This is a genomic window from Erysipelothrix sp. HDW6B, assembly GCF_011301115.1.
GTDB classification, from domain to species: domain Bacteria; phylum Bacillota_I; class Bacilli_A; order Erysipelotrichales; family Erysipelotrichaceae; genus Erysipelothrix; species Erysipelothrix anatis.
This window is the reverse complement of the sequence record NZ_CP049860.1, coordinates 2070970-2128640: the sequence shown is the minus strand read 5'-3', so window position 1 is coordinate 2128640 and position 57671 is coordinate 2070970. Positions and strand designations below refer to the sequence as shown.

At 38.3% G+C, this 57671-nt stretch carries 44 protein-coding genes and 9 tRNA genes (2 of these 53 only partly in view); 44 read left to right on the top strand and 9 right to left on the bottom strand.

The genetic code is table 11. The features are described from left to right. The 23 genes from G7061_RS10220 to G7061_RS10845 all read left to right on the top strand — a co-directional run. Nucleotides 1–624 carry the 3' portion of a diacylglycerol kinase family protein gene (locus G7061_RS10220; protein WP_159646633.1) on the top strand. 261 nt of this gene lie to the left of the window's left edge, so the window shows 624 of its 885 coding nt (coding positions 262–885); its start codon lies off the left edge, out of view; its stop codon occupies nt 622–624. Nucleotides 625–671: 47 nt separating this feature from the next. Beyond that, complete coding sequence (trxA, locus tag G7061_RS10215) at nt 672–980, top strand: thioredoxin (RefSeq protein WP_159637344.1); 309 nt, start codon at nt 672–674, stop codon at nt 978–980. Between the two features lie 131 nt (nt 981–1111). Continuing rightward, nucleotides 1112–1645: a helix-turn-helix domain-containing protein gene (locus G7061_RS10210; protein WP_159637338.1), complete on the top strand. Its 534-nt coding sequence runs from the start codon at nt 1112–1114 to the stop codon at nt 1643–1645. Nucleotides 1646–1656: 11 nt separating this feature from the next. Next, nucleotides 1657–2706: a spermidine/putrescine ABC transporter ATP-binding protein gene (potA, locus tag G7061_RS10205; protein WP_159639462.1), complete on the top strand. Its 1050-nt coding sequence runs from the start codon at nt 1657–1659 to the stop codon at nt 2704–2706. Continuing rightward, nucleotides 2706–3551 (top strand): ABC transporter permease, encoded by an 846-nt coding sequence (locus tag G7061_RS10200; protein ID WP_159639461.1) that lies wholly within the window; start codon nt 2706–2708, stop codon nt 3549–3551. Before potA ends, G7061_RS10200 begins: the two co-directional genes overlap by 1 nt. Next, nucleotides 3551–4357: an ABC transporter permease gene (locus tag G7061_RS10195; protein WP_159639460.1), complete on the top strand. Its 807-nt coding sequence runs from the start codon at nt 3551–3553 to the stop codon at nt 4355–4357. The genes G7061_RS10200 and G7061_RS10195 overlap by 1 nt, the downstream gene beginning before the upstream one ends. Further along, nucleotides 4354–5403: an ABC transporter substrate-binding protein gene (locus G7061_RS10190; protein ID WP_159637298.1), complete on the top strand. Its 1050-nt coding sequence runs from the start codon at nt 4354–4356 to the stop codon at nt 5401–5403. Before G7061_RS10195 ends, G7061_RS10190 begins: the two co-directional genes overlap by 4 nt. Before the next feature lie 405 nt (nt 5404–5808). Then, a tRNA-Cys gene (locus G7061_RS10185) sits at nt 5809–5882 on the top strand. A 4-nt stretch (nt 5883–5886) separates the two neighbouring features. Further along, nucleotides 5887–5973 (top strand) — tRNA-Leu (locus G7061_RS10180). Nucleotides 5974–6020: 47 nt separating this feature from the next. Further along, nucleotides 6021–6097, top strand: a tRNA-Arg gene (locus G7061_RS10175). A 7-nt stretch (nt 6098–6104) separates the two neighbouring features. Then, nucleotides 6105–6181 (top strand) — tRNA-Pro (locus G7061_RS10170). A 26-nt stretch (nt 6182–6207) separates the two neighbouring features. Next, a tRNA-Met gene (locus G7061_RS10165) sits at nt 6208–6284 on the top strand. Nucleotides 6285–6312: 28 nt separating this feature from the next. After that, a tRNA-Ile gene (locus G7061_RS10160) sits at nt 6313–6389 on the top strand. Nucleotides 6390–6410: 21 nt separating this feature from the next. Further along, a tRNA-Ser gene (locus G7061_RS10155) sits at nt 6411–6499 on the top strand. Between the two features lie 62 nt (nt 6500–6561). Further along, nucleotides 6562–6638 (top strand) — tRNA-Met (locus tag G7061_RS10150). Between the two features lie 2 nt (nt 6639–6640). Continuing rightward, nucleotides 6641–6716 (top strand) — tRNA-Phe (locus G7061_RS10145). 1150 nt (nt 6717–7866) lie between these two features. Beyond that, on the top strand, nt 7867–8898 hold the full coding sequence (locus G7061_RS10140) for a hypothetical protein (RefSeq protein ID WP_166121079.1): 1032 nt from the start codon (nt 7867–7869) through the stop codon (nt 8896–8898). Between the two features lie 124 nt (nt 8899–9022). Beyond that, nucleotides 9023–10417: a Y-family DNA polymerase gene (locus tag G7061_RS10135; RefSeq protein ID WP_166082419.1), complete on the top strand. Its 1395-nt coding sequence runs from the start codon at nt 9023–9025 to the stop codon at nt 10415–10417. Next, nucleotides 10374–10745, top strand: a complete 372-nt coding sequence (locus tag G7061_RS10130; protein WP_159639413.1) for a hypothetical protein — start codon at nt 10374–10376, stop codon at nt 10743–10745. Before G7061_RS10135 ends, G7061_RS10130 begins: the two co-directional genes overlap by 44 nt. 136 nt (nt 10746–10881) lie before the next feature. Further along, entirely contained in the window at nt 10882–11367 is a 486-nt protein-coding gene (locus G7061_RS10125; RefSeq protein WP_159644987.1) for a lipoprotein, read from the top strand. A 9-nt stretch (nt 11368–11376) separates the two neighbouring features. Beyond that, a complete protein-coding gene (locus G7061_RS10120; RefSeq protein ID WP_159639411.1) occupies nt 11377–11856 on the top strand; it encodes an LURP-one-related/scramblase family protein in 480 nt (159 codons plus the stop codon). A 341-nt stretch (nt 11857–12197) separates the two neighbouring features. Next, entirely contained in the window at nt 12198–14435 is a 2238-nt protein-coding gene (pflB, locus tag G7061_RS10115) for a formate C-acetyltransferase (protein WP_159644983.1), read from the top strand. A 764-nt stretch (nt 14436–15199) separates the two neighbouring features. Further along, entirely contained in the window at nt 15200–18592 is a 3393-nt protein-coding gene (locus G7061_RS10845) for an InlB B-repeat-containing protein (protein ID WP_205700096.1), read from the top strand. A gap of 50 nt (nt 18593–18642) precedes the next feature. Here the strand turns inward: G7061_RS10845 and G7061_RS10090 are convergent, their stop codons facing one another. Then, nucleotides 18643–20220 carry a response regulator gene (locus G7061_RS10090; protein ID WP_166121076.1) on the bottom strand — a complete coding sequence of 526 codons (1578 nt, stop codon included), beginning with the start codon at nt 20218–20220 and terminating at the stop codon, nt 18643–18645. Nucleotides 20221–20222: 2 nt separating this feature from the next. Continuing rightward, complete coding sequence (locus G7061_RS10085; RefSeq protein ID WP_166121073.1) at nt 20223–21959, bottom strand: sensor histidine kinase; 1737 nt, start codon at nt 21957–21959, stop codon at nt 20223–20225. 701 nt (nt 21960–22660) lie between these two features. On the opposite strand from G7061_RS10085, the gene G7061_RS10080 reads away from it, so the two are divergent. The 8 genes from G7061_RS10080 (at nt 22661) to G7061_RS10045 (ending at nt 33861) form a co-directional block, all read left to right on the top strand. Then, nucleotides 22661–23872 (top strand): ABC transporter substrate-binding protein, encoded by a 1212-nt coding sequence (locus tag G7061_RS10080; RefSeq protein ID WP_166082414.1) that lies wholly within the window; start codon nt 22661–22663, stop codon nt 23870–23872. Nucleotides 23873–24302: 430 nt separating this feature from the next. After that, nucleotides 24303–25439 (top strand): glucose-1-phosphate adenylyltransferase, encoded by a 1137-nt coding sequence (locus tag G7061_RS10075; protein ID WP_159639403.1) that lies wholly within the window; start codon nt 24303–24305, stop codon nt 25437–25439. Beyond that, a complete protein-coding gene (gene glgD, locus G7061_RS10070; protein ID WP_159644973.1) occupies nt 25439–26593 on the top strand; it encodes a glucose-1-phosphate adenylyltransferase subunit GlgD in 1155 nt (384 codons plus the stop codon). The genes G7061_RS10075 and glgD overlap by 1 nt, the downstream gene beginning before the upstream one ends. A gap of 22 nt (nt 26594–26615) precedes the next feature. Then, nucleotides 26616–28412, top strand: coding sequence for a 1,4-alpha-glucan branching protein GlgB (gene glgB / locus G7061_RS10065; RefSeq protein WP_166121068.1), 1797 nt, complete (start codon nt 26616–26618; stop codon nt 28410–28412). 30 nt (nt 28413–28442) lie between these two features. Next, entirely contained in the window at nt 28443–29867 is a 1425-nt protein-coding gene (glgA, locus tag G7061_RS10060) for a glycogen synthase GlgA (RefSeq protein ID WP_166121065.1), read from the top strand. A gap of 301 nt (nt 29868–30168) precedes the next feature. Next, nucleotides 30169–32727, top strand: a complete 2559-nt coding sequence (locus G7061_RS10055; protein ID WP_166121062.1) for an InlB B-repeat-containing protein — start codon at nt 30169–30171, stop codon at nt 32725–32727. A 181-nt stretch (nt 32728–32908) separates the two neighbouring features. After that, nucleotides 32909–33400, top strand: coding sequence for a hypothetical protein (locus G7061_RS10050; RefSeq protein WP_166121058.1), 492 nt, complete (start codon nt 32909–32911; stop codon nt 33398–33400). Then, entirely contained in the window at nt 33397–33861 is a 465-nt protein-coding gene (locus tag G7061_RS10045; protein WP_159639397.1) for a hypothetical protein, read from the top strand. The genes G7061_RS10050 and G7061_RS10045 overlap by 4 nt, the downstream gene beginning before the upstream one ends. Before the next feature lie 11 nt (nt 33862–33872). Here G7061_RS10045 and G7061_RS10040 read toward each other — a convergent pair whose 3' ends face one another. After that, complete coding sequence (locus tag G7061_RS10040; protein WP_166121055.1) at nt 33873–34877, bottom strand: MerR family transcriptional regulator; 1005 nt, start codon at nt 34875–34877, stop codon at nt 33873–33875. An 81-nt stretch (nt 34878–34958) separates the two neighbouring features. Continuing rightward, complete coding sequence (locus G7061_RS10035) at nt 34959–35420, bottom strand: hypothetical protein (protein WP_159639395.1); 462 nt, start codon at nt 35418–35420, stop codon at nt 34959–34961. A gap of 157 nt (nt 35421–35577) precedes the next feature. Between G7061_RS10035 and G7061_RS10030 the strand changes: the two genes are divergently transcribed. The 9 genes from G7061_RS10030 (at nt 35578) to G7061_RS09990 (ending at nt 47960) form a co-directional block, all read left to right on the top strand. Continuing rightward, a complete protein-coding gene (locus G7061_RS10030; RefSeq protein ID WP_159639394.1) occupies nt 35578–36528 on the top strand; it encodes an alpha/beta fold hydrolase in 951 nt (316 codons plus the stop codon). 348 nt (nt 36529–36876) lie between these two features. Beyond that, entirely contained in the window at nt 36877–38775 is a 1899-nt protein-coding gene (locus G7061_RS10025; RefSeq protein WP_166121052.1) for an InlB B-repeat-containing protein, read from the top strand. Between the two features lie 278 nt (nt 38776–39053). Further along, nucleotides 39054–42305: an InlB B-repeat-containing protein gene (locus tag G7061_RS10020; protein ID WP_166121049.1), complete on the top strand. Its 3252-nt coding sequence runs from the start codon at nt 39054–39056 to the stop codon at nt 42303–42305. Between the two features lie 118 nt (nt 42306–42423). Next, the gene (locus tag G7061_RS10015; protein ID WP_159639391.1) at nt 42424–43131 is read left to right on the top strand and encodes a DNA/RNA non-specific endonuclease; all 708 of its coding nucleotides are present in this window, start codon (nt 42424–42426) and stop codon (nt 43129–43131) included. A 176-nt stretch (nt 43132–43307) separates the two neighbouring features. Further along, nucleotides 43308–44747 (top strand): DUF438 domain-containing protein, encoded by a 1440-nt coding sequence (locus G7061_RS10010; protein ID WP_166121046.1) that lies wholly within the window; start codon nt 43308–43310, stop codon nt 44745–44747. A 10-nt stretch (nt 44748–44757) separates the two neighbouring features. Beyond that, nucleotides 44758–45342, top strand: a complete 585-nt coding sequence (locus G7061_RS10005) for a uracil-DNA glycosylase family protein (protein ID WP_166121042.1) — start codon at nt 44758–44760, stop codon at nt 45340–45342. Nucleotides 45343–45402: 60 nt separating this feature from the next. Next, on the top strand, nt 45403–45606 hold the full coding sequence (locus G7061_RS10000) for a heavy-metal-associated domain-containing protein (protein ID WP_159639388.1): 204 nt from the start codon (nt 45403–45405) through the stop codon (nt 45604–45606). Further along, nucleotides 45593–47323 carry a heavy metal translocating P-type ATPase gene (locus G7061_RS09995; protein ID WP_166121039.1) on the top strand — a complete coding sequence of 577 codons (1731 nt, stop codon included), beginning with the start codon at nt 45593–45595 and terminating at the stop codon, nt 47321–47323. Before G7061_RS10000 ends, G7061_RS09995 begins: the two co-directional genes overlap by 14 nt. A gap of 1 nt (nt 47324) precedes the next feature. Further along, nucleotides 47325–47960, top strand: coding sequence for a Crp/Fnr family transcriptional regulator (locus G7061_RS09990; RefSeq protein WP_166121036.1), 636 nt, complete (start codon nt 47325–47327; stop codon nt 47958–47960). A gap of 59 nt (nt 47961–48019) precedes the next feature. Here G7061_RS09990 and G7061_RS09985 read toward each other — a convergent pair whose 3' ends face one another. Genes G7061_RS09985 through G7061_RS09975 form a run of 3 tightly spaced genes read right to left on the bottom strand, consistent with a single transcriptional unit; the run spans nt 48020 to nt 51566 of the window. Beyond that, nucleotides 48020–49237 carry a hypothetical protein gene (locus G7061_RS09985; RefSeq protein WP_166121032.1) on the bottom strand — a complete coding sequence of 406 codons (1218 nt, stop codon included), beginning with the start codon at nt 49235–49237 and terminating at the stop codon, nt 48020–48022. A gap of 60 nt (nt 49238–49297) precedes the next feature. After that, entirely contained in the window at nt 49298–50191 is an 894-nt protein-coding gene (locus G7061_RS09980; protein WP_166121029.1) for a carbohydrate kinase, read from the bottom strand. Continuing rightward, the gene (locus G7061_RS09975) at nt 50181–51566 is read right to left on the bottom strand and encodes a sucrose-6-phosphate hydrolase (RefSeq protein ID WP_166121025.1); all 1386 of its coding nucleotides are present in this window, start codon (nt 51564–51566) and stop codon (nt 50181–50183) included. Before G7061_RS09975 ends, G7061_RS09980 begins: the two co-directional genes overlap by 11 nt. A 185-nt stretch (nt 51567–51751) precedes the next feature. On the opposite strand from G7061_RS09975, the gene G7061_RS09970 reads away from it, so the two are divergent. Next, nucleotides 51752–53122, top strand: a complete 1371-nt coding sequence (locus G7061_RS09970) for a PTS transporter subunit EIIC (protein WP_159639376.1) — start codon at nt 51752–51754, stop codon at nt 53120–53122. Between the two features lie 69 nt (nt 53123–53191). On the opposite strand, the gene G7061_RS09965 is transcribed toward G7061_RS09970, so the two are convergent. After that, nucleotides 53192–54151, bottom strand: a complete 960-nt coding sequence (locus tag G7061_RS09965) for a LacI family DNA-binding transcriptional regulator (protein WP_159639375.1) — start codon at nt 54149–54151, stop codon at nt 53192–53194. Nucleotides 54152–54731: 580 nt separating this feature from the next. Between G7061_RS09965 and G7061_RS09960 the strand changes: the two genes are divergently transcribed. Beyond that, complete coding sequence (locus tag G7061_RS09960) at nt 54732–55304, top strand: hypothetical protein (RefSeq protein ID WP_166121021.1); 573 nt, start codon at nt 54732–54734, stop codon at nt 55302–55304. Nucleotides 55305–55470: 166 nt separating this feature from the next. Here G7061_RS09960 and G7061_RS09955 read toward each other — a convergent pair whose 3' ends face one another. Next, nucleotides 55471–56121 (bottom strand): GntR family transcriptional regulator, encoded by a 651-nt coding sequence (locus tag G7061_RS09955; RefSeq protein ID WP_159639373.1) that lies wholly within the window; start codon nt 56119–56121, stop codon nt 55471–55473. A 131-nt stretch (nt 56122–56252) separates the two neighbouring features. Between G7061_RS09955 and G7061_RS09950 the strand changes: the two genes are divergently transcribed. Together G7061_RS09950 and phnE are read left to right on the top strand one after the other, a co-directional pair. Continuing rightward, nucleotides 56253–57155, top strand: a complete 903-nt coding sequence (locus G7061_RS09950) for a phosphate/phosphite/phosphonate ABC transporter substrate-binding protein (protein WP_159644930.1) — start codon at nt 56253–56255, stop codon at nt 57153–57155. Beyond that, nucleotides 57152–57671, top strand: the 5' portion of a protein-coding gene (phnE, locus tag G7061_RS09945; protein WP_159639371.1) for a phosphonate ABC transporter, permease protein PhnE. It continues 254 nt past the right edge of the window; only the first 520 of its 774 coding nucleotides appear in the window; the start codon lies at nt 57152–57154; its stop codon lies off the right edge, out of view. Before G7061_RS09950 ends, phnE begins: the two co-directional genes overlap by 4 nt.

Below are 57671 nucleotides of genomic sequence, written 5' to 3'. Positions count from 1 at the left end.
GGTAATGATTTTTGGCGAATGATCGCAGCGGATAAAAAGGATATTAAAGATGTACTTTATCGAACAATTGAAGGCGAAGTCCATAATATTGATATTGGAATCGCGAATGACCACTATTTCCTAAACTGCCTAAATATCGGAGTAGACGCTGATGTTAACAAACGCGTCAATGCAGTTCGCACAACAATCTTCCCCCGTTCACTTGTATATATCTACAACGCGGTGATTGCACTAGCGGTAAAAAAGAAAACGCATTTAGATATAACGATGAATGGCGAGACACAACGATTCGATACGCTACTCACATCTGTAATGAACGGAAAGTGGTACGGCGGCGGGTTTAAGAGTGCCCCATTGGCAGATATTGAAGATGGATTGTTGGATGTAACCATTGTTAGTGATGTTCCTTTTTGGAGATTGCCGAAATTATTTCCAATGTACTATAAAGGAAATCATCTAGGACTTGATGTTGTGGAAACTCAAAAAGTCACAGAATTACATATTCATGCAAATCATCCAGTTGCAGTAGGGTATGATGGAGAAGTCTTTGAATATACGGATATTGCAATCAAAGTATTACAAGGAAAACTCAAATTTAGAATGCCTGTGGGCAACAACACTTAATTTTTGAGTAGTTGTGGTATAATATACAGGCTTAGGAGGTAATACACATGAAAAACTTAACAAAAGCTAACTTCAATGAAGAAATTTCAGATGGCGTTGTATTAGTAGATTTTTACGCTGACTGGTGTGGCCCTTGCAAGATGATCTCCCCGATTCTTGCTGAACTATCAGAGGTACATGCTGACAAGGCTACAATCGTCAAAGTTAATGTTGATGAGGAAGGCGAGCTTGCACAACGTTTCGACGTTATGTCAATCCCAACGCTTATCTTGTTTAAAGACGGAAAACCTGTTGGTCGCAAAACAGGATTCATGCCAAAACCAGAACTTGAAAAATTCATCACATCAGCTGAATAATTAAAACACCAACAATTTTGTTGGTGTTTTTTTTCATATGTATTGCATTTCAAAAATGAATATGTATAATAAAACTTGTGTTTAAGGTTACTAATATATTTGTTTAGCAATACTAAACAAGCGAGGTGCATATGGAAATCGGGAAAAAACTCAAACAATTACGCATAAAAAACGGATTAACGTTAGAAGAGCTAGCAAGTCGTAGTGAACTGTCGAAAGGCTTTTTATCGCAATTGGAAAATGATTTAACATCGCCATCAATCGCAACGCTTAGTGATCTTGTAGAAGCGTTGGGTACGGACTTATCAGCATTCTTCAAACAAGAAAAAGAGGAACAGATTGTTTTTAAATCAGATGACTACTTTATTGATGAGAATGAAGACCATACAATCCACTGGATTGTTCCCAATGCACAAAAAAATGAAATGGAACCCATCATGCTTGAACTTAAAGCAGGTGGTGTTTCAAATACGATCGAACCCCATGAAGGTGAAGAATTCGGTTATGTACTGCAGGGAAAAATACTTCTTAAGTATGGTGATGAGGAACTCACCGTATCTAAAGGACAAACATTTTATATTAACGGGAGCAAAACGCACGTGATTGAGAATCCGTACCAACAAACGGCTCGACTCATTTGGGTATGTACCCCACCGATTTTTTAAGGAGGAAACGCATGGAAAACAAACCATTGATTCAATTTCGAAATATCGTTAAGAGTTTTGATGACCAACTAGTCTTAAAAGGAATTAACCTTGATATTTTTGAAAATGAATTTGTAACACTACTGGGACCATCAGGATGTGGCAAAACAACATTACTGAGAATTCTTGGAGGATTCTTAGAACAAAATTCAGGAGAAGTTTACTTCGATGAATTAGAGATTACAAAACTTCCGGCCTACAAACGTGAAGTCAATACAGTTTTTCAACGGTATGCACTCTTTCCACATTTAAATGTCTATGAAAATATTGCATTTGGACTTCGCATCAAAAAGGAAGATGAAAGCATCATTAAACAAAAAGTTGAACGGATGCTTGAACTTGTAGGCCTTGTTGGCTATGAACACCGCAGTGTTACCGCAATGTCAGGTGGACAGCAACAACGGATTGCGATTGCACGTGCGCTTGTTAACGAACCCATGGTTTTACTCCTTGATGAACCCTTGGGAGCACTCGATTTAAAACTACGTAAAGAAATGCAACATGAACTCAAAGCTATTCAGCAAGATGTTGGAATTACTTTCGTTTATGTTACCCATGATCAAGAAGAAGCATTAACGATGTCCGACAAGATTGTAGTTATGAATGCGGGTGAGATTCAACAAATCGGAACCCCAACAGATATTTACAATGAACCAGAGAACCGCTTTGTTGCAAACTTTATTGGTGACTCAAATATCTTTGAGGGTACAATGATTCGCGATAACCTTGTCGAGTTTGACGGCACTCAATTTGAATGTGTTGATCATGGATTCGATGAAAATGAAAAAGTTGATATTGTTATCCGACCTGAAGACATCGATATTGTTGATGTTGAACTTGGTAAACTAACAGGTGTTGTTGATTCAATTCTCTTTAAAGGCGTTCACTATGAAATAGTCGTAAAAACAGACAATCGTGAATTTATTATTCATACAACCGATATATCTGAAATAGGAAAAGAAGTAGGCATCCACTTCTTCCCAGAAGATATCCATGTTATGTACACGATGGAGACTTATTAGTGAAAAGCTACCGTAAGTTAATCACACCTTATGCTGTCTGGATGTCACTCTTCGTAGTATTGCCGATGTTTATCATCCTAATCTACGCACTGACAACAAAAGGCAATGATGTTGTAACGCTACAATTATCATTAGATAACTTCAAAAAATTCTTTGATCCAGTCTTTATCAAAGTCTTGCTCGAATCCCTAAAAATTGCAACTGTAACAACGGTAATTTGTTTAATTATAGGATACCCACTTGCATACATCATTTCACGCCGTAGCGAAAAGATGCAAACTCTCTTAATTCTGTTGGTGACATTACCGATGTGGATTAATATGTTGGTCCGAACATATGCTTGGATTAGCATTCTGTCAGATGTTGGTATCATTAATAATATTCTCGGATTCTTTGGGATTCCACCTATTAAAATGATGTATACCGACTTTGCCGTAATTCTAGGTATGGTTTACAACTTCTTACCATTTATGATTATTCAAATTTATACGGTGTTATCCAAGCTGGATGAATCACTCATTCAAGCAAGTCACGATCTTGGAGCAAATCGTTTCCAAACATTTAGAAAAGTTATTTTCCCATTATCCCTTTCAGGTGTTATTTCGGGAATTACATTAGTATTTTTACCATCATTATCAACGTTTATTATTCCGAAATTTCTCGGAGGTGGAAGTTATGTCTTGATTGGTAACCTCATTGAGAACCAATTCATAAATATTGGTGATTACAACTTCGGATCAGCCATTTCACTCATTATGGCAATTCTCATCCTCGTTTCGATGCACTTTGCACAACGTGCCGACAAGTCGAATACTGACGAAGTGATGAAGGGAGGGAAAATCTAATGAAAAAAGAACGTAAATTTGGAAGTATCTTAACACTTGCAGCAATGCTGATCTTCTTCTACGGTCCAATTATCGTTATGATTGTCTTCTCGTTCAATAGTTCGAAATCATTGACATCATGGACAGGTTTCTCAACAGACTGGTATTCCAAACTCTTTGAAAGCCGAGATATCATGGATGCAGTATCAAATTCGGTAAGCATTGCGATTATTGCAACAATCATCTCAACAATCGTAGGAACTCTAACAGCAATTGGTATTTCACGACACAAACCACTCGTTCGTAAGATTTACCTAAACATCAATAATCTTCCGGTGCTTAATCCAGAGATCGTTACAGCGATAGGGTTAATGCTACTCTTTATATCCTTGCCGAAGCTCGGCAAAGGATACATGACAATGCTTATTGCCCATATAACATTCTGTACACCTTATGTAATCCTAACCGTACTGCCAAAGCTTCGATCGTTAGATCCAAGCATTGCCGATGCAGCTATGGACCTGGGTGCAACACCCTTTGCAGCATTACGTAAAGTAATTCTGCCACAACTAACACCAGCCATAATTTCCGCTGCGCTAATTGCCTTCACCATGTCATTTGATGACTTCGTGATTTCATACTTTACAACAGGTAATGGTGTCAGCAATATTTCAATTTATGTCTATACGATGTCAAAACGTATTAATCCAATGATTAATGCACTCTCAACAATTATTGTTGTTATTATCACGATAGCCCTCATTTTAATCAACGTACTCCCACTCATCGTGAAAAAGAAAGATAAACGAAAGGTCGAAACCATATGAAAAAAATTTTAGTAGGACTTGCAGCACTAATTGTGCTTGCAGGATGTGCATCCGGTACATCAAAAGAAACACAAACACTCCGTGTATTTAACTGGGGTGAATACATTGACGAAACCCTTATTACAGAATTTGAAAAAGAATTTAATGCAAAAGTAATTTATGATCGCTTTGAATCCAACGAAGCAATGTATACAAAACTTCAAGATGGTTCAAGTTATGATATCTTAATTCCTTCAGACTATATGACACAACGTATGCGCGAAGAAGGTTTGCTTCAAAAAGTTGATTATTCTAAAATTCCTAACTACGCAAATGTTAATCCAAGTCTAAAAGGACGTCACATGGATCCAAATGATGAATATACAGTGCCATACTTCATGGGAAGTGTTGGAATTGTTTACAATAAGAATAATGTTGATCAAAAAGACTTAGATGCTCTTGGATGGAATATTTTCATGGATCAAAAATATGCAGGTAAAACGTATTTCTACGATTCAGAGCGTGATGCTTTCATGGTTGCTTTAAAAGCTAATGGATACTCCATGAATACGACAAATCCAGAAGAATTAGAAATAGCATACAACTGGTTGGTTGAAATGCGCCAAACAATGTCACCAATTTATGTAACAGACGAAGTTATTGATGGAATGGCTACAGGGGTCAAAGACCTTGCTGTAGTGTACTCAGGGGATGCAAGCTATATTCTATCAGAGAATCCTGATATGGCTTTCTATGCACCGTTACAAGGAACAAACGTATGGTCAGATACAATGGTTATCCCTACAAACGCACAAAACCCAGAACTTGCACATGAATGGATGAATTTCATGATTAGCGAAGATGCATCTACACGTATCTCTGAGGAAGTAGGTTACACAAGTCCGTTACCTACAGTTGTGGAGGCATTAACAGCACCAGGTGCTAAATATGCTGAAGTAAGCTCATACGTGCCACGTGATGGCTATGAGAAGGATGAAGAGTTTTTCTATGATGCAAACATGAAAGTTATTCTTTCAGATTACTGGCAAAAAATTAAAGCTGTTTAAGTAGTAATGTGAGGGTTATGCACAGGAGTTTATGTGCGTAACTCTCGCTTTTTATTAGCGAATCAAAGATCACCAATTAATTCACGAAAATAAATGTACAACCTATTAAATGTAATACATATAAATGTGCGTTTGGCTCGCTAAAATAGCGGATATATTAAATATTCAAATTCTCGATTCAAGAATGAAAAATTCTACTAAATTATAAAAGAATTAAATAATTATTAATCGTATCAGCATACTCAAACGCACTGTTTAGTGGGTTATTGATAGTGTTGGGAAAATATTGCTAAAAAACGTAATTCTTTTTCAATAATATGCTTGCATTTTGTTTCTGTTATTGTATAATGTAAAAGCAGTCAAGGAAACGGCAAGTCAATCGCAAGATTAAAAGTCGCTTAAAATGGTTCCTTAGCCAAGTGGTAAGGCAACAGACTGCAACTCTGTCATCGTCGGTTCGAATCCGATAGGAACCTCCAATATGGGGATGTGGCGGAATTGGTAGACGCAACGGACTTAAAATCCGTTGAAGGCAACTTCGTATGGGTTCAAGTCCCTTCATCCCCACCATTACTTTTTAACTGGTGGATCCACAATTCAATAAACGATGTACATTCGCGCTCGTAGCTCAACTGGATAGAGCACTTGATTACGGCTCAAGAGGTTATGGGTTCAACTCCTGTCGAGCGCGCCATATTAGTCGGGATGTAGCACAGCTTGGTAGTGCACCTGGTTTGGGACCAGGGGGTCGCAGGTTCGAATCCTGTCATCCCGACCATTTTATTTTAAAACACATTTATACATGGCGGGTTAGCTCAGTTGGCTAGAGCGTCCGGTTCATACCCGGAAGGTCGCGAGTTCGAATCTCACACCCGCTACCATTTATCTAAAACAAACTACTGTAGTATTGGACCCTTAGCTCAGTTGGTTAGAGCTACCGGCTCATAACCGGTTGGTCGTAGGTTCGAGTCCTACAGGGTCCACCAAATAAAACAAAATTTCCTTATGGAGGAGTACCCAAGTGGCTGAAGGGACTGGTCTTGAAAACCAGCAGACGTGAGAGCGTGCGGGAGTTCGAATCTCCCCTCCTCCGCCATAAATTTTGCTTGATTTGTTAAGTAAATGTGATATAATGGTGTAGCAGTAAAAATTACATATCGCGGGATGGAGCAGTCTGGTAGCTCGTCGGGCTCATAACCCGAAGGTCGTAGGTTCAAATCCTTCTCCCGCAACCAATGGCCCTGTAGCTCAGTCGGTAGAGCAACGGATTGAAGCTCCGTGTGTCGCCAGTTCGATTCTGGCTGGGGCCACCATGACACAAACGACAACCACTCAATTATGAGTGGTTTTTTTAATCCGCTTAACCATCTTTTCAACTTATATTTTTTGTTATAATTACTACATTCTCATATGCCTTTAAAAGAAAGTAATCTAATAGTAGCAGAAGCGTGTTTTAAGACATACAAATTTTGAGTGTACTTTAATTCTTTAATCTTTAAAATTATAATATTGATTCAATATCTTAGCCTTGACATTCGTAACAAAACTAAATGAGTCAAGTAATTAAAATAAGGATTGGTCATTGTACTGCGGTACCATAGATCAACTTTTATAATACAGAGACGAATAATCACAAGACTGTTTCTTGAAAGGTAAGTTAATGCGACACATGCAATAACAAAAGGCGATTGCGCATCTCTAAAGGAAAACGCTAACTATAGGTTACAATCAAAAGATACTATTAAACCTACCCATTATCTGGGTAGTTTTTTTTGTAATGTGCCATTTTACTTATAATTAGATATAAAAAAGTATTGGTAATATCTTTCCAGTATTCGCATATGATTGATGAATCTTTACCTGTTAAGAACAAATCCATTTTATTGTGTAGAATTTGTACCTTCGCGTTTTGATTTGATCAAGAGAAAGTTAATAGGAAGGGATATAAAAAAGACAATGAAGCTCCATATAGCAACAAAGAGATAGGCAAGGTTTGATAACGGGTCATCGATAAAGAATGGGTCTGCTTGCATCAGAGACTGTGTATCGATATACAAAAATAAAGAAATGATTAGGAAAAATAGAAAACTAATTACTAATGATAGGATTAGTGCACTTGAAAATATGGATCGCTTTGATTTGCTTTGCATCAAAATTACCTCGTAATATCTATAATTGTATCAATTATAACGTGAAGTATAAATAGGGTTTCTGATTTATAGAGGTTTAGGTATTCATCTATTTTGGATATGCATACTTTAGGTTCATTGTCGTGTGCCTATATTGATGTCACATGCCTGCGATTTAAATTACTTAACGAAATGACCAGAAATATGTGGTTAGCGATATTCAAATTAATGTTTAATTGCTAACTTTCGCAAAATTGTATAATAACATCGCTTTTTCAATCTTATTTGGGTATGATAGGAGCAGTGTGAAAATGTAATTTTCTGTGGAGGACAAATGAGAAAGAAATTACTTAAGTTGAGTGTCGTCACTGGAGTTTTAATGCTGACGACCATATTACCTGTATCGGCAACGTCCGGTAAATTAAAGGGCGGAAGTATCATTAGCTGTGGGGATACGTATTACGGTCACCATGGGGATGGACACTGGCATGTAGCAGCAGATCGAGGTTCAGGATGGTATCCTCAGGGAGGATCGTTAGGTTACGATAACCCTTGCGGCGGAAATGCATCGCCATCCCGTTCGGGTGATACGAGAGCGCAAGAACAAGAATCAAAGCGATTAGAAGATGAAAGAGTCGCTGCTGAAGCCGCGGCAGCGAAGCAATTAGAAGAAGAGCGCAAACTTAAAGAAGCCGAAGAAGCGAAGGCAAAAGAAATAGAACTGGAAAAATTAAATAACACTACAATTGATGTAATAAGTTTTGGTGGAACTGAATTTGGCGGTTCGAAGACAGAGAAAGTATCGACGCTTCAACTTTTATCTAACGAGGTTAATTTGGATTCTTTTTTAGTAACAACAAAAAATGGACAAGCCACGAGTTCACTAAGTTTTGAAAAGGATTTAAAGCCGTTTATGGGTAACAATCTACAAGTTAAAGTAGTATCCGAAAACAAAGAAAAGAACCAAATTCATGACTTTAAAGTATTTATTTTTGGTACTGCAGAAGAGTTTGCAGATGCGTCATATGATGCGAAAATATCATATGGGAAAGACAAAACTCTAGAGTTAACCAATACATCAGTTTCAGAGATACGTGGCTCAGATTTGGGTGATCTTGCTACAGGGACGATTACGAACCTGTCGATTAATGGTCACTTAGTTGATGATGTTTCTTATCAGATCAAGCAGACAGATAAAATTGCAATTAAATTGTACAATAAAGATGGCGTGTTCTTTGGCGAAATCCCAGTAAAAGAAAAGAATACTACAGGTGAAGTTGTTCTTGGTACTGCAATTTTTGCGGGTGCTGGGGTTGGTGGATATACCTTAATTCGCAAGCGGAAAAAAGCTAAAAATAACGTATAAAATAAAAATTATATAAATCCAAAGACATCGTGCGATGTCTTTTTTTCTGTAAAACAAAAAAAGTAGTGGACACATAATGTCGTCTATTTAGAGTATAATATTGATAGAAGAAAGGGTGATACTTATGACGTCTGTGACATTTGATTACGATAAAGAACCATCTCGTGATATTCTCTGTATCGATTGCAAGAGCTTTTACGCGTCTTGTGAGGCAGTTTCACGCAAATTGAATCCATTAACCACTAAGCTAGTTGTCATGAGTTATCCCAGCGATAGCGTTAATGAACGTGGTAGTGGACTAATTCTTGCATCCAGTCCCGAGGCAAAAAAAGCTTATGGAATAAGTAATGTTAGTCGTGCTCGTGATCTACCCTTTCCGTACCCAGATGATTTGGTAATTGCTGCACCGCGTATGCACATGTATATGCAAATGCATCGCCAAATTAATGAAATATATCGGAAGTATGTCGATGATAAAAATGTATCGACATATTCGGTTGACGAAACATTCTTAGATGTGACGGATTCTTTAGAATATTTCAATTGTGAGAGTGCGTATCAAATTGCAAAGTTAATTCAGACTGAAGTGTTTCGTAAGACAGGAATTTATACGACTGTTGGAATTGGAGACAATCCACTGTTGGCGAAGTTAGCGTTGGATAATGAAGCAAAGAATAATAAAGATATGAAAGCGGAGTGGCGTTATGAGGATGTTCCTTCAAAATTATGGAAAATTAAAACGATGACGGATATGTGGGGAATAGGACATCGAGGTGCCATTCGTTTACAAAAATTAGGCATCTTCAGTGTTTACGATTTAGCGCATGCTAACTACGATTTATTGAAAAGTAAACTTGGAATATTGGGAACACAACTTTATGCACATGCATGGGGAATTGACCGTACATTTTTGGGTGAAGCATATGCCCCAAAATCTCGCTCTATTGGAAATTCACAAGTATTGAACCGTGATTATACTAGTAAAAAAGAACTTGAAATCGTTATTCGTGAAATGGCAGATCAAGTGGCGACGCGTCTTCGAAAAGAGGGAGTTAAAACGAGTAATGTGAGTCTATGGGTGGGTTATTCGTTAGGGTTTGTTGACCGTGATGGAAAGACTGGTTTTAATAAGCAGAAAAATATCGAGATGACCAATCAAAGTCATAAACTTGCTGAAGTTCTCATTGATATTTTTGAACAACATTTTGACCATCAAACTGTGCGTAATATTGGCATTAACTGTTCTAAGCTAAGCCATGATATGCCGGAGCAAATTAATATCTTCGAATCGGTAGTTCAAAAAGAAAAGAATCATAAATTTGATGAAGCGGTTGATACTGTGCGTGAGAAATTTGGTTTCACTAAAATGGTTTATGCGAGTAGTCTTATGGAAGGCGGTCGTGCCATTGCCCGGAGCTCATTAGTGGGTGGCCATGCTGGTGGTCTGGAGGGTATGGAAAGTGAGGAGCGTATTCGTGACAAGAAAAAGGACAAAAAAGGAATTCAAAAACTACAATGAGTATGAAGATCGACCTTTTGGCCTGAAGTGGGGTACTGCATTTGCGCTTGCTGAGCTTACTAAAACGATTGATGAGGGCAAAAGTGATGCACTTAAAGTAGTACCGGCCCTACCGCAAATGGATCGTGAGGAAATAGATGCCGTTCTACAGTTCGCATTTCTGAAATCAAAGGTGATATCTGTACAAGTCAATATAATGGATGATCATCAGCGCCTTAGAGAAAGCGTAACGGGAAAATTTGCGGGAATGGCGGATGATTCATTTTTCTATATTGAAGGCTATGCGATTAGTTGGGATATCGTGCGGAATGTGGCTGTCGTTGAATAAACATCAATGCTTAAAGTTATGATATGAGTGTTGGAAATAGGATGGTCCTTTCATTAAAGCAAGTTGTTCGAATAGGTTCCCCTTTTATGTATGTATCGATATGTGTTACTATCGAAGTACATTAGGGGGGAACCAAATGAAAAAAATCGTAGTTTTACTTTTGGGTACGTTACTACTTGCTGGCTGTTCAATAAAAGGAAGTCCTTCACAAACGCTTTGTGAGTTGAAGGATAGTGGTCCAATGAGTTATTATTACACAATTGATGCGGAGGGTAATGACGTCACAAGGGTGGAGAATGTATTTAAACTTGAATATACTGCAGATTTACCAAAGGAAGGTTTTGAAATGCTTGCGAATGAGTTTCAAAAAGTCTTTGAAGCAAGTAATCAAGTTATGATTGATACTGCAGGTGGTAAAGATATCCCAGGGATCGAATCAAAAGTAATAAGAACTGACAGTGTGTTAGAATTAATTCAAATTCAGACGATGAAAGATATTGATTTTGATTTAATGAAACGTATCGATTATTATTCAGGATATGATCGTGAAATAAAGGGATTGTTTTTGGATGAAGAAGTAAGTGCATTACAGGACAATGACTTTATTTGTACGAAAAAGTAGAGAGGCAACATGAAATTATATATCAAGCAAAAAGTATTTGCGATTAGTGAGAGGTTTACAGTTAAAGATGAAACTGGAGTCGATAGATTTTTTGTCGAGGGAAGTTTCATGAGAATACCCAAAAAATTTGTGATTCGCAATGAGAACGGCGAAATGGTGTCGGAGATTGAAAAACAAATGTTTCGAATTTTTTCGCGTTATGATATTACGACACCAACAACAGATCATGTTGAACTTGTTCGAAGATTCTCATTCTTTAAAAGTAAATTTGAGATAACTGGCAAACAGTGGGAGTTACGGGGTGATATTTGGGATCATGATTACAGTGTAGTCTATGGTGAACGGCCTATCATGTATTTGAGAAAGCATTGGTTTACTTGGGGTGATAGTTACGAACTTACGATTCCGGATGAACGCGATGCTGTGCTTGCACTATCAATTGCTATTGCTATAGATAAAGAAATTTCGGATGATCAACAATCAAACTAAGATTTCGAAATGTGAAATCAAACTCAAGACAGCACACAACCTGCGCTGTCTTTTATTATGGAGGCAGAGGTAACTACATACCAATGATTAATATGTGAATTCGTTAATTAATAAATTGCACAGAATGAGTCATGATGTATCTTAAAACACAGTTAAACAGAGCTTGTGAGCGATTTATGATTATTATCAAACGAACGGACAATATGTTATTTATAAATAATATGTTATATATTTCACGTCAAATACAATGAATATACACCTCAAATGATAACCACTATTGATATACTTTAAGAGTAATACATTAGATATGGGGATTTGATTCTAATAAAGGAGGTATCTTGATGTATAATCAATGGAATGGTTTCAAAGGAAACTATTGGAAAGAAAATATTGATACGCGTGATTTTATTAAACAAAACTACACAGAGTATCGTGGTGATGATGAGTTCTTAGAAGGACCAACACAAAATACAATTGACCTAATGGAACAATTGGAAACAATGAATGCTTACCAACGTGAGCATGATGGTGTCTACAACATGGATACAAAGATTGTATCTACCGTAACATCACATGGACCAGGTTACATGAATAAAGACTTGGAACAGATTGTTGGTTTCCAAACTGACGAACCTTTAAAACAAGCATTCATTCCTTTCGGAGGAATTGGAATGGCTGTGAAATCATTGGAAAGTAATGGTTACGTTGCTGATGAAGAGCTCGTAAACATCTTTACAAAATGGCGCAAAACGCACAACCAAGGTGTCTTTGATGTTTATACAGCAGAGATGCGTGCAGCTCGTAAAAATAAGATTATCACAGGACTACCAGATGCATACGGTCGTGGTCGTATTATCGGTGATTACCGCCGTGTCGCATTGTACGGAATTGATCGTTTAATCAAAGCGAAAAAAGATGATCTCAATCATGCAGGTTACCGAACAATGACAGATGACGTGATTCGTCTTCGTGAAGAAATCAACGAACAAATTCGTGCGTTAGCTGACATGAAAGAAATGGCAGCAAGCTACGGTTATGATATTTCACAACCAGCTGCAAATGCTAAAGAGGCTGTGCAATGGTTATACTTTGGATACCTTGCAGCTATCAAAGAAAACAATGGTGCAGCGATGTCCATTGGACGTATTTCAGCATTCTTAGATATCTACCTACAACGTGATCTAGCAGCAGGTACTATCTCAGAGCTAGAAGCTCAAGAGTTGATTGACCACCTCGTTATGAAATTACGTATGGTTAAATTTGCTCGTACACCAGAGTACAACTCACTCTTCAGTGGATACCCAATTTGGGCTACACTTTCAATCGCTGGGATGGCATTTGATGGACGTTCATTAGTAACAAAAACAGATTTCCGTCTCTTGCATACACTCATTAACATGGGTCCATCACCTGAGCCAAACTTAACAGTTCTCTACTGTGATGCATTGCCAGAAGGATTCCGTACTTTTGCATCCCGTATCGCTATCGAAACATCGTCAATTCAATTTGAAAATGACGAGTTACTCCGTGAAAAATGGGGTTCAGATGATGCAGCAATCGCTTGCTGTGTTTCCGCAACAGTTATTGGTAAAGACATGCAGTTCTTCGGTGCACGTGCTAACTTAATTAAAGCATTGTTATATGCAATCAACGGTGGTGTTGATGAAATTACAGGTGCTCAAGTTGGACCACGTTACCGCCCAATTTCATCTGAAATCTTAGATTTTGAAGAAGTTAAAGTAGCATACCAAGATATGATGGATTGGTTGGCAGAACTTTATGTAAATACTTTAAACTCAATTCACTATATGCATGATAAATATGCATACGAAAAATCACAACTTGCATTGATGGATTCTGATTTAAAACGTACCTTTGCAACAGGTATTGCTGGAATCTCACACGTTGCAGACTCATTGTCAGCAATCAAATATGCAAAAGTTAAACCAATTCGTGATGAGAATGGTGTTGCGATTGACTTTGAAATTGAAGGGGACTTCCCACGTTATGGTAATGATGATAACCGTGCAGATGATCTTGCAAACTGGGCACTTCAATACTTTATGAAGCAAATCAAACGTCACCATACATACCGTAACTCAACACCTACATTAAGTTTACTTACAATCACATCAAATGTTGTTTATGGTAAAGCTACAGGTAATACACCAGATGGTCGTGGAAAAGGTGTTCCATTGGCTCCAGGAGCTAACCCATCATACGGTGCAGAACGTAATGGATTACTTGCATCACTTAACTCAACTGCTAAATTGGATTATAACTGTGCATTAGATGGTATTTCCAATACGCAAACAATTGCACCAATCTCATTGGGTAAATCAGATCCTGAGCGTGTTGCAAACCTACGTGGAATCATGGACGGATACTTCTCACAAGGAGCATACCACCTTAATGTTAACGTCTTCGATAACTCATTGTTAGAAGATGCGATGGCAAATCCACTCAAATATCCAAACTTAACAATTCGTGTTTCTGGATATGCAGTTCGTTTCGTTGAACTTACAAAAGAACAACAACTCGATGTTCTAATGCGTACAGCTCACGAACGTACAGTTTAAAATTACTTATAATCAATAAATAGTAAAGCTTTTAAATTGATAAAACTTAAAAACATCAGAGTAGACGACCTGCTAATGGGTCATCTTCTCTGGTGTTTTCTTTTTTTTTTTTCTCACATTTTTTGATGTGTAATAGAGGGAATTTCGCAATTGAATTGTATAGTACGGGCTTGGATAATTATAGATTAGGAAGCTATGAGTTAAAGATTTGTTAATATAATCTTAATTATTTAATACAAAAATACGTATTTCTTAACAGTGTTATAATTAATATTGAAATAATAGTGAAGTTAAGAAAATAACTAATAAATATAGACTTTATGGTGTTATTATTATAGTATTCGAGAACTGGAAGTTTAATAGTTGGAATTGTAAGACATTTTCTTATGAATCCGATGGAACGCAATATTTAATTACTGACAGTCCATCCGAATGTATTTGTACTGTAAATTTGAACGAAATTGCATCGTTTGCAATCTTAGTGAAATCGTGACACACGTCAAAAATCACTGAAGTTATCATGGGGGGGAATCCAAGATAAATTTTCAGACTCTAAAAGCATTCGATTTTTATAGAATCGGAAGTTTCAATTAAGGGTCTTTTATAATATTTTGGCTTAGTAACTATTGTTCGAAACAGATATCTAAATACAGTTGTAAATTATATCCCCCTTTATTATTGGTCAACTGCATGCTGTAGAAAAAGTAACGCATGGAGTTTGTCTGGATAATTGAACTTGAAAGAGTTCGGATAAAGGAGAAATTATGAAGAAGTTCATAAGTTTATGTATGGTCATTTTGATGGCCTTTGCGACAGTGCCTATTACGGCAGAGAGCAACAAATTGGATTCAATGTTTTCTGACAATCTACAGGATTATGTTAGAACACATGCGTATTCCAATGCAGATAAATTGCTGACGACGGATGAAGAATTTATTGAATATGTAAAGACAATCGAATCGGTAGGATTTGTTCGTGGTGATAACGTTGAGTTTAATCACATTACAGTCTTTGATTTTAGAGGAATCGAATACTTTGAATCCTTAAATGATTTAACTGTAACGATAAATTTATCGATGTTTTCTGATCCAAATCGTAAGTTAAAAGAGGTGCAAAACTTTACAAATCTACCTCAAAACTTTATCGATAGTGGCAACAAAATAAAAATCAAACCTGGAATGTTCTTTTCTTCACGAACATTATATGTTGCACCACATTTAGTATATGCGTACCGACAAGGTACTGGAAACACGCAACCTGATCGATTTGACAAAATCAAAAATGAATTTACTAAGCAAATGACAACGTTCCTTAGTCAATATCAAGGTGCCCGAATTGGTGCTGAAATAGAAGATTTTGACGTTATCGTGGATGATTTTAATTGGTTAAATCAATTGAATCGAAATGTCGATTTATCGATGAGTTTGGAAACTCAAGATAGAATCCAAATTGGAACGGTCCATAATGTCCCAGTAAATGATAAAGAGTATTATGAATTTGATATTGATAGTAGTCAAATTCCAGATGTCATTGTTGCGGACGGGAACCAATATCGTGCAGCAAGTCCCAATGAGAAAACAATTGGTATTGATTATGAAGCAACCAAAGCTTATGTTCAAAACTATTTAACACCTGCTGGAGCGCCGCTAACTAACTTTGAAATTGTTGCAACATTAACTGATGGACGAACCTTTACTGCAGACCAAGACTTTACACTTGCAGGAGATGGTAGCGACACGGATAAGTTCTTTTCAAAGGGTGCATCTTCAGATGGTCTAAGAGGAGCAATCGATGTTGTAAAACTCCGTTTTGAAAAATCAGACGCTGTTAAAGCTATGATCACTACTCAAGCAGCGGAATATGAAACATTTAGAACGAGTGAATTTTCGATAATTACAACAGATTATTCGAAAGATATGGCTCTCAATCCTGATGTAGCTATTAATCATGAATTTTTTGCTGATAAATTGGGCCTTACAATCCAATCTTATTTCGTGAATGATGATAACACGTTGCGCATCAACCCGTTCGGAATTAAGCCAATATTTGTAGGTTTCTTCGGTGAACCTTATACTGTTACTTATAACTATGACAATGGTGCAGATCCATTAGTTCTTACAGAACAATATGAAGGGACTCATCTTACTAAACCGCAAACTCCGATTAAAGATGGATTTAAGTTTGATGGTTGGTACACAAGTGCAGATTTCACAACTGCATGGAACTTTGACACAATGCAAGTTACAGATGATTTAAACTTATATGCTAAATGGACGACAAGTGACGTCACAGTGACGTTTGTGGATGGTGGTGTGTCTACACCAGTATCGACGAAGCTTGATCAACCCTTAGATGCAAGCAAAATCCCTGCTACGGTTAAAGAGGGTTATACATTCAAAGAATGGAACACTCAAGCCGATGGCAAAGGAACTGCATTTGATACCACAGCGGTAGTTAAAGCAGATCAAACAGTATATGCAATTTATGAAGCGAACAATGTTACTGTAACGTTTGTGGATGGAACTACATCAACACCAGTCGTTACAAAATACGACCAAGCGTTAGATGCAAGCAAAATTCCCGCTACGGTTAAAGAGGGCTATACATTCAAAGAATGGAACACTCAAGCCGATGGCAAAGGAACTGCATTTGATACCACAGCGGTAGTTAAAGCAGATCAAACAGTATATGCAATTTATGAAGCGAACAATGTTACTGTAACGTTTGTGGATGGAACAACATCAACACCAGCCGTTACAAAATACGACAAAGCGTTAGATGCAAGCAAAATCCCTGCTACGGTTAAAGAGGGATATACATTCAAAGAATGGAACACTCAAGCCGATGGCAAAGGAACTGCATTTGATACCACAGCCGTAATTAAAGCAGATCAAACAGTATATGCAATTTATGAAGCGAACAATGTTACTGTAACGTTTGTGGACGGATCTACATCAACACCAGTCGTTACAAAATACGACCAAGCGTTAGATGCAAGCAAAATTCCCGCTACGGTTAAAGAGGGCTATACATTCAAAGAATGGAATACTCAAGCCGATGGCAAAGGAACTGCATTTGATACCACAGCGGTAGTTAAAGCAGGTCAAACAGTATATGCAATTTATGAAGCGAACAATGTTACTGTAACGTTTGTGGACGGATCTACATCAACACCAGTTGTTACGAAATACGACCAAGCGTTAGATGCAAGCAAGATTCCTGCAACGGTTAAAGAGGGCTATACATTCAAAGAATGGAATACTCAAGCCGATGGCAAAGGAACTGCATTTGATACCACAGAGGTAGTTAAAGCAGATCAAACAGTATATGCAATTTACGAAAAAAATATTGTTCCAATTCAAAAAGTAACGGTTAAATTTGTAGTTGGAACACTAACAAGCGAGGTTACAGTTGATATTAATACTGTAATTCCAACAAATAGAATTCCTTCAACAATTAAAACTGGTTACACCTTTAAGGGATGGAACACAAAAGTAGATGGACTTGGAACGAAGATAGATTTCACAAAAGCTATCACAGAGGACCAAACAGTCTATGCAATCTATGACAAAGATGTTGAACCTGTACAAAAAGTAACCATCACATTCGTTGATGATGAAACAACAACTCCAGTCGTAATTGACGTCAATACTGTAGTATCAGCTGATCAAGTTCCAACAACAGCTAAAGCAGGTTACACCTTCAAAGGTTGGAATACACAAGCTGACGGCAAAGGGTTAATGATTGACTTAACACAACCAATCACTGCTGACCAAACAGTTTACGCGATTTACGAAAAGAACATTGTCCCAGTAGAAACAGTAACCGTGACATTTGTTGATGGAAGTATTAAAACACCAGTTGTAGTTGCGATCAATACGGTATTACCAAGTGCAAAGATACCAGCAACAGTTAAAGACGGCTACACCTTCAAAGGTTGGAATACACAAGCAGATGGTAAAGGTCAATATTTCGATACATCAATCGCAGTAGCTGAAGACATCACGCTTTATGCAATCTACGAAAAGAATGAAGCAAAACCAGTCTTACCTGCAACCGGATTAGCATCAAATTCGTACATTTTAGTTGGCGGAGCAGCATTGATTGTTAGTGGACTCTACCTCTCACTAAAAGGAAAGAAACAAGAGAATAATTAGCAACTAAAAAAAAGAACCGCAGCTCTCAACCGAGTGGCTGTGGTTCTTTTTTACGCTTTTCTGTTTGCGAAGTAGTTTTTTCGATAATCACCAGGTGTTTCACCTGTAACTTTTTTAAAAGTTGTCGAGAAAATGATTGGGGAACTAAACCCAACCATTTCTGAGATTTCGTAAAACTTGAGATTCTCATTTTCGATAAGCTCTTTTGCTTTGATAATTCGAACTTCATTAATATATGATACGACAGATTTTCCGATAATCTTCGGAAAAAGACGGCTCAAGTATGATGGTGTAACATCAACGTTTTCCGCAATAACCGTCAAGTGGATATCTTCATGGTAATGGTTTTTAATATACATCATCGCTTTATTGACGACATAGTTTGAGGAGCTTGCAAGTTCTTTGTCTTGCATCGGTAGCATAAAGTCTCGAAGTGTTGTTTTCATCATTTCCAGACTAGGCATCGCAGTAAGATTGAAATTTGGAAACTCAAGTTTTTTCTTTTCAATGAAAACGTAAAATGCATTATGAATCATGAGTGCAAACTGATCATACGTAAGGATTATTTTCTCTTGGAAAATTTGTTCGATGTACTGATCCATAACTAATTCAATTGACCCAAAATTTTCTTGGTCAAAGGCAGCGTGCAAATCACTCAAGAATTGTTGGCTACCTGCTTGCTTCGAATCGTTGATAAATGTGAATTCTGAGATGTTGTGGACCGTTGTATCATCCTTTAGGCGATGCATTTCGTGCAATGCTTCAAGATTCTGGAATGTTTGTTTAACGTCATCAAGTGCCACAACCTCATCAATATAATAGACAGAATTCTGTATGTCTAAAAATTTGTTGAGGCTCTTATGGAGTTGATTTGCCTTGTCCTGGATTGTCTTATTGAAGTCACCAAAAAAATAAGAATTGTGTAGATTTAATAGAATTGCGTAGGCGCCTGATTTTTCAGTTACGTGCAAGAAGGTACATTCTAAAAAAGTATTCTGAATAATATTCTTGAGAACAAAGTCAAACTCAAGAATATCACGCTCGGCATACCGTTCGAGAACGTGGTCAAAATTTTCAATAGCAATAATCATTGGAAGGTAGTGTGGTGTTTGTTGTGGAATATCAATTACAGATAAATCTGGCATGGTATTACTGCGTTGAAACAACCAATGCTCAAATTGTGCGAGTGCTTCGTTGTATTTTTCTTTGATTTGATATTCTGCTATGAGGGAATCTTTTTCACCGTTGGTGCGTTTTTTCTCATTATCCGCACTGACGCCATCAATCATCTTTATGATGTTTTCACGTGAGATATCCGTTTTTAGAATATAGTCGTGAATGCCGTAGAGCATTGCTTTTTTAACAATCTCGAACTCATCATGAGCTGACATAACGACTACACGCGTTGCAAAGTCTCGTGTTGACATCCACTCAAGGACATCTAATCCAGTCATAACTGGCATCGTGATATCCAAGCACATGACATCGATATTTTGATCTTGTAAAATATCGATAGCCTCTTTTCCATTGCTGGCGGTTAAGAATTCGTAACCGTGATCGTCCCAGTTCACCAGTATCTTCAGATACTGAAGGATTTTTTGTTCATCATCGACAAAGAGTATTTTCATAATTAAGCTTCCTCCAGTGGTATGTGAATTTCAAATTGTGTATAACTTTGACCATCACTTTCAATCGTTAATGCAGCAACCTCACCATAGTGTTGAATTAATCGTTGATTTAAGTTGTTTAATCCAACTTGGGTGCTTGATGAGTTGCGTTTGCTCGTAAGTGTTTCAAGGTTAGTTGTCGGTACCCCTTTACCGTTATCGCGGACTTTAATAATCATCTCTTGGTCGTGCTTCATGATTGAAATTTGAATCACTTGATCCGTTTTGTCGTCGCTAAATGCATGAATATAAGCATTTTCGATGAGTGGCTGAAGGATGAATTTCATGATTTCTATGTCAAAGGTCTCTTCATCGATATCATAATCGATATCCACCTCATCGGAATAGCGAAGGCGCATAATTTTAATATAGCTTTCGAGTAGTTCGAGTTCTTCAGCAACGGTGTTGGTACTACTGTCGTTGCGAAGAATTGATTTGAGATAATTGACGAGTGCTTCAATTGAACCTGCAAGTTCGTACGCAGATATTGATTCAGCTTTCCATTTAATAGCATTAAGTGTGTTGTATAAGAAATGTGGATTTACTTTTGTAAGAAGTATCTCATAGCGTAAGGCACTCTTATCTATTTCCGCTTGACGAATATCTTCAACCTGAATTTCAAGCTGCTCCATCAAGCTGTTGAAGGCATCACTTAGTTCTTGGAACTCACCTTCAAGTTGAGGGCTACGGACAGATAAATCGCCATCCATGGCCTCACGCATATCATTCTTAAGACTTAAGACCGGTGAGGCAATTGAGTCAGTGACTTTTGTAATGTTTCGCATCACAATATAGATTAATAGAATAAACCCCGTTAACAAGATGAGTGATTGAACTGCAAGGACTGTAAACATTTTGCTGTAGTTGGTTATATAAGAAAAATAGAATCCAGGGTAGGTTCCTTCAAATTCGGTAATAACAAAGAAATCTGCAGTATTAGGAACTTTCACAATTTCCCAGTCAACTAACGAATATTGTAGGTTCTCATCACCAATTCCGATAATTATAAAATCATCAGGATTAATTAACGCATTGATTGCAAAACTCTCAAGTTGTTTCATATCGACATCTAGTTTTAAAACACCAAGCGTGTCTTGAGTAATTGGATCATTGATACGTTGGATAACGGAGAGATCCTTACAATCGTCACAACTCTTATCAATGTGTAAAAAGTATGATTGTTGGCTTAGTGCTTTTTGATACCATTCGGATGCGATTGCGTCTGTATATGTAATGGCATTAGCGGCAGTAATATCAAGTGCACTGCGGTATACTTCTTGACGGTTCGCGGGAATTAGTGAAACATTTGAAATAGATATATTGGCATTTAAGATTCGATAACGGAGCTGTTGATTCATTTGAATCGTATCAGTTTGATTTGCCCAAGCATCATCAATATAGGTTGATGGGTCTTGGCGTAAAATATCCATCATCTCTTGACTTGCGTATGGTGCCTCAAGAGACTTAATTGATTGGCGAAGACTGGTATCTAACATATTATCAATTTGATGCAAACTGATATTGCTTGTCTGAGTTATCCGCTCTGTAAATGTTTTAATAATCGTATAAAAAGATAAAACAAAAACTAATGTCAAAATCGGTATGATCATTAGGAGTTGTTTTTTGATAATGTTATGTTTGATTGTATCTTTTTGCATCGGTGTAAGTGGGGGTATCGAATCGATATCGTGATGTCCCAAGGCCTCCCTATCTTTCGTTTGAAATAAAGCGTCATAATAAGCATCGAAGAACAAATATGACGAAATAAGTATAAAGTCTTGAAATACTATTCACATTATAACACAGTACACATTTAGGTGTGCAGTAGACCCACATAATTGAGACGCAAAAAATACCAAGGATATAGGTTGTATCCTTGGTATCTTAAGTGCTTGCACACTTGTAAATACGATATCTTTTCTTCATTGAAAGGCGACCTGGTAGGAAACCAGGTATTACCGATGAATGTTAGCCCCCCCGACCCAACAATCATTGGTTTTGTAGAATGTCAATCGTGCTTAGATTATGTTCAAGTGTCCGACGCATTCGATGTAGATTTAGCATAACCTTGTATGATATGTTGCAAGGCGGATTCGATAAGCATTAGCCCCCCCGACCTAATGTTTATTTAACTAGTAATTCGCATCATGATATGTTGATGTGATGTGCTAGCTGTCTTCTAAATCTACTTAAATTATAGTTAATATAATGCGTTTTGTGCCCCTTTAATAATTGCATTTTCTTAATTATTTTTGCACTTTTAAGTAAGAAATATAAAGAATATTTGTCTAAAGACACAATTTATACAGAAATGACAAAATTCATTAATGAAGTGCAAATATAGAGAATAAAAGGAAGCAACTATCTATATTATACTTTTTATAGAAGATGGAGATGTGTCATGCGAAAGAAAATCATATCTTTATTTATTGTACTGATGCTGATCATTACGGGATGTTCAACAAGTAAAAAAAATGAAGATAAAGAAAGTATAATCGCTGTTGCGTATTGGGGAGACGTAAGAGAAGATTTAGTATATCAAACTGCAATTGAAGGCATCGAAGATGCTGTACCGAATACGCGTGTGGAGTTGCTTAAATATGAGAGTGCGACGGCATTTTGGAATGCAATGGTTAATCGGGATGAAACTGTCAAAATTCCAGATATTATTTCGCTTACGAATGAAAATCATTTGGAATACATTGAGGCCGGTTTTTTGTTGCCGTTGGATGAATTTAATATTGATCTAGAAACGTCCAAGCCTTCGGCTGTGAATGCATGGAATTATAAGGGAAAACAATATGGAATTCCATTAACGGCCTCCCCAGCTGTTATGGCGATTAATCGTGATATGTGGAATATGTATAATTTGGGTGCTTATCCTAAAACGTGGAATGAGGTGCGTACAATTTCCCAAGAAGTTGCCAAGTATGGTGTCAATGGTTTAATCATTAATACAGAAGATGCGTTCCATTTGACGCAATACATGAATTCCTTTGGAGGAGGGTGGCGTTTTGGGTCGGCGATTAATTCAGAAGCGAATCGTGATGCCCTCACATACATTTTTTCAATGTTTGATGATGGTCTTGCAATGAATCCAAAAGATGAAGGATATACATGGGATGGCGATGCTTTCGCAGATGGTGCTGCACTCATGACAACTGCAGGAACGTGGTACATTGGGCTTCTTCAAGATGAAGCGCCTAATATGAATTATGATTTAATCCCGATGCCTTCGCGAACAGGACATGAGAATGGAACATTATATTCCAATGCCCTCGCGATACGTAAAGATTCAAAGGATCCCCAAAGAGCTGCACAAGTCGCTCAATACATGGCACGACCACTGTGTCAAAAAGAATTTGCGCGTGTTATCGGATCAGCTCCAGCAGATATTGAAGAAAATAATGACTATTATCAAGAAAATCCCCATATGGATCATTTGCAGTCACGCTCTGCAAATGCAGAACCTTTCGCATACCCCAACCAATCGACACAATTTCAAAAAAACTTAAGTGATGAAGTTGCTGCGGTAATCTATGCGCCCCATCCGATAGATAATAGACTCCGTGCGCAAGAGATTCTAAGTCGTTTAGAGCGTGCGTACAAATAAGGCGAGTCCTTCACAATGTCGTAATCAAAATCGTATCCTATGGGGTACGATTTCTGTTTCTGGGTGGCGTTGCCGTGAATCGAAAACAAGGTTTGTGAGGGAATGTCATTATCCTACAAATAAACGCAATAAATTACGTTTGAAATCTCACGAACCATTGACAAAACACACCAAAATAGCTATAATTTAGACATAAGTTAGAGCTAACCATTCAAAGTTATTTTTTTAGTGAAGTACCATTAAAAAGTAATCTTTGGGTGGTTTTTTTTCATATTCAGGCGATAACTTAGTGTTCTTATCAATGAAAAATGCTGGCGCAATATCTGTTAATTTGTTGGGAAGTTGACATATATTAAACGTAGATAATATTCAAAATATGCTATGGGGGGGTATATGTTGCTTTTTACTGTGGACTACAGGAGGAAGTAGTATGAAACATGAAATGGTAGCAATGATTTTGGCGGGAGGGCAAGGAACGCGTTTGGGTAAATTAACCAAAGAAACTGCGAAGCCTGCTGTTCCGTTTGGTGGCAAGTATCGAATTATTGATTTTACATTAAGTAACTGTGCGAATTCAAATGTTTTTGATGTGGGTGTGGTCACACAATACCAACCCCTTGAATTGAATGAGCATATTGGAAATGGTGCATCATGGGGACTCTCACGACGCAATAGTAGTGCCAAAATACTACAACCTTTCTCAAGTCAAGATGGCGAAAAATGGTTCCGTGGAACCGCTAATGCAATCTATCAAAATATCAGTTATATTGATTCTAAAAATCCTGATTATGTATTGGTATTATCAGGGGATCATATATATAAAATGGATTATGAAGCAATGCTTGATTTCCATAAAGAAAACGAAGCAGCATTAACGGTCGCCGTTATCGATGTTCCTTTGGAAGAAGCTTCACGTTTTGGCATCATGGAAACAGATACATCAGGTCGTATCATTGAATTTCATGAAAAACCAGAGGAACCTAAAGGTACATTAGCGTCAATGGGGATTTATATCTTCGATTGGCCTAAATTACGTGCCATGTTGGTCCATGACCAAGCAACGGAACGGAGTATGGAAGACTTTGGTAAAAATGTCATCCCTGCGTACATTGCGAATGGAGAGCGAGTCTTTGCGTATGCCTTTGAAGGGTATTGGAAAGATGTTGGAACCATTGAAAGTTTATGGGAAGCTAACATGGAATTCTTGGATTTGGAACATAGCTTGAATATACGTGATAGCCATTGGCCAATTTATACGAAAGATACCATCTCACCACCACAATACATTGCTAAAAACGCATATGTGAAACATGCAATGATTGGTGATGGGTGTTATATCGATGGCACGGTTCAACATTCTGTGTTATCTCAAGATGTTAAAGTGGGTGCTGATAGTTCGGTCTTGCAATCAATTGTTATGGCTGGGGCGTCTATTGGAAAAAATGTCAATGTTGAATATGCAATTATTGGTGAACACGCAGTGATTGCGGATGGCTCTCAAGTCATCGGAAGCAAAGATGAAATTCAAGTTATTGGATATCACGAAGTTGTGGGGGTAAAGAAATAATGAAAAAGAATAGCGTATGCGCAATTATCAACCTTGCGGGTCATGAAACACGATTGCATCCGTTAACGAAACAACGTCCAATCGCGGCATTGCCTTTCGCAGGACGTTACCGAATTATTGACTTCTCGTTATCGGCAATTTCATCGGCACACATCAACTCGGTAGCAATTTTTATTGAGGAAAGTGGACGTGCTATTTATGACCATGTTCGTAGTGGTCGTGAATGGGATTTACACGGTGCAGTTAGTGGTGGAATCTTCACATTCTCACAACAACGTCGTAAACTCGCTGATTTCTTGATGCTCGAGACTGGAGAACGATACTACGAAAATCAACGTATTTTCATTGATCGTTCCGAAGCAGATTACGTCTTAATAATGGAAGGGGATGCCGTTCATAATGTTGATGTTAAAGCTTTGACGAAATTTCATCAACAACGTGATGCCGAAATAACAATTGCTTATAAATCAATCCCTACAGAAAAAACAAAAACATACAAAGCGGACGAGTACTACCGAATTGATGATGAAGACTATCTTGAAGGCGTTATGTTAGGGAATACCAAAGAGGAAGAACGTCATGCAATCGATGGTCATGTCTATCTTGTAAATAAAGAAGTCTTGTTTGATATTTTTGATCGCGCTGAGGCAGGAAATCTCTTTGTAGATATTGGGTCACTAATTCGTAGTTATTCACTCTTGTATCGCACAAGTATGTATGAATATACCGGATATTTAGAAGTTATTAATTCGTTATCTTCATATTATGCAGCAAATATGTCGATGCTTGAGCCAACCAACCTTAATGCTTTGTTTAAAGGTAGTAACACGATCAATACACGTTCAAAGAGTGGGGTTCCGACCTATTATGCTGAAAGTGCATCCGTTCATAATGCTGAGTTAGCAACAGGATGCATTATTGAGGGAAGCGTGGATTCGTCGATTATTTCGCGAAAATCTTCCGTTGCACCGAATGCGCACGTATCGAACAGCATTATTCACTCAGGCGTTAAAGTGTGTGAAGGTGCGCGTGTTGAGTATGCAATCATTGAAAAAGGTGCTGTTGTACAACCGAATGCGGTTGTAGTTGGAACCAAATATGCACCAATAATTATTGGCAAAGGTGCATGTGTCGAATGCCAAGATACCCTGTAATTTATTGATAAGGAGAACTTTTATGAGTTTTGATGTTACAACGTTTCCACAGCAACTCAGTCATGATGCGTACCGTTATTTTGGTGCGCATCTTGTTGAGGGTGGTGTCGTTTTTCGTGTTTATGCACCCAGTGCTGCAAAAGTAAGTCTTGCTGGCGCATTCAATGGTTGGAACTATTATCAAGATTGGATGCACCGTATCAATGATGCTGGCGTCTATGAATTATTTGTGGCAGGTATCGGAGAGTGGACGGTCTATAAATTTGGTATCTTTGACCATCAAGGGGCATATGTCGAGAAGTCGGACCCTTATGGTTTTTATCATGAATTAGCACCGGGGTATGCCAGCAAAGTTGTTGATATCAACCGATATCAATTCAATGATGATGCATGGATGACACAACGGACGACGAATATGGACAAACCCATGCACATCTACGAAGTGCATTTAGGGTCTTGGGTTCATGATGGTATCGATACCTACGAATCGCTTGCATACAAGCTTGTAGACTACTTACAGTTTATGCAGTATACACATGTTGAACTGATGCCGATTACTGAGCATCCATTTTTAGGGTCTTGGGGATATCAGGTGACAGGATTTTTTGCTGTTACAGAACGGTACGGATCACTTGATCAATTTAAAAAATTTGTTGATGTCTTGCATCAACATGGCTATGGCGTCATTTTAGATATTGTGCCCGTTCATTTTGTCAAAGATGCGCATGGATTACGCCAGTTTGATGGCAGTGCACTCTATGAAAACGTGGATGAATCAGAGTGGGGAACTTTGTATTTTGATTATTCTCGCGTCGCAAATCAAACATTCTTTTTATCGAGTGTCGCTTATTGGATTGAAATGTGTCACATCGACGGACTTCGAATGGACGCCGTATCCCATTTAATTTATTATCAAGGGAATCGTGACCATGGCGTTAACGAACCAGGAATCCACTTCCTAAAAACAATGAATGCTTGTCTCAAAGCAAACTATCCTACGGTAATGTTGATTGCTGAGGATTCCAGTGATTATGGTAAAGTAACCCATCCGGTTGCGGAGGGCGGTCTTGGCTTTGATTATAAATGGGATTTAGGATGGATGAATGATACCCTTCGTTACTATATGCTGGATCCAGTTTATAAAAAAGATCACCATCATGCGATTACATTTAGCATGGCGTATTTCTATAGTGAACGATTCTTAATGCCGTTATCTCATGATGAGGTTGTGCATGGTAAGAAGACCATTGTCGATAAAATGTGGGGCGATTATGATCAAAAATTTGCATTAGCAAAAAATTTATACATGTACATGCTGACGCATCCTGGAAAAAAATTGAATTTTATGGGTAATGAATTGGCTCATTTCCGCGAATGGGATGAGGAAAAACCACTTGATTGGTTCCTGCTTGACTATTCGCGCCATGATGCTTTTAGACGATATATGCGAGATCTTAATCATGTTTATACACATCATGATGCCTTATATGAAAAGGATTATACCTTGGATGGGTTTAAATGGATTGAGGTTGATAATAGTGACTTGAGTATTTTTAGTTACTATCGGGCTGGAACAACAAGTACCATTATTGTAGTTCTGAATATGACACCAAACGCATATGAAACTTATGACGTGGGTGTCCCTGAAGCGGGAGTTTACCGTGAACTTATTAATTCGGAGAAAGCAATTTACGAAGGCTGTGATATGACAAACTATACGACGCTATCCAGCAGTACTGAACCGCTACATCAATTAGATTATCGAATTCGGACACGCATTGCGCCTTTTGGGAGCATGATGTTCATCAAAGAATCGTAGTAAGCAGTCCGAAAGACTAAAGGAGACAGAATGAATATATTATTTGCCGCAAGTGAAGGCTTGCCTTATGCCAAAAGTGGGGGACTTGCAGATGTTGTTGGTTCACTCCCGGCTAAGTTAAAAACACGCGCAGTAACTGTTTCGGTGATTATGCCGTTGTATCAAACAATCATTGAAACAATGATGCCGGAGTTGGAGTACGTTAAGACAATTCATGTGAAGCATGGTATGTTTGACAGCGAATCACGTATTTTTGCGCATACAATTAGTGGCGTTACGACATATTTTGTAGAAAATCGTGAGTACTTTGAACGCGATAACTTGTATGGTTATGTTGATGATGGTGGTCGTTTTGCATATTTCCAACTTGCTGTTATGAATTTCATTTTAGAACATGATACTGCGTTTGATGTAATCCATTGCCACGATTGGCATACTGGAATGATTCCTGTACTTGGAAAAACATTGTTTAAATGGCACGAACGTATTGCTCATTTAAAGTATGTTTATACCATTCATAATTTGGCATTCCAAGGTAATTTTCCCAATAGTGTTTTAACTGATTGCTTTGATCTTACAATGGATCTCGTGTACGACAACAGTGTAAACTTTGATGATGGCATTAGCTACATGAAAGGTGGCATCTTTTATGCCGATAAAATTACAACTGTTTCCCAATCGTATGCACGGGAAATTTTAACACCAGAGTTTGGTGAGCGGATGGATGGTGTACTTCGTCTTCGTGAACCGGACTTAGTGGGTATCGTTAACGGTATCGATACAAAACTTTGGAATCCTGCGAAGGATACCTTATTGACGTCACCGTACGATCTGGATTCCCTAGACTTGAAAGCACCCAATAAATCATCGTTACAATCAAAATATGGTTTAACCGTAGATGCTGACATTCCACTTTTCGGTATGGTCACACGCCTCACGGATCAAAAGGGTGTAACGCTTTTAATTGATACGATGGAAGACCTAGTCCGAATGGGGACACAAGTGATTGTATTAGGATCTGGAAATCCGCACTATGAAGACCGTCTTGCGTATCTGGCATATCAGTATCCGAAGAATGTTTGTTTCTATAAAGGCTACAATGAAAATCTTGCGCATGAAATATATGCTGGAAGTGACTTCTTCTTGATGCCATCTGCATTTGAACCATGTGGTATTTCGCAGCTCATTTCAATGCGTTATGGGACGTTGCCAGTTGTGCATGAAACAGGTGGATTAAGAGATACAGTAATTCCTTATAATGTTTATACAGGTGAGGGAACAGGTGTTTCATTCACATACTTCAACAATGATGAATTCTATAGTGCAATAGAGCGTGCTGTGGGTGTCTTTGGGGACAAACGCTTCATGAAAACGCTCCAAACAAATGCCATGAAAACAGATGTTGATTGGCTAGAATCAGCCCGAGCTTATCGTGAGTTGTATCGCAGCTTGTAAATTAAAAACCCACCATCGAGTGGGTTTTTTTATGAATATGTGCACTGTGCGCCTAATTTTAGGGGTTTTCATAATGTCCACATTTCCTTGATTTTCACATAACATTTGCAGTTACTTAATACCGTATCCGATGTAATCACGATATTATAGGTATAAATAGGTTAGAAATGTGGGGAAGTTACAGTCTTTAATCAATAAAACCAGATTTTGAAATTTAATATGCATATCAATACAACCTCTAATGGATCCACATCTCACACTATTGTATAGAAACAGATGTTTCGAATTTGAGGAGGGGCAAATGAAAAGACAAAAGAAGTTAGTTCAAGTTTTGCTTGTGTTGTTAATGATAACAACAGTATTTATGAGTAACTTAAATTTGGGGTTTGCGAATGATGACACGCGAGCAATCAATAATCGCGGAGACATTTTGATTTCTGAGAAATTTAGTAATAATGTTCAGTTTGAGGTGGCGGCCGTTGTTCGGCGTGCAGATACAAAAGAAAAGGTATCTGAAGGCGTCGCATTACGAGGGTTGTATTATGACCAGGAAGTTGGCGGAACCGTCATTAAAGAAGAGGTTTACACAACAGGACCCGCAGACACAACCTATAACTTCAAACAAAAAATGAGTAACTTAAGTAATGGTGCTAAACGGGTGGATGTTGTCCTCGACGAAAGTCTAGACTATTCTGTGGAACGTGGTTCGGCATCGTACAGTCCTGTTTCACCAAAGACCATGCGTTATGACGCAGCTGGTGGAATGTTTAGCTCAGGCTATGAATTCAACTCGATTCGCCAATATTATGGTGAACCAATAACACTTTATGATGATTACGAAATTCCAACCCGTGATGGGGGAACTTTTTTATATTGGTTAACCAATGATGGAATTGTGTGGAATGAACTGGATAACCTTGCGGAAGGGAATGCACCTTTTACTGCAAAATGGGAAATGGAAACCTATACGATTTCCTTTGAGGCAAATGGTGGAACACCGGTGAACTCACAAAACAACGTCGAACATGGAAGCCTACTCGTTGCACCAGAACCGCCAACTAAGGTTGGGCATACATTTTCCGGTTGGTATCATGACGAAGCGCTTACGCAACCTTGGAAGTTTGATACAGACAAGGTTTCCGGTGCTATGACGTTGTATGCGAAATGGACACCAGAGGTATATACAGTACGTTTTGTCAGTAATGGCGGAACGACCGTCCAGCCCATAAACAATGCGCCCTATGGCCAATTGTTGGTGGAACCTGACGAACCATTCCGTGATGGATTTGGATTTGGAGCATGGTACAAAGATACCCAACTTACGGAAATTTGGGATTTTGATAAGGATATTGTGACCGAATCGATAACACTGTATGCATCGTGGAATGAATCCATCTACACAGTTGAATTTGAAAGCAATGGAGGAACCCCAATTGCCGAGATACCGGGTGTGCACCATGGCACCACAATTCAGGCACCAACACCACCAACACGTCCTGGTTACACCTTTAAAAATTGGTATTCCGATGTAACGCTAAAAACAAAATGGGACTTCAAAAAACATACAGTTACCAATGATATGACGCTATACGCAGCATGGAATGAAGTGAAATATACTGTAACGTTTGAAACTGATGGTGGGACTCCCGTTGCACCAATTAAAAATGTAAAATACGATCAAACGATAAAGGAACCAGCAGCACCAAGTCGTGAAGGATATGGCTTTGATGGATGGTTCCATGATGCAACATTCACGCAAAAATGGAACTTTACAAAAGACACGGTGACTGAGGATACGGTCCTGCATGCACTCTGGGATTATCAACGATATAACGTAATGTTTGAATCCCATGGTGGAAGTTCGGTGGCGACTCTAGAAGACATCAATCATGGAGAGCAAGTTCCTCAGCCCGATGACCCGACGAGAGAAGGGTATCAATTTGATGGCTGGTATCTTGATGAAACATTGACACAGAAGTGGGATTTTAATGCTCAGGTGGTTACGAAAGACACAACGCTTCACGCTAAATGGCTACTAAATTCCTATGATATTCATTTTGATAGCAATGGCGGTACTACGATTCCAAGTATAGTCGCAAATCACGGAATGCCGATTCCAAAACCGATAGATCCAATTCGCGTCGGCTATATTTTTGATGGTTGGTATCAAAATAAAGATCTCACCACACGTTGGAACTTTGATCAAGATTACCCAATAAGTGAAATGACATTATACGCAAAATGGAATGTTAAGACATATCCGGTTACCTTTGAAACGCATGGGGGATCAGTTGTTGCTAATACAACTGTTTCACACGGTGAGAAAGTCTCACAACCAAATGATCCAACCCGTGATGGTTACCGTTTTGTGGGATGGTATGAAGATGAGGATTTGGTCGTGCTTTGGGATTTCGAAATGAATCCGGTCAACGAAGCATTAACACTCCATGCCAAATGGGTACTCGCAGATTCTGAAAGTGGAAGCACTGATGGTGATGTTGCGGTTCACTTTGATAGTAATGGCGGATCTGCCGTTCCAACACAAACCGGTCTTAAAAAAAATACTCGCATTCCACAACCGAATGATCCACAACGAGACGGCTATACTTTTGAAGGTTGGTATACCGATACAACGCTCACACGGCCATGGAACTTTGATGTGGACACTGTCCATCAAACGATGACACTCTACGCGAAGTGGCGTGCGGTTGATAAAGTATCGGATGCCACAGCACCGCAGCCAACCCTTCCAGCAGCAGGTGTACACCCAACGTACCAATTCGTGGCGGGATTAGTACTAGTTGTAGTGGGGATTACACTGTTACAAGAAGCACGTAAACGCCGTAATGTAAATCGTTAAGGGAAAAGCGCTTCGAATTCGAAGCGCTTTTGTTAAATTTTAGAAAGAAAATAATACTGCTTATGGTAATCTTAAAGCACATATGGTACAACTATTATATTGTGATAGGGTCGCTTAGAATGCATCAGGGGATGGAAGCCACGCTTATCGCGAATAGACCAAATAAATATGGGGGAGAATTATGGATAAAATCATAAGTTTTGTGAATGAAAATCCAATGATATGGTTATACGTTGGATTTATGTTTATTGCGGTTGTTTTTTCAATCGTTTCCATGAGACGTGCAAAGGCGGGAAAGGTCGATTTCTTAGACAATCATCCAGATGCTGCACGTATTCTATTGAATCAACAAGGATATATCAGTACAACAACAATTCATCTGTATGAAGTAAACGATGAGCACGTCCAACTGGACTTTAAGACATTCAATAAAGCAACAACCAAAGAATCACAGTATTACTCCGAAAAGATGAAATATGGCGTACTTGTAAAACCGGGTGTAAACAAGCTCTTAGTAAGTTATGAGAATACCAAGCCCGGTGTCGTTCATAAGAGTGTAACGACGTATTCCGATCCAGTACATGTTGAAATTAACTGTGCGGCAAACACAACATATCGTTTAAGTTATGACTTAGACACAAACTTATACAGTGTGGAGGAAGTTACAAAATGACAAATCGCGTCTTTAAACGTACACCAATAAACATTATTAAAAATCTATTGTACACTCTTTTCACGCCTGTCTTTATTTATATTGCTGCATATTTCTTGCTCCAATTTACAGGGCTTGAAGCAAAAATGCAAGAAATGATTGCGATAGGACTATCTGCATTAATCTTCCTTTGGATGTTAAAAATGCTAGTCGTTGATGAAAAAGTAGTCGTAACAGTTGATGACACAGGACTTACTTATAAGTCTGGTTCAAAAGAATCACGCTATAATTTTGAAGATTGCCAATTTGGCTATAAAACAGTATCAAGCCAAGGTTCAACCGATACAATTAATTTGTATGTTTACCAAGGCGATCAAGAAATAATGTTGAATTGCGAACCACTTGGTCCACGTCAGTTTGACGAATTATTTAATATTCTCAAAGGGCATACCGTTAAGGATGAACCACAACGCTTAAACTAATATTTAGACCACTACGAGTAGTGGTCTTTTTTGGGGTCTAAAAAATTACTAGGGTCGTGAAGATGCTTTACTTTTGAATATAAAATCACGGAAATAAATTGTGCATCGTCAGATAAAATCATCGGAGCTAACAAAAATAACGTTGTACCATCTTCGAATGTAAATGTAAAATCGGCAGATTCAGTCCGTATTGCCGGGCCGAAGGTTGCGTAACCGACGGGTTTCATAAACCGGTGTTTTACAGATATATCGACAGATGCAATGTCTTGGTAGGACTTTGTACCATACGCTGGTTTATGATCAAGTATACTTCGAATAAAGCGTATGTTGTTGAGGAAACCGGCATTTTTATAATAGTTGATACCAGTTTCAGTAAATTCAACATAGTCAAAGCGAGATGCTGGATAGGGCGCACCACTTCCTAGCCGGTCATCGAGAAAGAGGCCAATTCCTACAATAAAGAACCCAACAAAAATAAGTAAAACAAGTGCGTAGGACTCCTTAAATCCAAAAATTTTGGTTGTTGAAAAGTAGAGTGCACTAGTAAGAACACAAATTGCGAGTAAAATTGTGATCAAAGTTCGTGTTAAATATCCAACGGTTACAGGTCTACCGAGTGCAACTGTATCCGTGCTTTTCCAATATCCCAATAGCGTATCAATGGATTTTAAATTGAATGTTGCGAGTTCTGGAATTAACGGTAGATTTTTTTGTTTGATAAATTCAATGTGATCTGCTAATTCTTGATGTTTGTGAAGTAAGTCTGCGATACTGACTTGCTTATCGTGTAAAAGTTCATTGAGACTTACTTTCTCATCAAAAAGTCGTTGAATGTCACGGATTGAAAAATCAAGATCTCGTAAGTACTTAATAAGTAGTAAGGAATCAATATTTTCTTGAGAATAGTTTCGGTACCCATTTGTATCGCGTTCTACAGTTAGAAGCCCTTTGGCTTCATAGAAATGCAACGTTTGTTTTGGAATATCTACAGTTACTTCGACATCTCGTGTCTTCATAGAACTACCTCCCTTATACACATAGTTAACACTATATAGTTACTATAGTGTCAAGAAGATTACAAAAAAACGGCCCAAAGATTAACTTAGGTCGTTTTTTTGGTCGATCACATCAAAAAGTACTGATTCGATGTGATCGATTGCTATTTGATCGTATCCAGCAAGTGGAAAACGACGTTGTGTTCCGTTTGATTTTTGAACAATTGTCAAATACAAGAGTGGCGCGAATTGTTGCTGGTAAATTGTAAAACCACCAATACTGCCATAAAATTCAGAATCATTGCGGGTAAAAGTATGCGTTTTACCGAAAATTGTGCGAATACATACAGAATCATCTTCAAGCTCGATGGTGTTAAATGTCTTGATTACTTTATATGCAATATAGATGATTGCAATAGGTAAGGCAACTGCCATAATCTGCTCAAACTTATCGGGTATTTTCTTTGTAAGTACGAGTATCAATGACACGATACCACCGATGCCTAATCCATAGACTGTATATCCAAAAATAATTTTTGCTTTCTGTGTTGCTGATTGTTTCATTGTAGTGTTTCCCCCCTACGAATAAATTCTATCACATATATTTCAAAATGTATTGAGCGTAAATATTTGACATCTCTAAATAAACGCGTTACCATAAACATACCGATTGAATGTTTGAGAATAATCAAAACATTCTGAGGAGATGGAAGGTATAAAAATGGAAAAATTTTGGAAATATTTTAAACGAATCGTAATTGGAATTGTGGTAACTGCCCTTGTGTTGTTATCATCAATGTTTATCTTTGGAAAAATTGGTAAAGCATCAGACCGTAAGAAAATTGAGGATTATGGTGAAAAAGTAGAAGTCTTTGGTAACAACATCAACATGTACATTACCGGCGAGGGTGAAGGAAAAGAAACAATTGTCTTGTTACCGGGTTATGGAACAATTGCTCCTAAAATAAGTTTTGATCCAGTTATTGAAAAAATGAAAGATGATTATCGCATTGTTTTAGTAGAACCGTTCGGATACGGCTTAAGTGATCAAACGGACCGCGAACGAACAACTGCTAACATGGTTGAAGAAATTCATATGGCGCTTCAAGCGAAGGGCATTGATGACTTTATTTTTATGGGGCACTCAATTGCGGGTATTTACATGTTGAGTTACATCAACACCTATCCTGGGGAAGCGAAAGCATTCATTGGTATTGATACAAGTGTTCCTACCCAACCGATGTTCTCAATGGATACTAAAATGTTGCGTATGGCTGATAAACTTGGCTTCTTACAACTTTCAATGACACCACCATTTGGTAAAGCACCGGTTCCAGCATTTGTACCGGAGAAAGATGTGGACCAATATGTTTACTTCACCCGTAATACGAGTTTGAACGATACACTATTGAATGAGCTAGAGAACTTACCACAAATCTTTGACGATGCCAAAGGCTATTCATTACCGAAAGATATGCCTGTTTATCTGTTTGTGCAAGAGTTTAATGATGCAATTCCGACATGGCAAGCATTGCATGAGGAACAAGCTAATTCAGTAGATACTTCAAAAATGATGCTTATTGATGGAGATCACTTCCTACACTTTGAACACTCAGAATTAATTGTTAAGGAAACAAAAGCATTCTTAAACGAATTTGTTGTTAAAAACTAAATTTACTTTAGAGACCTCTTCGAAGGTCTCTTTTTATTATAGTATTTGTCCGAAAAGTTATGATATCTTGCGAATTGTTACGATAAATTGTCATTTGTCAGAACAAACTTATTATTTTAAACAAAACACATAAAACCGGAATTAAAATCGCAAAATTGATTAATAAAGTGCAATTATGGAAAGTGCACGCCAATGCAAGAAAACGGTATAATTAAGATAGCTTACCGGCAAGGATGTAGCTTTGATTATGAGACACATCTTCGTCGGAACTGATTTTTTCTACAAATTTGCTGAAGGATTAATATGTTGGGCCACACTTCAACAAAATCTTACCATAGGGGGTAAAGTATGAAATATAGAAAAAAATTCGCAGCATTATTGCTGGCGTGTGTATTGATGATAACTGTCGTAATTGGTAACGGGAACGGCATCAGCACGATTAAAGCTGAAGCATTGACTCCTAAGAACACTGTGTTATCCAGTTATGGAATCTATGAAGAGACACCCGGCTTCTTGATACGTGGAGAACTTATTCGCCGTGAAGATTCTAGTCGCGTAAATGGCGTTAAGCTCCGTGTTGAACACTACGACCAGATAAATGGTGGTAACTTACTTGATTCGTATTCAATTGTTTCGGGAAATGAAGTCGACAATTTTTACAATGTATTCATTCGCACTGATGTTTGGAGAACTGAAATAAAACGTATCGATGTTGTTCTCGATGAAGATGTAGCAGACAATGTTAGCATGCCATCATCATCAACAAATGTTGGACGTATTAATGCACGTTACATTGCTGAAGGTGGAAAATTTGAGAATGGAACAGATTTAAATATTGTTCCATCATACATCAATGGTAAACTTCCAATGTTTGAGGGATATGAAGTACCAACTAAAGAGAATGCTGAATTTAGCCATTGGGCTTTAGTGAAGGGATCCACCATGATTCCATGGGATGCCGATACAATGGTCATTCCTGAATCAGAACGACGTTCAAACACAATTATCTTCAAAGCGGTTTGGATTGATAAAATACCTACTTATACGGTTGATTTTGAATCCAATGGGGGAACACCAGTTACATCTTATCTTGACGTTGAACAGGGAACAACAATTTCTAAACCAGAAAATGTTACGAAAACAGGTCATGTACTCGATGGATGGTTTACCGATGCAGAACTCTTAACACCATGGAATTTTGACACCGATACAGTAGAAGGATCTATGACGTTATATGCTAAATGGACACCGGCAAAATATAATGTTAAATTTGTTGATACCGCAAATACACTTCTCGTAGAATTCAAGGATGTCATCTACAACAATTCAGTACCAAGTTCCTATGTCAATGCAATTTCGAAGTTAGGCCATACTTATAAAATCTATATTAATCAAGCTCTAACGACACAATGGGTATCTGAAGGATATACCGTTTCTGAAGATGTTATTTTCTATGTTGATTATACGAAAGAGCGATTTACACTATCATTTGAAACAAATGGTGGTTCGACTTTAGAACCGATGAATCTTGAATTTGGAAGTCTTATAGGTAATAGCCATATAACAACCAAATCAGGCTATACCTTTGAAGGATGGTTCTTAGATAGTACCTTTACAAATCCAGTAACAGCCTCAACAGCTATCAATGAAGATATGACGATCTATGCACAGTGGAAAGAAATCCCAATCTCGAAAAAAGTTACCTTATCGTTTGAAACTAATGGAGGAACATCGATTGCCCAACATGAATTCCAAAAAGGAAGTCTGATTGGAACGGATTACACTACCACTAAATCAGGTTATACTTTTGACGGATGGTTCTTGGATTCAGGACTTACAACACCACTTACCAATACAACTGTAATCAATGAAAATATGACGATTTACGCACAGTGGAAAGAAATTCCTGTCACTGAAAAAGTAACGTTAACATTTGAAGCAAATGGTGGTTCTGAGTTAGCACCAATTGTGTTTGAAAAAGGAAGCAAAATAGGCACGAATCATTCAACAACTAAAAAAGGATATACATTTGGCGGATGGTTCATGGATGCTGAATTAGAACAAGCTGTTAACAACGAAACAACAATCACCGAAAATATGACAATCTATGCAAAATGGAACAAAAATACGGATGCAGTGTTACCTGCAACTGGAATGAGTTCTAGTGATTATATCTTTGTCGGATTAGCAATCGCATTTGTTGGATTCGGGATTACGTTTATGTCTAAAAAGCGAGATGAAAAATAGTTTGAATAATTAAAAGAGAATTATGTGTTTAAACCGCACCCCGAATCTTGAGAAGAGACAAGGTGGTGTGGTTTTTTCTTTAAGTACCGAAGACCGAGTCGCAACCACTTGACATTCCTAACAAACAGACGATTATACTGCAAAATTTATTAATAAAGTGAAAATATAAGAAGGGCACATTTTAAAGATTTGAATCTATAATTAAAGAACATAGAAGATTGTCTTGAGCGCTTTAATAAACCGTGAAAGATAGCTTCTGTCCAAATGGGGGGACAAAAATGAAAAAGACATCTATTTTAGGTGTTGTTCTCTTTCTTATCATGGTGATGATGCCAATCAGTGCCACTATTGAAAAAGAGACCAACGAAAACCAGAGTAAAGTCGCTGGCGAAGCACAAATCGCTGAAGTATCGAATACAGACAGCAATAAACAAGAAATAGATAAAGATTCTTTGAACGTTGAAGACCAAGAAAAATCATTGGATCCAAACGCGATTGAAAATACTAAATCATTTGAGGAAGCAGATAAGGATGTTTCGAAAGATGACGTGCCACAAGCTGTCATTAGCGAAAATGATAAAGTTGAGGTTGCTGTCGAAAAATCGCTACAACCTGAAGTAGTCAATGCAGCTGAATCGAAAACGCTTGGAGAATGGTTTAAAAATCCATTAAACCAACAAGTAGTTGGTGCAAGATTAAGCAAGACAAGTAAAGACATAGTCACGCAAGAAGAGCTCAATACGATCCAAGCACTTGCTTTTGAAAGTGTTGACCTTCTCAATCATGACTTTTCCGAATTATCATCATTAGGGCGTTTACGAGTTTTAGAATTTATGAGACTGAAATCATTTGGAAATGTGAAAGGGCTCGATAAGTTATTGGCACTTGAGTCATTCAGACTCATGGATTCACATGTTAATAACCTAAATGGCATGCAAAATGCCATTCAATTAGGAGGCTTCCAAATTTCTGGTGGAACTGTTGAGCACACACCACAATTCTTAGAACCAATCTCAAACTTGAAGCTAGTGGATATTACGTTATCGGGCGAAGGTTTTGATGATAAACAAGTCGCATCGATTAAAGATATGACGACACTCGTTAATATTCGTATTTATGATTCAAAATTTTCCGATACGACACTTCTTGCAAACATGGTGAATGCAACTGGAATTGATCTTAGAAGTAATGAAATCAAAGTAATTACACCACTAGCATCACTACCAAATCTTATGATGCTCAATGTTTCAAATAATGATCCATATTACTACAGTGGAAATCAACATAAGAACATGATTCAAGACTTTTCAGCATTCAAAGCGAAAGGTACAAACTTGAGCACACTCTATAATGAAAATCAACGGATTGAAACAACGATTAATTTTGACGAAACGACCCAACAGTACTTTGTTGATGTCTCAGGTGTCAAGAATCGCGGGGGTCATCCAACAGCTCAAGCAATCTTATATGGTAATAATAAGAATGAATTAACTTATGACAATGCTAAGGGACGTGTTATCGTACCGGCACCACTTGCGCAAAAATGGTTAGCAATGGATTATAACCGCGAACAATTCCCAAGTCTATTTGGAATTTCATTCATTGCAACTGATAATTCTTACCTTGGAGAGTTCCACTTCTTCCAAGGAGAAAAACAAGAAGTTAAACATAAAGTAACTTATGTGACGAATACAGAACCTGCACGTATTGAACTTAATGACGTACTACACAATACAACAGTGACTGAACCTACAACCTTAACGAAAATCGGTCATACGTTTGAAGGCTGGTATACCGATGCAACATTTACAAATAAATGGAACTTCGAGACCAATAAAGTAACTGATGATGTAACGTTGTATGGAAAATGGGTTCCTAAAGTTTATAATGTAGACTTTAAATTCAATAACAATGTAATCCATACATCCAAAGTAAAACATGGTGATACAATCCCAATGGAAGATATCTTTGGTATCGTCATTGAAGGCCATATGATCGAAGGTTGGTTTACCGAACCCGATCTCATTAACATTTGGGATATGTTTGACGGAAAAGTAACGCAAAATATGACTTTATATGCTAAAACTGAAGTCGAACAATTCAAAGTGGATTTTGTTGATATAACTGGAAATATTATCACTACAGTGAAAGATGTGCCATATAATACAGTAACGCCAAATGCATACAAACAGCTTTTAAGTAAAGTAGGATACACATACACACTTTATACTGATGCTTCATTGAACGTAGTTTGGAATCAAGAACAACGCATTAAACAAGATACAGTTGTCGTAGTCGACTACATAACGAATAACTACACACTATCTTTTGAAGTTAATGGTGGTTCACCACTAACGGCACAAACGTTATCACATGGAAGCCTAGTAGGCTTGAATCACACAACAACACGTGAAGGTTATACGTTTGAGGGTTGGTTCTTAGATGCAGGGTTTACAGAACCTGTAACGGCTGCGACGACTATCGCCTCAAACATGACAATCTACGCACAATGGAAAGAAATTCCAGTTGTACAGAAAGTTATCTTGTCATTTGAAACAAATGGCGGAACGACACTTGCACCGATTGAGTTTGAAAATGGAAGCCTTATTGGAACGAAATATGTCACAACAAAATCAGGCTATACCTTTGAAGGTTGGTTCTTAGATGCAGGATTTACAACACCTGTTACGAGCGAAACAACCATCACTACAAATATGACAATCTACGCACAATGGAAAGAAATTCCAGTCGCGCAGAAAGTTACATTGACCTTTGAAACAAACGGTGGATCAACAGTTGCACCGATTGAGTTTGAAAAAGGAAGCCTTATTGGAACGAAATATGTCACAACAAAATCAGGCTATACCTTTGAAGGTTGGTTCTTAGATGCAGGGTTTACAACACCTGTTACGAGCGAAACAACCATCACTACAAATATGACAATCTACGCACAATGGAAAGAAATTCCAGTCGCGCAGAAAGTTACATTGACCTTTGAAACAAACGGTGGATCAACACTTGATGCAGTTGAACTCGAAAAAGGAAGCCTTATTGGAACGAAATATGTCACAACAAAATCAGGCTATACCTTTGAAGGTTGGTTCTTAGATGCAGGATTTACAACACCTGTTACGAGCGAAACAACCATCACTACAAATATGACAATCTACGCACAATGGAAAGAAATTCCGGTTGCACAGAAAGTTACATTAACATTTGAAACAAACGGCGGATCTGCATTAGCACCGATTGTCTTTGAAAAAGGGAGCTTGATCGGTGTCGACCATTCAACAACCAAGTCTGGCTATACATTTGGTGGCTGGTTTACAGACGCTGAATTCAAAAATGCGGTAACGAATGAAACGGTTATAACCGAAAACATGACAATCTACGCTAAGTGGAACAAGAACCCGGATGCAGTCTTACCAGCAACAGGGATGTCAACCACAAGCTACGTCTTTATCGGAGTTACAGCTGTGATTATTGGTTTGGGTGTAGTTCTTTGGTCACGAAAAAAAGATGACGAATAAGCAATTACATAAGATATAAAAAGACTGTTCGAAAGGACAGTTTTTTCTACGCTCGGGACTGGAAGATTGAAGTGATAAAAGCTATAATACAAGTCTATGATAAAGTAATGGAGTCCATATGAAAAAAATTGTTTTAGTCTTAGCACTGGTTGCTTTTTTAGGGGTAGTCTACTATGCGTTTAGTTCATTACAAGATAACTTAGCGCAGCAACCCAACCCAATTGTATCTGTAGATGCAAGTATGGGAAATCAATACATCAGTTTTGAAGAAATGCAAAATGCTCCCATCGTTGACAACTGCAAGACTTCAAAATTGAAAAAAAATACAACAGTTAATATCTCTGCATCCGGAGAATTTGCATATTATGCGAAAACAGACGATCAAGGGCGCGTGAAATATATCTACGCACCAGAACTCTTTTTCGCAAATTATGATGAACGCTACAATGGCAATAAACGCCTCTGCGATCGACAACAAAAAACTCCTGGAGATACTAGCAGTGATGATGCTGGACACATGATTGCGAACCAATTAGGAGGCAATGGGTCGCTTTACAACCTTGTTGCACAAAATGAAATTCTCAATCGGAGCGGCGGATGGCGTAAAATGGAACGGAAAATTGTGGAAGATATGCAAAATAATAATCCGGTCACAAACTATACTGTAGTGATAAATTATAATAACGATGAACTGCGTCCAGATCGCTTTACGGTAACGTATGATGTAGATTATCGAAATCCAAAAACAGGTAAAAAAACCTACGAACATAATTTTAAAAATAACGGCACCAACCAGAATTTGCAGCAAGGAAAGCCAAAAGCTTAATACGATCCACTGCGTTAATAAACCCACATCTGTGAAAGATGTGGGTTTTTACACATTTAAATTGCGAAGGTCGTAGAATTGATTTATATATTAACATTTTTTTAATTTCAGTAGTGTCGTCAAAGCGCAGTAATTGCTAAAAGGGTGCTATGATTAAAGAAAAGTGAGGGAACATCATGAAGTTAAGTATCGATGAAACGTTTTATAATATTGTACAAAAAGATCCGGAACTCCGTAAAATCCTAGTCGAATTTGGTTTCAAACCCATGAAGCATGACTTGCAATTTTCCACAGTCGGCAAAGTCGTTACAATTCGCAAAGGACTAAACCATTTGGATAAAGATCTGGATTCCATCAATGGGTGGTTAGAAGAATCCGGAAGCACACATATTTTTGTTGATGAGACCAAGCAAGAAACAGACGAAGTTACAACCCAAAGTAAGACGCTTGGAGCACTTATTAAGCGTCTGCATGAAGGTGAAAACCCATCCGATGTTAAAAAAGACTTTCAAGAGCATTTTGGTAGTGTCCATGCGTCAGAGATTGTCGCGATGGAACAAGAACTTGTGAAAGATGGCATGCCCATTGGGGAGATTCAACGCTTGTGTGATATCCACGCAGATGTCTTTAATGGATCCATTGAAGCGATTCATGCTAGCATGAATGATATCGATATTCCAGGTCATCCAGTTCATGTTTTAAAGGCAGAAAACAAAGCATTAACGGATTTGTTGGAAACCTTAGATAAAACACTGCGTGCTTATATAAATGGTGCCGATGACTCCATTAAATTTGGAATTTTGATGCAAGTCAATGAGCTCTTCGATATTGAAAAACACTACAAACGAAAAGAAGAATGCTTCTTCCCACTCCTAGAAAAACATGGATTCACAGCACCACCACAAGTTATGTGGGGTGTTGATGATGAAATAAGATCTGATTTAGCTGCTTTTCATAAATCAGTATCAGAACAGTCAGCTTCAGAAGTGTATGAACGCTTTATAGCATTGCGGAAACGTATTGAAGATATGATTTTTAAGGAAGAGATGATTTTGTTACCAATGATAATCGATGTCGTCACTGAAGATGATTGGCTCAAAGTCGCACATGATTCCAAAGAAATTGGATACTGTCTTGTGAGTCCGACTCAAGAATGGATACCAGTACGTAAATCATTTTATGACCGTGTCAAAGATGACTTATCAGTTCGTGATAATTCCCTTCATTTTAAAGTTGGAACGTTGCGGTTTGAAGAGTTAGAGGCTGTTTTGAACTTGTTACCAATAGATATTACATTTGTTGATAAAAATGATACTTTTAAGTATTTTAATCAGACCAAAGATCGTCTTTTTTTCCGTTCTCAGGCACAGATTGGACGTCAAGTTCAACATTGCCATCCGCCGAAATCATTGGATATAGTAGAAGGTATTCTGCGTGACTTCAAGTCTGGTGAAAAAGATGAAGAAAGTTTTTGGATAGAAATTAAGGGAAAACTAATCTATATTTCGTACTATGCGGTGCGTGATCAATTTGGAGCCTATATGGGAACATTAGAAGTCTCTCAAGACATTAAGCCCTATCAGGCAATTAGTGGTCAAAAACGATTACGCGACTAAGGAGGCTATGATGGATAAGCTTGATGATTTACGCACACAAATCAAGAATGATTCCGAGAATAAACCATTCACTGATAAGGGGTGGGAACCTATTTATATGGTTGATGCACGCGCCCGGGTCCTAATTATTGGACAAGCTCCAGGTGCTAAAACCCAGGAAATGAAAGGTGTATTTCATGATCAAAGCGGTGTACGATTGCGATCATGGTTAGGTGTCGATGAAGCCATGTTTTATGAGAGTGGACTGATTGCAGTGCTACCAATGGATTTCTATTTCCCAGGTCATGGGAAACAAGGGGATTTACCACCACGACCAGAATTCTACCAAAAGTGGCATCCGCAATTCCTTGAAGCGATGCCTCATGTCGAACTGGTTATTCTCGTGGGAATGTACGCACAAAACGTCTATCTTAAACCCAAGGCATTCAAAACAATTACAGAGAATGTTCTCCATTATAAAATGTTTCTACCACATTACTTTCCATTGATTCATCCGTCACCACGTAATCAGGTATGGATGTCGCGACATCCTGAATTTGCAGAAGTAATTCTGCCTGACTTGAAAAAACATGTTCAAAAAATATTGAACACTTGATCTAGGTCAAGGTATCGCATTTCAAAAGCTCTATACTATAAGTATGGAGGTTGAAAGACTATGGAAAAGAAAATTAGATTAGAAACGCTCACATGTCCTTCATGTGTTGCGAAAATTGAAAAAGGTGTAAGCCAAATGGATGGCGTTGAAACTGTTGATGTAGGGTTTAACACATCGACTGTACGCGTCAGCTTTGACGAAGAGAAAGTTGATGCGAATGCAATCGAAGATCGCATAAAGGACTTAGGGTTTGCGCTTCGATAAGAAGTGGCTTCCATTTGCCCTTGCCCTTGTTTTGCGTATCAGCGCTGCAGATACATTCATTGCACAACTGATCTTTGGAATGGTAGGAATCTTTTATGCTTCCTACTTTTCAATACAAAGTTTTCGTAATCTACGATATCGCATTGTGGGAATTGATTTACTTGTTACGTTGGCTGCTCTTGGATCACTATTTATTGGTGAACCATGGGAAGCTGCCTCAGTAACATTCCTGTATGTATTCGGAAAGCACCTCGAATCACGAGCCCTTTACAAGACGCAAACGGAACTTAAATCGCTCATTGACTCGATGCCAACAACTGTGGTGGGTGCAGACGGGATGACCTATACGATGGATGAAGTATTTCCAGGTATGAACATCAAAGTTGTTGCTGGAAATGTTATTCCAGTAGATGGCAGTGTGTATGAAGGAATCGGGAGTGTGGATGAAGCATCGATTACCGGTGAATCAAACCTACAACAGAAGACTGTTGCTAGTCAGGTCTTTATGGGATCGATACTTAAAGAAGGTTACTTACTGATTCGGGTTGAGCGTACGAGTGATGACACTGTCTATGGTCAGATTTTAGATTTGGTTGAGAATGCTCAAAATAAGAAATCTAGAGTTCAAAATTTTATTGACCGTTTTTCACAATACTATACACCTGCGGTGATTGGGATTGCGATTGTGGCGTATCTTTTGACTCAGGATATTCGGATGGCATTATCTTTACTTGTTGTATCATGTCCAGGCGCTCTAGTTATTGCAATTCCGATTGCATCTTCGGTAGCGTTAAGTCATGCTCTAAAACATCATGTCTTAATTAAAGGTATCGATATCTTTGAAAAACTGAACAAAATTGAAACGATCGCATTCGATAAGACAGGTACATTGACATTAAATACACTGAGTGTTGTCCGTGTTGAATCCCACGCACAGTCACAAGAAATAGTGCTTCAAATTGCTGCGTCGTTAGAACATTTTTCTGAGCATGTCATTGCATCCGCAATATTGGATAGAAATACATTGCCGCTTAAAGAGGTATCAGACTTTGAAGTAATCGCTGGTATGGGTGTCACAGGAACTATTGACGGCGTATCTTATCGTGTAGGTCAAGAAAACCTCTTCTCCTATGATGTCCCACTAGTTTCATCAAGTGCGGTATATGTAGGGACAGAAACGGAACTCTATGGTATTGTTGTTTTAGAAGATACATTACGCCCAGAAGCACCTGATGCACTTGATCAACTTCAAGACTATACACTGATGATGTTAACGGGTGACAACGCGCAGAGTGCCCAAAGAATTGCGGATATGGTTAATATTAGCCATGTTGAGAGTCGGTTATTACCTCAAGAAAAACTCGATATCATTAATCATCACGATAATATCATGATGGTTGGAGATGGTATGAATGATTCGCCATCATTAATTGCGGCTGACTTAGGAGTCTCGATGGGTGGATCGGAAAATCGTGTTGCGATGGAGTGTGCTGATATGATTTTGGCACACCGTGATTTAAACCAGTTGCCAAAAATGTTCCGATTGGCACGCCGCGTTCGCAATGTTATGTATCAGAATATTGTGATTGCATTAGTTACTGTTGCTGTGCTTTTTATTGGAGTGCTTAATGCACACGTATCGATGTCATTAGGTATGGTAATTCATGAATTATCAGTATTAATTGTCATTGTAAATGCAATGAGATTGCGAGGATAAAATGGATCAATATAACCGTTGTTTACTACAGGTACCGGTGTTTCAAGAGCTAACTGAGGATCGACTAGTTGCGATATCTGATTTGATAGAACCACGCCATTATCATGCAGATGAGACCATCTACTATGAAACAGATGTGATCGAAACATTAGGGGTTATTCATCGTGGGTCAATCAAGTTACGAAAAATTAATGAAGATGGGAAAGAGCGGATTTTGAGCATCCTTTATCCAGGTGATTATTTTGGTGAAGCATCCTTACTCATTTCGAAGGAAAGTCAATATGACATTGTTGCGCTTGAGGAGAGTGCCATTTGCACGATTGAATTGGACGCATTTCGGGCGATCATGAAGCGTGATGAAACCATGATGCTATCTATGATGGATTCTTTAATTCAAAGAATTGCGAGTCGTGACGATCTCGTAATTGCTGAGAGTTTAGTGCCTGCAAAAGAACGTGTTCTCAAAGCATTAGCACACTATGCAACACCTGAAGGATTCGTTCAGTTGCCACTTTCTAAAAAAGATCTAGCGAGTTCGTTGGGTATTACACCCGAAACAATGAGTCGCGCAATCAATACTTTAGTTCGAGAGGGTATCCTTGAGAAGAAGGAGAATGAACTTTATCTTACTCTTTAAAATGTAAATTATAGGGAGCCATCGCATTTTGTTTATATAAATACAAAAGCAAACACTGTTTAAGGTGTTTGCTTTTTATGTGATATTTCCTTGGAAATTTTCCACAGGTAAATTGAAATAATACTGCGGTAGGGAGCATAGGGAGAAAGAAGTTGGTTATACTGTGATTCATCAATGGAATCTAATTGGTACCATGTGACAAGACCTCTTCGAAGGGCAACATCAGCGTAACTGGTCATATCCATTCGACCATATCCGTGTAATGCAATCATGCGTGCACTCCAATCGCCAATACCAGGCAAGGCAACCAAAGCACTGATTAGGTCGGCATCATCGAGTGTATCTAAGAACGCCAAGTTAAGTTCTTTTAATTTTATTTTTGTAGCGATAGCGTGAATTGCTTTAGCTTTGTTGTTTGTAAGACCAATCTGCTTCAGATTTTCAATACTATCCCTTGCAACAGCTTGATAGCTAGGATACGCATCAAGATAACGCGCGTAGATACTATCAGCAGCTTTCACAGAAATTAGTTGTCCAATAATCGTTGATACGATAGCATCAAAAGGGTCGTTGATTGTAGGGCGTGACACAAAACCATATTGGTTAAAAACTAGAGCAAATCGTTGATCGATTGTGCATAAATGGTCGATGTGATCGGTATTGTATTGAAAGATTGGCTTTGCAAAATGTTCAAGAGGATCAGGGTCACTAACTTTGCGTTTGCCGTAAGCAACGATTAAAGCATGAAATTCTTGATACAAAACGACATCATGGGGAAGATGCGCCATAACGTAGTCTTGGTATTGGTGATATGTGGAAAACTGGGGAAGATGAACGTGCTTGAACAGGCGTTTCAGATAAGTGTCCACTACAAAGAACGGTTGATTAAATGCATAAAGAAGGATGGCATCTGCAGTTTCGAATCCGATTCCTTTTAATGCAAGCAAGTCTTTGCGTAGTACTTCGAGATGGGCGTCATCAAAATCAAAGTTAATGTGCTGAAAATAGTCGACGAGATTTTTAATGGCTATTGATTTGGCACGGTAGAAACCCGCTGGACGAATAAACGTTTGCAGTGTTTCTAGTGACATAGCATCAATCGAAGTAAAGGAAAAATCATTGTTAAAGTTAGACAGTGCTTTCTCAACGTTAGTCCACGAAGTGTTCTGTACGAGTATTGCTCCAAGCATCATTTCTTCACGACTTTTGGCAGGCCACCAGTTTTGAGGACCATAGGCGCTATGTAATGCTTTGTAAATATCCATTAATTTCAACATGATTGATACCTCACTGCCTTAATTATACAAAAAAAGCCCTCCAAGAGGGCATGATTAACATTAATAATTGATATCTGGAATTGCTCCTTGTTTTTGGACAACCTGTGCACTAACAGCACTTGCGTGTGCAATCGCATCTTCTAGATGAGTTTCTAACCACGTATCAAATGAAACGTTTGAGAGCGATAGCGATGCTAAAATCATCGCAATATAACTATCACCGGCTCCCGTTGTATCGACTTGTTGTGCAATTTCTGGTTTATACGTGATGCGTTCACCATTAGGTTTAAGAATCTCTGACCCTTCAGCTCCAAGAGTGCAAATAATTAGTTGCTTGTTAGTTTGTAGGCGTGCCATCCCGATAGTAACGTCTTGAGTTTCCGTTAGCCAAGCTAATTCAGTCTCATTCACTTTGATGATATCTGCATGTGGAACGAGTGCCATGACGGCATCATAAGCAGCGTTTAATGATGGCCACAACCGCTCGCGAAGGTTCACGTCAAAGCTTACAATACCACCTGCGTTTTGACATTGTTGTATTGCGTAATGATGGGCAGCTCGTGTTGTGCTCTCTGCCACAAGTCCCAACGAACAAAAGTGTAAAATATCGGCGGGTTTGAAGACAATAGTGTCAATATCTTTAACGCTTAAAGATAAATCTGCCGTATCGTTACGATAGAATTGGAAACTGCGATCCCCATTTTGATGCGAAACCAAAGCTAAGGCCGTATTCTTGTGACTGCGGGGTAATGGTAGTAAAATATTGTGTTCTTTGAGTGTTGTGTGTAAGAGGTCACCCAAGGTATCCGTACTAATCTTGCCAACAAAGACGGCATCGGCCCCTCGTCGACGGGCATGGGCTGCAACATTTGCCGGAGCGCCTCCTGGATATGGTACATAATGGGAACCTTCTTGCATAAAATCAATGAGCATTTCGCCTAAACTATAGATCATGATTAACATCCTCCAAAGTGTAAAGTGTTTTTATTGCTGAATCGTTAAGTGTCTTAATTTTAACATGACCTTCAATATGTTGCGGGAAAAATCGTAGAGACATCGTGTATCGTCCTTGGTTAATAAAAATTTCCAAGGTTGATGTGTCACGGAAAACATGAAGATCTTTAAGGGGTTCATCGAGGCAAAGTGTTCGGGTTTCGCCACGCTCTGTAGCATATGTGTTTTTAAGTGCACTACGATCGAGAATCAACGTCTGTGTTGCAGTATCATAACGAAGATTAACACACTCATCTTGATAACGATAGAGATCTATGTCCAAAGCACCCTGAATCGTGTCAAGAATCAGCTCGTAGGAGCATAACGAGGAATTAATGGGAACGGCATCTGTACGAAGAGCGACGAGATTAGGGTGGGGTTGTTGATAGAGATGGTTGTCGACCAGCGTGAGTACGCGAGGTAGTGTTAGAACATGAGCCCAGCCATACTTATCGCTTGGATATCCTCCTTCAGCGGCTCCCATCCATGCCATTAGCACCCGCTGCCCCTTTTGGTCAATAAAGGTCTGTGCGGCATAAAAGTCGAATCCATAATCGAGTAAATGAGGATGGGTATGATTGCCCATATCAAAATGATCCGTATCATAATTTCCAACAATGTAAGCATTGGGATAGATGTTAGTATTCGATCGTGGTGAATTCATGGCGCCTTGAGGACAAAAAAGCAAAATTCCTTTTTGCTCTAACTCGAAGTAGTCAGGACATTCCCACATGTAACCAAAAGATTCTAATGACGTCGTCAGTTCTTTAGCAAAGTGCCACGCCTTGAGATCAGTTGACGTATATAACAAAGCAGTTCCAGTCATATCTTGGCGTTGTGCTCCAAGAATCATCGCGTATCCGTATGCTGTTGTGAAAACCTTAGGATCACGAAAATGGTCGGTGTATCCTGATGGAATATGGTCAATAATAACTGTTTTGTCCACAATGCCATCTGTTGCTAAGCGTGCGTTGAGTTGGTAGGGAACACGAATATCGTTAGAAGTCCGTGTGTTTCCGGTGTAAAAAAGTTGCAGCGTACCATCGACGACGAGTGCAGATCCTGAATAGGCGCCGTGACTATCATAAATGGAGTCTGGTCGAAGAATTCGTTTATCTGGAGTCCAATGAACGAGATCGGTTGATGTAACATGATTCCATGACTTTAAACCATGTGTTGGACCGTCAGGATGCCATTGATAAAAGACATGATAAACGCCTTCATGGTAAATTAGTCCGTTGGGATCGTTAAGAAGTCCAGTTGGGGGTTGAATATGAAATTGTGTGCGCCAATGATTGTTGGTGCTATGATTAAGAGTATGTTTTGTATTTTTCAATGGATGTACCTCACATGACAATGTATCGTTTTAATGGGAACGATACCGCATATTTAGCCTACCATATCTAGATGGAGAGTGCAATGGCGGTGAAAAAATTGTTGAAAGGGCTTGCTTTATCCTAAAAACGGTGTTAATCTGTGGGTGTAAACGTGGTAACGATACCACATTGTAGGAGGAACGATATGAACTATCAAGATATTGCAGCACGCATCCTTGAATCAGTGGGCGGCAAAGATAATATTCAAAATTTTGAGCACTGTGCAACACGTCTTCGTATCATTGTAAAAGATGACACAGCGATTGACGGTGCGAAAGTTGACGCATTAAAAGAAGACATTGGTGGGTACTTTTTCCAGTCGGGACAACATCAATTTATAATTGGAACCGGAAAAGTCAACTATGTCTATGAAGAATTTCAAACGCTCATGGGTAAAAGCCCTTCGGATTCTAACTTTAAAGAAGACGCTTATGCAAATATGAAACCTATGCAAAAACTAATGCGAATCTTCGCTGATGTTCTCATTCCCTTAATTCCTGCCTTAGTTACTACTGGGTTATTAATGGGAATTCGAGGTATGCTTACTAACATGGGTGTCGAAATGTCTGTCGAATTCGCAACCTTGTTTGGAATGTTGACAGATATTGCCTTTGCATTCTTACCGGTATTGATTACTTACTCTGCAACTAAACGTTTTGGTGGAAATCCAATTCTTGGAATCGTTGTTGGATTAATGATGGTTGCACCGCAATTACCAAACGCTTGGGCAGTTGCTACTGGTGGTGCTGAACCAATGGTAGTTTCGATTTTCGGACTATCGATTAATATTGTAGGATACCAAGGTTCCGTGTTACCAGGCATTTTTGCTGGGTGGTTAGTTGCTTGGGTTGAGCGTCATGTTCGTAAATATGTACCTGCAATGATGGATTTGATTATTACACCATTCGTTTCCATTCTCGTATCAATCACAGTCGTACTTTTCGTCGTAGGTCCGCTATTACATGGTGTCGAACAGTATGCTACACATGGGGTTGTATTCTTAACACAAATTCCTTTCGGGATCGGTCAAATCTTCTATGCTGCAATTCAACAAGTGATTGTTATTACAGGAATGCATCATGCGCTTAGCGTTATCGAAATTCAACTGATTACTGAAACAGGTGTTAATATTCTACAACCATTGGGTACTGCATCAATGGCCGGACAATTTGGGGCGGCGATTGCTGTAGCAACATTAATGAAGAATAAGAAACAACAATCGAATGCAATATCTGCATCCGCATCAACGTTGTTTGGAATTACTGAACCGTTACTCTTTGGTGTCACCTTGCCCAATCCCAAAGCTTTCGCAATGGGAATGGTTGGTGGAGCAGTTGGTGGGTTCGTAACATATATCCTTGGGGTAGCACCTGCAGGGATGGGTATTACATTCATACCAGGACTTCTACTTTATACACAATCTTTCGGAGCAATGATTGGTTATCTTTTAGTGATTGCAAGTTCATTTGCAACTGCATTTATCTTGACTCGGATGTTTGTGAAAGTAAATCAATAGTAAAAAAACACCACTCTTTCGAAATGAGTGGTGTTTTAATTTTAATCTTTAAGAGCCAATAGGGTCCTTTTATTTACTGGAGTTACGTTCGATGAGTTCCAAATGAACTTGTTCAATCGTGTAGGTGAAGTCTTTTTCTAGCAGAGCTAACATTGCATTCGCTGCATTACGACCTAACGTCTGATAATCAATATGTAGTGTTGTAAGTGTTGGATGGATAAAGTGACTTAAATCATAGTTACCAATTCCCACAACTTTTACAGTTTGAGGAACATTGATTTGTTGATCGTGCAGATAACGCAATGCACCAATCGCAATATTATCTGTTGCTCCAACTATAATATCAAATTTTACAGTTGCAGACTCACGTTGCATAACTTCAAAGGCATCGGTTTGTTGGAATCCCGTAACAAGCGTGCGAACGGGTTTGTTTAAATGCTGTAAGAAACCTTGTTTTCGAGATACTCCTACCGCATGATCGCTTTCAGATACAGAGAGGTATAAGACATTTTGAACATCCAATGTATTGACGTATTCAGCAACCTTTTTGCCAATCTCGAAATCTTCTAAAGTAATGGAACGGGTCTGGGGGTGATGCTGTCCCGTAAAGATAATGGGGGTTTGAGATGCTTTCGCAATCGCGACATGATCATCCGTAATGGCATGTGCCATTACAATGATGCCATCAAAGCCTTGGGTTGTAATTCGGCGAAGATATGTAATCTCATCTTCTTCAATCGTATTTTTAGGGACGACAACCATTTGGTAACCGTAATGTGATAAAACAGTATTCATGCCATTAAGTGATTGAATGGATGTAAAGGAATCCAAACGTGGCAAAATAATTGCAATCAATTTACTTCGGTTGGTCTTTAACCCACGGGCAAAAACATTAGTTTGATAGCCTGTTTCTTCGATTGCTCGACGGATTTTTTTACGGTTTTCATCGCTGACATATCCATCATTCAGATAACGAGAAACTGTACTTTTAGATACCCCAGCTACTCGCGCCACATCATTAATTGTCATGCTATCACCTCTTCGTTTAACTCTATTATACGCATCTTATGTTTAAAAAGCGATGTAAAGATATTCAGGTGATCACTTCATTGTGTCCTAATCGACGTCTGAAATTATTGGGACATAGAGTGCATGCAATGAATATCTATTCAATACTGTCATACGTTTTCAAAAGAGGCCGCCTACAAATTCAATATCGTTAAGTATACGTTCGCAATTCTTAAGAAGTTCTAACTGTCTACCAATAGTTTGTGTTTTACTGTTTAACCTATAGATACCATGTTAATTAATCTTGCATTTTAATTAACGCTATTGAAAACAATAATATTCATAGTTTATCACGGTTATACATCCTACGATTGAGAATACTCTAATAAAATGCACTGACCGAGTATTTCTCTTTTGGTCAAAATCCACTATTTCATATTTCAAAAAAGACGCTTATGCGTCTTAAAGGATCATGTAAAGTTACTCATTTTTGCATGTCAAATTTGCCGGCTTCATCTTGAACTAAGTATGTAGAATTCGTATAATTGGCTTATTGAAGGCCGCCTATCCACTAAATCAAAATTTCCGAAGGAGACTTTAGATGAAAACAAAAAAATTTTCAAAGCCAACAATTTTAGTAGTTTTAACTTCTGCCGTTCTCTTGGTACTAGTTGGAATTAGTATATTCCTTTTTACAAAAAAAGACGCTTCTCATTTTAATTTACAAGTGAATGATAGAATCTATTTCGAATATGATGTAGATTATGATAATCCAGTAACAATTAATAACAAAATATTCAAAAACATAACTGAAACAGATTCCTTGGAATTAACTTTCGAGTACAATTTTTCTACTGAAACTAAATCTTTTAATTACCATTCAAGAGCTCAAAGACTAGATTGGGATAAAGAAGGAAAAGAAATTGTTCCAGGATTTACAAGCGTTGGTGCTGTGACATCATTTTACAATACAGTAGAAGGAAATGATGCAGCCTTTGATGCATTAATTGGTGCAAACGATGCTAAATTTATGCCAAAAGCACCCCATAAGACTGGTCAAGTTACAGTTTCAGATGGGATTGGCTCAGAGACATACGAATTTGATTACTATGTAATTGACGTGATTGAGAGAAATTATTCTTATGATAAAAATGACACAAGTCCCAAAAGGTAAATTGGACTTGTGTCATTTATTTTATTTCTTTATCCCCAAAAATAAGAATACGTGTGACTTCAGTAACTAAAATTATAAGAAGCCGTGATCTACAATAATATCAAAAGCATGGAAAATCGAGAGTCTCTGTCTTGGTTACTGATTGCCACATTAGGTTGAAAACTGGTTAAATTAGGGATCCAGTTTCTTCAATCTGCGCAAACGCATATGCTTGATATGCATCAAATAACTTCCGGGCACGTTTCGTGTCTTTTGTTTTTAAGGCAGCAATAAACTCAGCGAGTTGTTGAATTGTTGTTTGTGGTTTGGGGTGAATGGTGTTCCGATAAGTTGGGTTAATGTAGACCGCAGATGTCATTGTTTGAAGTGAGACGCGACGGGAGACATTTAAAATGGTTTGGTTATTGAGTGGTTCCATCAATGTAATATAAATTTCGTGGATGGTTTCAGCATAGGCGACGATATCGTTGGCATCGCGATACTGATATCCAAGCGTACATAATTGATTAAGTAATGAAAAGTTAACCGTACCTTTACCAAGAAGTAACGGTTCGATTGCATTTGAAACAAATAGAAGTAGCATTTGAGTCGCGTCCTTAACCTCTGAAGGTGTTGCCTGTCGGATACGAATGCCTTTGTTCCGATGATAAGTTATTAAGCAATCTTGTTCTAACTGTTTTAGTGCATAACGTACGGGTGTACGGCTGATATTTAACTGCTGAGAAAGGGTGACTTCCGAATGATATTGATCCCTTTTTAAATCACCATTTAAGATCATTTGACGTAAAATTTGATAGGTATTTTGTTCAGTATTCATGTATTTTCCTCTTAACTTTCTTTTAACAGAATCATTACGGTGAATCCAAAGACATAGTGTTATGATGACCTCAGTAGTATCCTATTGATAAACAAATACTATACTATTTCCATTATAAACGGGAGGAAAATATGAAGATTTCAAAAATTATTGCGGGTGGTCTTGCACTCTTTGCCCTTGTTGGCTGTAGTTCTCAAGCTCAGGATTCATTTACGATTGCATACTTACCAGTTGAAGACTCAATGGCAGTTCAAGAGTTGAACACAGCCTTTCAAGAAGATTTATCGAAAGCAATCAATATGGAAGTTAAATCGTATCAAACAACAAGTTATTCTGCAGCGATTGAAGCTGTTTCAAGTGGCAAAGTTGATATGGTGCAACTGACACCATTCTCATACGTGGTCGCACGAAATAAAGGTGGCGTTTCATTAGTCGCAAATGTGGAGATGCCATCCATGGCTAATGATAATGGATATGTTGCATGCTTCATTACATCTCAAGGTTCGGATATTCAGTCTTTAGATGATGTTAAAGGAAAGACGATTGCTTTTGGTGATCCAGCATCCACAACAGGTCATCTTATTCCTAAATACAAGCTATTGGTTGAATCTGGTGTTCCATTAGAAACATTGGAATCTTCGTATTTTAAACAAATTCAATTTTCAGGTGGACATGATAAAACAGTTATTGGTGTAGCCCAAGGAACGTATGATGTTGGCGCAACCTATTGCCAGATGCCACAAATTCTTGAAGAGAATGGCGTGATTGATAAAGATAGCGTGCGGGTTATCGGTGGTGCAGGAAGTGAGCTAGGTGTTGATATTAGTGCAGTACCAGTCGTTGTTCGTGAAGATCTTGATGCTACTGTGAAACAACAAGTTCAGGATTTCTTACTGGCATATTCCAATCCGGATTATTTCAAAAATCTTGGCATGAAAGGTGGTAAGTATGGTGCACCAAACGATGCATTATATGATGGACTCGAAACTATGTCGAAAGAACTCAAACTCACTGAAGAAGCGATGTCGCAATGATTCACACACTTAAAGATAAATGGCAACCATTACTGGGATTGGGCCTCTTTGTTGGGCTCTACATACTTGCAAGCCAAGCGATTGATTTTAATCTTGCGGTCTTTCTGACATCGATACCTGGTTTTATTCGCTTTATTATCGTGGAGTTTTTACCACCAAACTTAACCGCATTACCACTCTATGTGGAGCCAATTCTTAATACGATCTTTGTTTCCATTCTTGCAAGTGTCATCGGTGCACTTCTAGCATTTGGATTTGCATTGTTGATTGCGAAACGGACGACACCGTTTCCGAAAGTCGCAATTGTGATTCGTGGGGCTCTTGCCTTTGTCCGAAATATTCCAATGATGGTATGGGCATCATTATTTGTCATCATTGTGGGAATTGGTATAACGGCTGGAGTTGTTGCACTTGTCTTTTTCTCAGTATCGTTTCTTAGTCGTGTCTTTGCAGATGCACTCGACGATATTGATAAAGGAACATTAGAGGCATTGACTTCCAATGGAGCATCCAAGT

Excerpts from the sequence above, each read along its gene's own strand:
- G7061_RS10020 (WP_166121049.1), top strand. The coding sequence starts at position 39,054 with ATGAAAAAGACATCTATTTTAGGTGTTGTTCTCTTTCTTATCATGGTG.
- pflB (WP_159644983.1), top strand. The coding sequence starts at position 12,198 with ATGTATAATCAATGGAATGGTTTCAAAGGAAACTATTGGAAAGAAAAT.
- G7061_RS10125 (WP_159644987.1), top strand. The coding sequence starts at position 10,882 with ATGAAAAAAATCGTAGTTTTACTTTTGGGTACGTTACTACTTGCTGGC.
- G7061_RS10210 (WP_159637338.1), top strand. The coding sequence starts at position 1,112 with ATGGAAATCGGGAAAAAACTCAAACAATTACGCATAAAAAACGGATTA.
- glgA (WP_166121065.1), top strand. The coding sequence starts at position 28,443 with ATGAATATATTATTTGCCGCAAGTGAAGGCTTGCCTTATGCCAAAAGT.
- G7061_RS09985 (WP_166121032.1), bottom strand. The coding sequence starts at position 49,237 with ATGTTGAAATTAATGGATATTTACAAAGCATTACATAGCGCCTATGGT.
- G7061_RS10005 (WP_166121042.1), top strand. The coding sequence starts at position 44,758 with ATGGATAAGCTTGATGATTTACGCACACAAATCAAGAATGATTCCGAG.
- G7061_RS09990 (WP_166121036.1), top strand. The coding sequence starts at position 47,325 with ATGGATCAATATAACCGTTGTTTACTACAGGTACCGGTGTTTCAAGAG.
- G7061_RS10030 (WP_159639394.1), top strand. The coding sequence starts at position 35,578 with ATGGAAAAATTTTGGAAATATTTTAAACGAATCGTAATTGGAATTGTG.
- G7061_RS10090 (WP_166121076.1), bottom strand. The coding sequence starts at position 20,220 with ATGAAAATACTCTTTGTCGATGATGAACAAAAAATCCTTCAGTATCTG.
- G7061_RS10055 (WP_166121062.1), top strand. The coding sequence starts at position 30,169 with ATGAAAAGACAAAAGAAGTTAGTTCAAGTTTTGCTTGTGTTGTTAATG.
- G7061_RS10000 (WP_159639388.1), top strand. The coding sequence starts at position 45,403 with ATGGAAAAGAAAATTAGATTAGAAACGCTCACATGTCCTTCATGTGTT.
- G7061_RS10010 (WP_166121046.1), top strand. The coding sequence starts at position 43,308 with ATGAAGTTAAGTATCGATGAAACGTTTTATAATATTGTACAAAAAGAT.
- G7061_RS10135 (WP_166082419.1), top strand. The coding sequence starts at position 9,023 with ATGACGTCTGTGACATTTGATTACGATAAAGAACCATCTCGTGATATT.
- G7061_RS09950 (WP_159644930.1), top strand. The coding sequence starts at position 56,253 with ATGAAGATTTCAAAAATTATTGCGGGTGGTCTTGCACTCTTTGCCCTT.
- glgD (WP_159644973.1), top strand. The coding sequence starts at position 25,439 with ATGAAAAAGAATAGCGTATGCGCAATTATCAACCTTGCGGGTCATGAA.
- G7061_RS10050 (WP_166121058.1), top strand. The coding sequence starts at position 32,909 with ATGGATAAAATCATAAGTTTTGTGAATGAAAATCCAATGATATGGTTA.
- G7061_RS10190 (WP_159637298.1), top strand. The coding sequence starts at position 4,354 with ATGAAAAAAATTTTAGTAGGACTTGCAGCACTAATTGTGCTTGCAGGA.
- G7061_RS10045 (WP_159639397.1), top strand. The coding sequence starts at position 33,397 with ATGACAAATCGCGTCTTTAAACGTACACCAATAAACATTATTAAAAAT.
- G7061_RS10075 (WP_159639403.1), top strand. The coding sequence starts at position 24,303 with ATGAAACATGAAATGGTAGCAATGATTTTGGCGGGAGGGCAAGGAACG.
- G7061_RS10195 (WP_159639460.1), top strand. The coding sequence starts at position 3,551 with ATGAAAAAAGAACGTAAATTTGGAAGTATCTTAACACTTGCAGCAATG.
- G7061_RS10015 (WP_159639391.1), top strand. The coding sequence starts at position 42,424 with ATGAAAAAAATTGTTTTAGTCTTAGCACTGGTTGCTTTTTTAGGGGTA.
- potA (WP_159639462.1), top strand. The coding sequence starts at position 1,657 with ATGGAAAACAAACCATTGATTCAATTTCGAAATATCGTTAAGAGTTTT.
- trxA (WP_159637344.1), top strand. The coding sequence starts at position 672 with ATGAAAAACTTAACAAAAGCTAACTTCAATGAAGAAATTTCAGATGGC.
- G7061_RS10120 (WP_159639411.1), top strand. The coding sequence starts at position 11,377 with ATGAAATTATATATCAAGCAAAAAGTATTTGCGATTAGTGAGAGGTTT.
- G7061_RS10035 (WP_159639395.1), bottom strand. The coding sequence starts at position 35,420 with ATGAAACAATCAGCAACACAGAAAGCAAAAATTATTTTTGGATATACA.
- G7061_RS09965 (WP_159639375.1), bottom strand. The coding sequence starts at position 54,151 with ATGACAATTAATGATGTGGCGCGAGTAGCTGGGGTATCTAAAAGTACA.
- G7061_RS10080 (WP_166082414.1), top strand. The coding sequence starts at position 22,661 with ATGCGAAAGAAAATCATATCTTTATTTATTGTACTGATGCTGATCATT.
- glgB (WP_166121068.1), top strand. The coding sequence starts at position 26,616 with ATGAGTTTTGATGTTACAACGTTTCCACAGCAACTCAGTCATGATGCG.
- G7061_RS09955 (WP_159639373.1), bottom strand. The coding sequence starts at position 56,121 with ATGAATACTGAACAAAATACCTATCAAATTTTACGTCAAATGATCTTA.
- G7061_RS10140 (WP_166121079.1), top strand. The coding sequence starts at position 7,867 with ATGAGAAAGAAATTACTTAAGTTGAGTGTCGTCACTGGAGTTTTAATG.
- G7061_RS10040 (WP_166121055.1), bottom strand. The coding sequence starts at position 34,877 with ATGAAGACACGAGATGTCGAAGTAACTGTAGATATTCCAAAACAAACG.
- G7061_RS10025 (WP_166121052.1), top strand. The coding sequence starts at position 36,877 with ATGAAATATAGAAAAAAATTCGCAGCATTATTGCTGGCGTGTGTATTG.
- G7061_RS09980 (WP_166121029.1), bottom strand. The coding sequence starts at position 50,191 with ATGATCTATAGTTTAGGCGAAATGCTCATTGATTTTATGCAAGAAGGT.
- G7061_RS09970 (WP_159639376.1), top strand. The coding sequence starts at position 51,752 with ATGAACTATCAAGATATTGCAGCACGCATCCTTGAATCAGTGGGCGGC.
- G7061_RS09960 (WP_166121021.1), top strand. The coding sequence starts at position 54,732 with ATGAAAACAAAAAAATTTTCAAAGCCAACAATTTTAGTAGTTTTAACT.
- G7061_RS10845 (WP_205700096.1), top strand. The coding sequence starts at position 15,200 with ATGAAGAAGTTCATAAGTTTATGTATGGTCATTTTGATGGCCTTTGCG.